Source organism: Pseudoalteromonas sp. K222D (assembly GCF_017653575.1).
Classification (GTDB): domain Bacteria; phylum Pseudomonadota; class Gammaproteobacteria; order Enterobacterales; family Alteromonadaceae; genus Pseudoalteromonas; species Pseudoalteromonas nigrifaciens.
In genome coordinates this window covers 1-41,868 of the sequence record NZ_JAGGDL010000011.1, presented here as the reverse complement: position 1 = coordinate 41,868, position 41,868 = coordinate 1, and the positions used below count along the sequence as shown (strand labels likewise).

The window sequence follows — 41,868 nt, the reverse complement described above, 5'->3', positions numbered from 1 at the left end:
CTGGAGTGGTAGTTCAGTTGGTTAGAATACCGGCCTGTCACGCCGGGGGTCGCGGGTTCGAGTCCCGTCCACTCCGCCACTTGTTATTTCCTCAATAACAAGTTGAATACAATCAAAATCATAAATTACATTTCTTAGCACATAAAAAAGCCCACAAAAATGCAGGCATAAATTAATCAGTGCAAACTTATTCAGCTTTTAAATACTGCTCTAAAAATTTCAAGTAAGCGTTTGATGCCGTGATCCGATTTTCTTTTTTGCTAAAACCATGACCTTCATCGTCAAACAATACATACTCAACTGGTACGCCATTGGCTTTAACTGCAGCGACAAGCTCATCACTTTCAACTTGTAACACGCGCGGATCGTTAGCGCCTTGAATAACCATAAGTGGCTTAATGATGTTTCTAGCGTGGAATAACGGTGAAATGGCGCGGTGACGATCACCGTCTGTTGCCGGATCGCCCATTTCGTCGTACAGCGACTTTTTAAAGCTCTCCCACCAAGGTGGAATAGAATTAAGTGTACGTACCCAGTTGGTTACTCCAAAAATATTAATCCCAACTTTAAACTCTTCGGGTTCAAAGGCAAGGGCTGCCGCGGTCATAAAGCCGCCATAGCTACCACCCATAATGCCAATTTTATCGGTATCGACCCACTCTAAGCTCTGTAAATGTTTTTTGCCGTATACAATATCTTGTAGGTCATCGGTGCCGTGCTTTTTATCATCTAAATGAAAAAAGGTTTTACCATAGCCCGAGCTGCCTCGATTATTAACTGCAAAAATGGCATAACCATGATTTACCAAATGCTGTTGCATCGCACTATAACCGGTACGGCTTTGTCCGCCTGGCCCACCGTGCACCCAAATTAACGCAGGCACTTTGTTGGTGCTACTCGCTTGCTTGGGTTTATATAAAACACCTGGTATTTCTAAACCATCAAAGCTCTTAAAGCGTACTATAGTGCTTTGCACTAAATCGTTTTGATTAATTTTTTTACTGAGGGTATTAGTTAATTGCTGCGTGTTATTACTGCCTACTTGCCATACAAATAAATTACTAGGTGCAGTGTCTGAATTTAAATAAAAGGCCATGCTTTGCTCATCAGCTGAAAAGCTCACACCCCGTAAATTACCTGCCGGTAGCTTAGGCATGGCAATTTCTTTATTCGTTTGCGTATCGATCACGGTTACTTTAGTGCTGGCATCGGCGTTCACACCACTTACCTGGTAGCGCCCCGACGTTGAGAAATAAATAAAGCTTACGTCCCAGTCATCGGCTAAAGCTGGGCTGTGCTCGCCAGAAGCTAGGTCATAACGCCACATCTGCGAAAACTCACCTTTAGCGTCTGTAGAGTAGTATAAGTATTTGTTATCGGCAGAGAAGGTTTCAGGGCTGTATTGAGCAGGTGTATGGTGTTTTGAAATTAACTGTGGCTTTAGTGTTTTAGTATAAGTATCTAAAATAAAGGTATCGCTGTCTTTGTTGCTATTACTTTTAGACAGCGCAATAAAACGACCATTTGGGCTTATTGCACCTACATTTAGTCCTAAAGTATTTTGATAAACAGGCGTTACTTTATAGGTTTTACTATTAACGCGATATAAATCCATAAACTTAGCATCACGCTGATTGCTGGTAATAAAAAATTGGCTGGCATTTTTAGTGAAGCCGGCAAAACTAGCACGGGTTTCATCCCCTGGGGTTAAGTCTTTTACTGTGCCGTCAGTTTCGCGTACATAAATATGAAAGCGTTCGTTACCGCCCGTGTCTTTTGTAAACAACACTCGCTCATCATTTGGAAAATAGCGGATAGGGTAGGTACTGTCGGTAAAATCGGTTAAGCGAGTTTTGCCGCCTGTTTGGACATTAACCTCATATAGGCTGTAAATGCCACTTTCATCACTACTGACTAAAATTTTATCGCCATGGGGTGAAAAGCTACTCCCCATAATTGAGGTGGTATCAAAAAATGTTTCAGCTGAGTAGGTGCTCAGTTCTTTTACATGCGCTTTAGAGCTGGTTAGCGGGGCTGTATATGAGGATGAGTTGGTTGATTCACTGCAACCAGAGAGCGCTAGGGTAACTGCGCATGTAATTATTGTAAGTTTAATAATTTGCTTCATTGTTACGTTCCTTCACTGTTGTTTTTATAACCCGAATTTAGGTTAAAGTATTTATAGCAGTTTTACCTGAACAGTTTTTAAACGCAATAAGCAGCTGGTTTTATGTACAACAAAAGTGTATCAAAATCTTACACATAAAAAAGCCAGCACATAATGTGCTGGCTTTTATAACTTAAAAGTAGATGCTGGGCTTATTTAGCGGCATCAGTTTTTTTAGGTTTATTATTACGAGCTGCTTTACCAGCGAGTAAATCAGCAGGATCAAAGTCGTCAACGTTTATAACGTCTAAACGAGCTTGTTCTACAGCTGCTAACTTGTCAGCTTCTGCTTGGCTTAAAATACCAGCCTCAAGACCCATTTGCGCTACTTTATCAAGCTGAAAGAATGGCAGTTTAAGGCCTTTTTCTTTACATACACGGTCAAATAATGGCTCAACTTCAAGTACGTCTTTAAGCGTTTGCTCTTGACGGCCTACAAGGTTAAGCGGCTCATTTGTTAAATACACATAGCTTGCCAAACGATTACGCGTTTCGCTAGGTACTTGTAGTATTTGCGCTAATTTGTGTTCAAGTTGGTCGGTAGGTTTACGAACCGGACGGCCAAACGGGAATAACAATACTTTTAATACGCCACGCAGTGGAGCAGAAGGCATGTTATTAATTAAATCAGCAAGTGCGCGTTGACAATGATACAGGTGATCTTGACAGCTCCACTGTACTAACGGGAAGTCTTCTTTTTTACGGCCTTCGTCGTTATAACGTTTAAGCGTTGCAGACACTAAGTATAGGTAGCTTAGTAAGTCACCTAAGCGAGCAGAAATACGCTCTTTACGTTTTAGTGAGCCACCAAATACTGCCATGCTAATGTCAGACATAAGTGCAAGTGATGCACTAAAGCGCGACGCTATACGGTAAAACTCAGCGGTTTCGTCTTTGTACGGCACACTTGTAAAACGAGCACCCGTTAACGCGAGCCATTTAGTGCGCACAAGGTTAGACATGGTAAAGCCAATGTGACCCATTAATGCTTTATCAAATACGTTTAGCGCTTCTTCACGGTCTTCAATTTCGCACGCACCTAGTTCGGTAAGTACAAACGGGTGACAGCGAATTGCACCTTGACCATAAATAATCATATTACGGGTCAAAATGTTGGCACCTTCAACGGTAATCGCAATAGGTGCACCTTGATAACCACGGCCTAAATAGTTATTTGGCCCAAGCATGATGCCCTTACCGCCAAGTACGTCCATGGCGTGCAGGGTAGAGTCACGCATTTGTTCTGTAAGGTGGTATTTAATAATAGCCGAAACAACCGAAGGTTTTTCGCCTAAATCTACCGCACCGGTAGACATGCTTACTGCAGCATCAGAGCTATATGCATAACCAGCAAGTTTTGCTAACGACTCTTCAACGCCTTCCATTTTACCAATAGGTAAGCGGAACTGGCGACGAATACGGCTGTAGGCACCGGTTGCAACAGCAATCATTTTAATGCCACCGGCTGAGTTTGACGGCAATGTAATTGCACGGCCAACCGATAAACACTCAACCAGCATACGCCAGCCTTGGCCTGCCATATCTGGCCCACCAATAATGTAATCAAGCGGTACGAATATATCTTTACCCTGCGTAGGACCATTTTGAAACGGCACATTAAGCGGGAAGTGGCGACGACCAATTTTAACCCCTGGAGTATCGGTTGGAATAAGTGCACAGGTAATGCCAGGCTCTTTATTATCACCAATTAAACCATCAGGATCTTGTAATTTAAATGCAAGCCCTAGTACCGTAGCCACAGGTGCAAGCGTAATATAACGCTTGTTCCATGTAAGGCTAACACCTACAACTTCTTCACCTTTCCATTGTCCTTTACACACTACACCGTAGTCTGGAATTGAGCTTGCATCAGAACCTGCTTCTGGCGAGGTTAATGCAAAACATGGAATTTCTTGGCCACTGGCAAGGCGCGGTAAGTAATGGTCTTTTTGCTCTTTTGTTCCATAGTGCTGGAGTAATTCACCAGGGCCTAATGAGTTTGGTACGCCAACAATTGACGAAAGTAAGGTTGATTTACTGGTTAGCTTTTGTAGTACGCACGACTGTGCAAATGCTGAGAACTGTAAACCGCCATATTCTTTTTTGATGATCATGGCAAAAAATTTGTTATCTTTTAGGTATTGCCATACATCTTGAGGAAGATCGGTAAGTTCGTGTGTTGCTTCCCAGTCATCGAGCATACTACACACTACTTCAACAGGGCCATCGATAAATGCTTGTTCTTCAATAGTTAGCTTAGGCACTGGATATTGGTGTAACTTTTTCCAATCTGGGTTACCACAAAATAAATCAGCTTCCCACCATGTTGTACCGGCATCAATGGCTGACTTTTCAGTATCAGACATGCTAGGCGTTACTTTTTTAAACATAGTAAAAAGAGGCTTAACAATATATTGCTGGCGAATACCAGTAACAGAGAGAGGCACCGCTATAATTAAAAATATTATCCAACTAATTAAACCAAAAGCACCCGCAAAGGTACCAATTAATAATGTTGCAATAGAAACACCAAGTGCGGTGTTCCAACTTGCTCTGTGGTAAACCGCTGCGCTGAGCAGTGCGATTAAACCGAGTGTAAATATGAGTGTCATTGCTAATTCCTTATTAGAGGTCAGACCACCTTAGTTAGAGTAGCGTTAGTAACGCTAAGTTTCAAGTACCTTACGTAGTTAAATTTTAATCGAAATAACCGTAAAAAAGCAGCTCATTTAATAGAGTCAGCGTTAATAAAGTAAGTTACAGCTTTAGTCTATGCATTCATAGCGACAAAAAAAATTTAATCTAATAGTAAAATGTTATTTTTTAAGTAAATATAGACGCCCGTACACACAACTAAATAGTGTACGCTTAATATAAAAATATAACGTTATTTATTAATACGTGGTTTAAAGGTTATTTATTTTATGTGTGAATTGCTTGGCATGTCGGCGAATGTGCCTACAGATATTTGTTTTAGTTTTTCGGGGCTGCTGGAGCGCGGCGGTAATACTGGGCCACATAGAGATGGGTGGGGTATTACATTTTACGAAGGCAAAGGCTGCAGAACCTTTAAAGATCCGCAGCCGAGCTACCAGTCAGAAATAGCGAAGTTAGTTAAAGCATACCCGATTAAAAGTGTGTCAGTTATTAGCCATATTCGCCAAGGTAACCGCGGTAAAGTATGCCTTGAAAACACACACCCGTTTACGCGTGAACTGTGGGGGCGCGAAATTACTTATGCGCATAACGGCCAGTTATCTAATTACCATGATTTAAAGCCTGATCATTACCGACCTGTTGGCGATACTGACAGCGAGTTGGCTTTTTGCTGGCTGCTGGATCAAATACGCACTAAGTACCCAAATAAGCCAGAGGATATGGCATCGGTATTTCGTTATGCAGCAACGCTTTCGCATACACTGCGTGAAAAGGGCGTTTTTAATATGCTGCTGACCGATGGCGTATTTGTTTTAGCTTACTGTACCAATAACTTACATTACATAACTCGCCGTGCGCCCTTTGGAAAAGCGACCTTGATTGATGCTGACATGGTGGTTGATTTTAACGAAGAAACCACGCCCAACGATATTGTTAGTGTTATAGCAACAAAACCACTGACTAACGACGAGCGCTGGAAAAAAATGCAGCCGGGTGAGTTTGTATTATTCAAGATGGGTGAATTGATTTAAGCTTGTTTTTTGCCTTTAGCGCTTAGTTGAGAGGCAAACAACTGTCGTAGTAAAGTAGACGCGGGCTTTTATATTGAGCTGACCCAGTACATTATTTATTATCGGAATTATATTATGACTCCTAAAAAACGCCGTATTCTACAAGCTGTGTTGTATGAATTATTTGCCATTGCTTTTGTTGGCCCTATTATAAGTTTTATGTTTGATAAATCAGCCACTTCGGCGATAGGCCTCGCTTTTGTATTATCCAGCGTAGCACTTAGCTGGAACTATGTATTTAATGCGTTATTTGAGCGCTGGGAGTCCCAGCAAACAATAAAAGGTCGCTCATTCAATCGTCGCTTATTACACGGAATTGGCTTTGAAGGTGGCCTTGTTTTAATTTTAGTGCCGGTTATGGCGCTGTGGTTGAAAATTTCAGTGCTTAGTGCGTTTATAGCGAACCTTGGATTTTTTATATTCTTTTTTGTTTATGCAATTGTTTTTACATGGGCGTTCGATCGAGTTTTTGGCTTGCCAGCTTCTGCGCAGCAGCAAAGTGAAGCATAATAAAGCTTAACTTTTAGATTTAATCGCGAAAAAAACGTATAAAAAAAGCGCGATTTGCATCGCGCTTTATATAAACTAATAGTAATAAAGATATAAACTAATAGTAATAAAGCCATTTGTAGCTAAAAATAATTGCTTACTCTGGGCTTGTTACTTTTTTAATATCAGCAGGTGGGGCAATGACAGGTGTTGTCACGGTAAATGAGTTTATTTGCACTTCAAATTGTTCCATTCCTTTTTCACCTTTCCACATACGCACTAACATGTAATCCATTTCTGGTGCAAACCAAGCAAGTGCTTGGCGTTTGTCGTTATCGTATAAGCGTTTTACTTTAATTGCTTCTACGTTGCCGATAGGTAATGAAATCATCTCTGTTGCAACAACTTCAAAATTGTAGTCGCGGCGATTACCTTTTTTATCGATTAATGGGAATGAAAAACTGGTTTCGCCTTTTTTCAAACCTTCGCGCACTTGTACCTGATACGAAATAGCATCTTGAAAGTCATCGGTCCATTCGCATTCAAGCGGGTATTCGCTGCGACTACTGTTAACTACTTTTTTTTGTGCGTCAAAATCAATGTTGTAATCTTTATCAGGACCAGTGCCGGTACGGATCATTGAATAATGATGCGGGCTTACTTTGCCATCTTTAAAGGTAAATTTAGAGGTTTCCTGGCGTGAGTCAGAAAAAATCATCCACTCAATATTGCTGTGATAGGTTAACTCGTAGTTATCGTCACTTATCTTTTTGAGTTCACGCACGGCTTCACCATGATTTTTACCTTTGCGTAAAATATCATACTTAGCTTCGTACTGTGTCAATTCGCCGGCAATAAGGCTAGTTGGGAGTAAAGTGCCCACACATAATAGCAGGGCACTTATTTTTTTATTGTGGGTACTGCGCGCCGTGTGCAGGAAGTTTTGTTTCGTCAAGAACTGCATAATCTGCTTCCATAGTTAGTCTGTGTTCACTGAACCACTTGACCACCAAAGGATAAATTATATGCTCTTGTTCGTGCACGCGTTTTGCTAGTGTGTCTGCTGTATCATCCTTGAGTACAGGTACTTTTGCCTGAAGTATAACCGGACCTCCGTCTAGCTCTTCAGTTACAAAATGAACACTTACGCCATGAACATCATCATTTGCATCAATTGCTCTTTGGTGGGTATTCAGCCCCTGGTACTTAGGCAACAAAGATGGATGAATGTTCAACATTTTTCCAATATATTTTTGCACCAAGTTAGGAGTAAGAATACGCATAAACCCAGCTAATACAACTAGATTCGGTATAAAAGAGTCAATGATGCTCATTAACTGTGTATCGTAGGCCTCGCGCGAGTCAAAATCTTTATGACTCAGCACTTGTGTAGCAATGCCTGCTTGCTTAGCACGTTCAAGGCCATAAGCGTCTGCTTTGTTACTAATAACAGCCGCTATTTGCGCATTTATCTCGCCACTTTCACAGGCATCAATAATGGCTTGTAAATTAGAGCCACCGCCTGAAATTAAAACTACAAGACGAGTGGGTGCCATTACTTAGCACCACCTACAATTTCAACTTGCTCTTCGCCAGGCGCTGCGTCTTGAATTTCACCAAGGTGCCATGCGTTTTCGCCCAAGTCTTTTAGCATGCTCAAACTTTGCTCAAGTTTGTCGGCTGGAACAACTAATACCATGCCTACACCACAGTTAAATGTGCGGTACATTTCATGCGTAGTAATGTTACCGTTTTCTTGTAACCAGTTAAAAATAGGTGGCCACTGCCAGCTATCGCCTTTTACTACTGCTTTTGCAGAGGCAGGTAATACGCGTGGGATATTTTCCCAAAAGCCGCCACCGGTAATGTGCGAAAGCGCGTGTACGTCAACGTGCTTGAATAACTCAAGCAGTGGTTTAACGTAAATGCGAGTAGGTTCAAGCAATGTTTCGCCTAATGTTTTGCCTTCAAAATCAGCGCTTGTATCTGCGTTAGATACTTCAAGTACTTTGCGAATTAGTGAGAAACCATTTGAATGCGGACCACTTGAAGCAAGGGCAATAAGTTGATCGCCCGCGGCTACTTTAGTGCCATCAATAATTTTTGATTTTTCTACAACACCGGTACAAAAACCAGCCATATCGTAGTCTTCGCCGTCGTACATACCAGGCATTTCTGCGGTTTCGCCACCAATAAGGGCACAGCCAGAAATTTCACAGCCTTTACCAATGCCGGTTACTACGTCTGCGGCAGTGTCTACGTCTAGCTTACCTGTTGCATAGTAATCTAGGAAAAACAGCGGTTCAGCACCTTGAACAATTAAATCGTTTACACACATAGCGACCAAGTCGATACCGACAGTGTCGTGCTTTTTAAGATCGATAGCTAAACGTAACTTAGTACCCACACCATCAGTGCCGGCAACTAATACTGGTTGCTTATAACCTGCTGGAATTTCGCAAAGTGCGCCAAAACCACCAATACCGCCCATTACTTCAGGACGACGAGTTTTTTTAACCACACCTTTAATACGCTCAACAAGTGCATTACCAGCGTCGATATCTACGCCCGCGTCTTTATAGCTTAGAGACTGTTTTTGTTCGCTCACAGGTTTTCCTCAAAATAGTTGTTTTGGGTTGCTTAGAAACGCGCGTATTTTACAACAATTGCGTAACCGCGGCTAGCGTAAATATAGTATTGAAATAATTAACAGGACACTTGTCCGCTAATTGCTGGCTAAATAAACAAAAAAACGCCCGTAGGCGTTTTTTATTGTTTGCTGATGTTGCCGTTAACGCTATGCTTTAGCAGTTAAAATAGCACGTAGTGGTGCTGGGTAACCTTCAATGGTTTTACTGGTGTCGTTTGGATCTAAAAAGTCGACTAACGATTCGTTTTCCATCCAAGCTGTTTTGCGTTGCTCATCTAGCGTAGTAATTGCGCAGTCTTTAATTTGTACGTTTTTAAAGCCCACGCGCTCCATCCACAGTTTTAATGCCGCAGTGCTTGGAATAAACCATACATTACGCATTTTTGCATAGCGATCAGTGGGTACAAGCACTGTATTTTCGTCGCCTTCAATGACTAAGGTTTCTAGTACCAGCTCGCCACCGGGGCGCAGTTGTGCTTTTAATTGCGCTAAAAAGTCGATAGGCGAGCGACGGTGATAAAGTACCCCCATCGAAAATACCGTATCAAATGCTTTTAACTCGGGTAGTGCCTCAACACCCAGTGGTAATAAGTGTACGTTTTCGTCGGGATTAAAGTGTTTTATAGCTTGAAACTGACACAAAAATAAGTCAGAAGGGTCAATGCCTACTACAAACTGAGCGCCTTCACCACGCATACGCCATAAATGATAGCCCGAGCCGCAGCCAATATCTAACACTGTGCGGCCTTTGAGTGGCTCAATATGTGGAAGCAGGCGATCCCATTTCCAATCGCTGCGCCACTCTGTATCTATTTCAATACCGTGAACACTAAATGGGCCTTTGCGCCATGGCATCATGCGCTTTAACAAATGTAGGGTTTGTTTTTGCTCACCATCGGTCATTTCACCCGGAGTGCCAATTTTTACCTGAGTAGTAATATCAACATGTTGAGTTTTAACCTCAGGTAAATTTTTAAGCACTTTTTGCCACTGTGGTAAGTCGCCATGACTTGCCTCTAACTGCCAGTGTTTTAATTGCGCAGGCAGAGTTTCTAGCCAGTGACTAAGTGGGCTTTGTGCAATAGCAGCGTAAAATTGGTTAAACCATTGAGACATAAATTACTTACTCTCTTTATTTAATTGCGATCATTGAGCAAAAATTAAAACATTGGTACCACGCCTGAGTTTGGCTAAAGCCAATGTCTTTTAAGCGGGTAAAGTGCGTGCTTAGCGTATCTGGGCGCATTACGTTTTCAATAGCGGTGCGCTTTTGACTTATTTCAAGCTCCGAATACCCATTATGGCGTTTAAAGTCGTGGTGTAGGTCAATTAGTAAATTATCGCACAGCTCGTTTTCGGCTTTTATTTTTTCGCTCAGCAGCAATACACCGCCGGGTTTTAAGTTGGCGTATATTTTTTCAAGGACTGCTTGGCGCTGTGCATGCGGAATAAACTGCAGCGTAAAGTTCATTGCCACCACTGAAGCATTTTGAATTTCAAGCTCGTTAATGTCTCCTAAAGTAACGGTAACCGGTACTTCTGACTTAAAACCTTGTAAATGTACCTTACAACGCTCAACCATAGCTTGTGAGTTATCGACTGCAATAATATGGCAGTTATCGGTGCGAATATTACGGCGCATACTTAATGTAACCGCGCCCAGCGAGCAGCCTAAATCGTAAAGGTTAGAGTTACTTTGCGCATACTCACCGGCAAGTTTACCCATAGTACTTACTATAGTGGCGTAACCCGGCACAGAGCGCTGGATCATATCAGGAAAAACTTCGACTACGTTTTGATCAAAACTAAAGTCTTTAACTTGTTGCTCAGAGGCATAAATACTGTCTTTAATGGTCACGAAGCCAGTCTCTTTGAAAATAATGGCGCTATTTTAACATTTTATGCTGGATAGTCAGTGATAAATTAAGTAGCTTGGCTAGAATAATGAAAAATAAGTATAAATGAGACTATTAAATGAGCAAAAGTAAAGTTATTAGCACCGATGATATATTGGCAACCCTTTGTCACTCGGTTACAGGGGTACTCACATCGGCCAGTGGCAATAGTGTTAGTTACTCCGCTATGGTGCAAAAAATTACTCGTACTTGTATGCGCCCAGATATTGGCTGTTTTGTGTTATTTGATGGTGGCTTTACTGGCCTAGTAATTACTAATTTCACATCGCAAGCGGCAATGGAAATTTATGGCGATTACATGCGTAACATGGGTATGCCCGAGGAAGAAATAGCACATAGTCATTTGTCTGACGATGTATCCAACGTATTAGGCGAGCTAATGAACCAAATAGTTGGTGACTTTACCTCTAAAGTACGCGAGCAATTACATACCTCTATTACCCAAAATCAGCCAAAAATGATGGCAATTAATAAACAGGTACAAATTTCTGTAGATACCACAATGGATCGCCCACAAGCGCGCCGCGTAACGTTTACCACCAGTAAGCAAAATATATTTTATTTAGAGCTGGCAATGGATAAAACTGAGTTTATTAAATTACACGACTTTGACATTGTCGAAGCAATAGATCCCGACGACATCATCGAAAACGAAGCAAAACAAAAAGCAGAAAAAGCCAAGGCTAAAGCTGAAAAAGAAGCAGAAGATAGTGATGATGACGACTTTATGGCAGGGCTAGGGCTGTAAGAATAAGTTAAAATAATTATGTGGTTAAGGTCATAAAATCAGCCACGCGCAGTGTGACCTTTATTAATAACTGTTGGGTTACATGCAAACCCAACAGTTATTTAAACACAATAGCGCTATTTAGCGAATAATCATCTGTTCGCGCTCAGGACCAACAGACACCATAGTTATTGGTACGCCCATTAACGCTTCAATGCGCTCAACGTATTGTTGCGCTGCAATTGGTAGACTGTCGAAGGTACGACAACCGGTAATGTCTTCATCCCAAGGTTGCATATTTTCATATACAGGGCTTAATGCAGCTGTTTGTGGCCAAATTGGGTTTTCGCTATGATCGCCGTCATAGGCAACACAGATTTTTAAATCTTTCATACCCGATAAACAATCAATTTTGGTTAAAGCAATTTCGGTTGCAGCTTGTAGCTCAACACCATTGCGCGTGGCAACTGCATCAAAGTAGCCCATGTCCCGTGGGCGGCCAGTTACTGCGCCATATTCGTTAGCGCTTTTACGAAAATTGTCTTGCTCTTCCATCGCTGTAACTAAAGTACCCGTACCTACTGATGAGCTAAACGACTTTGCTACCGCAACAACACGTTCAGGACGAAGCGCTGGTAAACCGCTGCCTATGCCTGCATAAGCAGCAGTTACGTTTGAAGAGGTAGTGTAAGGGTATTCGCCATAGACTAAATCGCGACCTGCACCTAACTGAGCTTCAAATAATAAATTAGCATTTTGTTTTTGTAGTGCTTTTAACGGCTCTGTTACATTACAAATAAATGCACGCCAAGGCGCGGTAACATCGAGTAACCACTGCGTCATTTCTTCAGCTGTTTGCGAAAAATCACAACTTGGATATAAGGCTTTTAGCTGTGGCATTTTCCAATCAAGCATAAATTGAATACGCTCTAGTAAAACGTCAGGCTGATTTAACCAACCCACTAAAATGCCTTTTTTCATTACTCGGTCGCCATACGCTGGCGAAATACCTTGGCGAGTCGAGCCGTAAGCAGCGTCGCCTAAACGTAATTCTTCAAGGGTGTCTTCAAGGGCATGTAAAGGCAGACATAAAGTGGCACGATCAGAAATACACAGCTTTACATTAACGCCAGCGGCTTTAACTTCGGCTATTTCTTCACTTAAGGCGCTAGGGCTTATTACCATGCCAGGGCCAAGTACTGCTATGCAATCAGGATTAAAAATACCGCTAGGTAATTGGTGTAGTTTAAAGGTGCCAAAATCATTCACAACGGTATGACCGGCGTTATTACCACCTTGAAAGCGAATGCTTGCTGATGCGTTCTCAGCTAAAAAATCTACGATGCGGCCTTTGCCTTCATCACCCCAGTTTGCACCTACAACAACAATTGACGGCATAATTTAATCTCCAAATTGAACAAGCTGATATGATATGCGGGCTGTTAAAATAAGAGAAATTAATTATAATTATGATATCAATAAGGATTCCATATGGCGTGTGCAATATTAAGGAAGTGAGATGTTAGATATTCATTGGTTAAAAACCTTTGTTACATTAGCAGAGCTAAAGCACTTTGGTAAAACGGCAAGTGCACTGCACATGACGCAACCTAATGTGAGCTTGCATATTAAGCAGTTAGAAAAAATGACGCGGGTAAAGTTAATCGAGCGTAACCCCTTTTGTTTAACCCAAGCGGGTTTGCGTTTATTACAGTCGGGGCAAAAAACCTTATGGGAATTGAAGGTATGTCAGTCTGATCTAAATGCAATAAATAACTTAAGCCAAGGCACACTCACCATTGCAGCTAGTGATATTATTTCTCGCTTGTTACTCATAGAGCCTTTTCAGCTGTTTAAAACCCAGTTCCCGGGGATTGATTTTACCTTGCTTAATACCACCTCGTCACAGGCATCGGCGCTGGTTAAAAGTGCAGAAGCCGATTTAGGCTTTGTTATTGCTCAAAAAGAAAGTGAGCCACTGCATTTTAGTGAACTCCAACAGATAAAGTGGTGTGCGCTGGGAAATAATTTAGCGTTATGGCAGCAAGCAAAAAACGATGAAAGTATGGTACTCACTGAGCCGCCAACATTAATTTTATTAGGCCACGATACCCGCACCCGAGAGTTATTAGATAATGCGCTACCGTCTTTAAATTTACCGAGTTATCGGGTTATGGAAGTGGGCAGTGTTGATGCACAAATTGATTGGGCAGAAGCTGGTTTTGGTGTGGCAATTGTTCCTGAGTTTTCGCTGCGCTCTAAAGCTAATTTAACCAATACAGTAACGGCTTTACCGCAATTCCCAACCACCAGTTTAGGTTATATAGTGCGGCAAAATCAGGTGCTATCTAAGGCAATAAAACAATTATTACACTGGGTAAATGGAGAGATTTCGCGCACCCATTTAAAACAACCAAAATAGTCATCACTTAATATTACTACCGATTATTATATTGTTAATAAGCTGAGGGGTTTATGCTATTTATGTGTTGTTCAGGTAATTTCTTTAAGATAAAGCGCTTATGTTTTTTTAAGCGCTTTAGCATGCACACTTGTACGGACCCAAAATTAGATGGACTATTTTAAAAGTTTAATAACAAAATTTATAATCGCAATGCAACAGCGGCCGGGATTATTAGCGGTAATAGCATTTTGCTCTGGTGTGGCAAGTTATGTGTTAGTTGAGCGAAAAGAATCGTTTTCGCAATTTATTGCCATATTTTTGCTAGTGAGCTGGGTATGGTTAATTATTGATAACTGGTTGCGCGATAAAGTAGAGCAAAGATTTGGTGTCGCGGTATCGCCCAACTTTATGCGCTTTGCTTTACAAATGGTGCAACAAGAAAGCCTGTTTTTTGCTTTGCCATTTTTTTTAGCGGTAACGCAGTGGGATCACCCGCAAGCTATTTTTACCGCGCTAATGATAATGTGTGCAGTCATATCGGTAATTGATCCTTTGTATTATAAAAAGTTAGCAAAAAATCGCATGTTATTTGCGGTGTTTCATAACTTTGCATTGTTTGTCGTTATATTGGTTACTTTGCCTATTTTATTTAATGTAACCACTAGCCAAAGCTTAGCAATTGCTTTGGTTACTGCTGTTATTTTTACCCTCCCCAGTTTAGGCAACTTAATGCCTAATACCCGCTGGTGGCGATTTCCTTTATTGGTAGTGATTTTGTGTATATTGAGTGCTGGCTTATGGCAACTACGTAGCTGGGTGCCGCCAGCGGCTTTGCGCTTAACCGATATTACTTTATCGCACGAGGTTGATTTAGAGCAACGCCAACCTATTGGTAATATTAAGCAATTAGACTCTTATTCACTACATCATCAGGGGTTATATACGTGGACTGCTGTTAAAGCGCCCAGAGGATTAAATGAAAAAATATTTCATGTGTGGCTATACAACAATAAAGAAGTAGATCGGATCACACTAAATATAAGTGGTGGGCGAGAGCAAGGTTATAGAGCGTGGACCCATAAAGTAAATTTCCCAACTGATTCTGTCGGTAAATGGCAGGTGCAAGTAGTAACAGAATCGGGGCAACTTATAGGTTTAACTAAATTTACAGTTTTGCCTTAGCTAATGTGCATTTACTAGCGCGTTTACGGCAATTTAATTAGCTCATTTTAAGTAAGGATTATTGCCTTGCTCTACAGCCACGCAAAAAATGCGTAAATCAAGCTCTAGCTGGTGGTAACTTGGCTCCATGTGACAACAAAGTTTATAAAAACTTTTGTTATGGTCTTTTTCTTTAAAATGAGCGAGCTCGTGTACCACTAAGGCTTTTAATAACGGCTCGGGAGCGCGCAGTAAATCACTGTTGATGGCCAAATCGTGCTTGCGAGTTTTACCTTGCATACGATAGGTGTGCGTGCCAAGTGCATTAGTGACCATGTCGCCTTGCTTTTTAAATGCGGCGCGACCAAACGGCGGGGCATTTTTTAAATACTGTTTTTTAAGCTCTGTGGCGTAGCTAAAAAGTGCTTTGTCGCTGGTAATATTATGTGCCTGCGGATACTTTTTAAGTAAGTAGTTACTTACTTTATCATTGCTGATTAGATTTAATACTTGCTCAACAATGTTTGCAGGGTAGCCGGTAAAATAACGTGCGTATTCACTCATGTTGCTCTCTAAGTTCTATCATTTTATTTGTTGTAAGTGGTTATTTAAAACAGTGCTTGCTGGTGGGCTTCTGCCTCGCCGCTAAATGGATTTAGTACCTTGTGGTTATAACCTAGGTCCTTACAAAACTGCCTTGCTAATAATGGTGCTTCTCGGTTGTCTGCGGTATGAAAAAATACATAGGGCGTTTTTCCTTCATCAAGCCACTGTTTTACTTTACTAAGCCAAGGCTTATAAAAGGTTTTATATTCACTTTGTAAATTAGCAATAACAAAACGTGCCATGGGTTGCTCACTTGTAGCAATAGCATGCACGGGCAGATGCGGCTTTTTTTGTTGTGCATCAATCAGCGCTTCTGTATTCGCTTTAACTGCAAATAGGGCGCGGGTATCCATGGCTATACGGTTTATGTTATTTGCCATTAATAATTGATTAAGCGCTATTTCGGCTTCACCCTTTTGAAAAAATGCCGGATGGCGAACTTCTACCCCGAAGTTTAGCTCTTTGGGTAATAGGCTAATAAATTGCGCTAACTTGGGTAAATCATTAGGGCCAAAGGCACTTGGCAGCTGCAGCATAATTTGCCCAGTTTTCTCTAAAATTGGTGCAAATAAGTTAAGCCAAGCGGTTAGCTCGTTGTGTACATTAGTCAGCTTTAGCTCATGGCTAAAGCGCCGATGAAACTTAAAGGTAAATTTAAAATCGTCGGGTACACTGTTTGCCCAGCGTAAAAGAGTACTTGGGGATGGGTCGGCGTAAAAGCTGGTATTTCCCTCTACAGAGTTAAAATGTTGCGCGTATTGGCTTAGCATATCGGTATTTTTACATTGGCTCGAAAATAAATTGCCTTTCCACGCATTGCTTGACCACTGTGGGCACCCAATATATAGCATACAAACTAACGCCTAATTATAAAGTAGCTATAGTGTATCAAATAATAAAATATGCTGCTTTAAATCCGATGCAAAAAACGACACCCGCCCTAGTATCTTCATATCACTTGCGTATAATACAGGGCTTAATTTGATTATTTTGAATTGCAAGCGGTGTTATTTTTATATTCGTATTTATAAAAAAGATTTACCCTACTTAAAACGAATGTTTTTTGACCGTTGCACGCCTTTTATCTGACAGGAAAACTATGCGCTCTATATACTGCGGACAGCTAAATAAAACTCACGTAGATCAAGAAGTTGAACTATGTGGCTGGATCAACAAACGACGTGACCTTGGTGGACTTATCTTTGTCGATTTACGCGATAGAGAAGGTTTAGTACAAGTTGTATTCGATTCTGACATTGAAGAGTTAATGAGTTCAGCTAACACGCTTCGCCAAGAATTTTGTGTGCAGTTAAAAGGTATTGTACGTGCACGCCCAGATAGCCAAGTAAATAAAGACATGCCTACAGGCGAAATCGAAATATTAGGCACTGAGCTTAATATTATTAACCGCTCTGAGCCATTACCACTTGATTTTAACCAAGTGAACTCTGAAGAGCGTCGTTTAAAATACCGCTACCTAGACCTACGTCGCTTAGAAATGAGCGACCGCATTAAGTTACGCGCTAAAGCAAGCAGCTTTGTGCGTCGTTTTTTAGATGAAAACGGCTTTTTAGACATAGAAACACCCGTACTTACCAAAGCAACGCCAGAGGGCGCGCGCGATTACTTAGTACCGAGTCGTGTTCACAAAGGTAGTTTTTACGCATTACCGCAGTCGCCGCAGTTATTTAAGCAATTGTTGATGATGTCGGGTTTTGACCGTTACTACCAAATTGTAAAATGTTTCCGTGATGAAGATTTACGTGCCGATCGCCAACCTGAGTTTACTCAAATAGATATTGAAACCTCGTTCATGAGCTCTGATCAAGTACGTGGTATGACTGAAAAAATGATCCGCGAAATGTGGCAAACATTGCTAAATGTAGATTTAGGCGATTTTCCAATTATGCCTTACAGCGAAGCAATGAGCTTATACGGTTCAGATAAGCCTGATTTACGTAATCCAATGAAGCTTGTTGATATTGCCGATTTAGTTAAAGACGTAGAGTTTAATGTTTTCTCAGGCCCTGCAAATGACGAAAAAGGCCGTGTTGCGGTATTAACTGTACCAGGTGGTGCTAAGCTTTCGCGTAAACAACTTGACGATTACACTAAGTTTATTGGTATTTACGGCGCAAAAGGCATGGCGTGGATGAAAGTAAACGATCACACTGCGGGCGCAGAAGGCGTGCAGTCACCAGTAGCTAAGTTTTTAACTGCAGATGTAATTACTCAGTTACTTGAGCGTACTAATGCACAGTCGGGCGATATTATTTTATTTGGTGCCGATAAGCGCAACACAGTAAATGAAGCAATGGGCGCACTGCGCGTTAAAATTGGTATTGATTTAGAAATCACTAACCTTGATAGCTGGGCACCACTTTGGGTTGTAGACTTCCCAATGTTTGAAGAAGATGACGAAGGTACGCTGCACGCTGTACATCATCCATTTACTGCGCCAAAAGACATGAGCGCAAGTGAACTTGAAGCAAACCCTGCGGCTGCTATTTCAGATGCGTACGATATGGTATTAAACGGCTACGAAGTAGGTGGCGGTTCGGTACGTATTCATAATGCTGATATGCAAGAAGCTGCGTTTAGAATTTTAGGTATTAATGAGCAAGAGCAACAAGACAAGTTTGGCTTTTTACTTGACGCACTTAAATACGGTACGCCACCACATGCTGGTTTAGCTTTTGGCCTTGACCGTTTAGCTATGTTGCTTTGTGGTACTGATAACATTCGTGACGTTATTGCGTTCCCTAAAACTACGCAGGCGTCGTGTTTATTAACCAATGCGCCAAGTAAGCCTAATGCTGATTCGTTAGCAGAACTTGCAATTAGCGTAGTAGAAAAAGCGGTACTAAGCGCAGAGTAAATTATTTTTACAGTGTTTTGTAAATATGCGTTAGATAATTAAAAATTAAACCCTTAAGTGTAGGCTTAAGGGTTTTTTTATGGTTAAATTTAGTACTGCAATAATCATACAGATGAAAAGGAATTCTTATGTCAGTTAACATCACTCTTTTTGGCGAGTTTATCGCTTTTTTTATACTTTTATTAGTGCCTATTTTTGCTTTTATTAGTTATAAATTAGGTAAACGAAAAAGTACTAATCCAGGTGTCATTGCTTTTGTTGGTGGCTGTTTATCGCTAATTTTACCTCTGGGTTTAATATTTATAGCGATACTCGCGCTGAAAAAAGATCTCCCTAAAAAAGCTCAATTTGCGCGTTAAGGTAATATTCAAACCGTGTCTATAGAAAATAATAATCACTATTTTGATCAACAATTTACAGCATTAGCACTGACAGAGCAGGTTTTTGAGAATATAGAGTTTGAAGACTGTACTTTTACAGATTGCGACTTTTCAAATGGCCAATTTAAACACTGCCGTTTTATAGAATGCAGCTTTAAAAAATGCAATTTAGCATCACTAAAATGGGGTTATAGCTCACTCGAAAATGTTGACTTTAGTCATTGTAAATTAAACAGTATACAGTGGAGTGATATAAACTGGCCGCAGCTTAGTGTTAATGCTGCTGTGAGTTTTAGTCACTGTGAGCTTAGCCACAGTTCTTTTTTTGAACTAACTCTAAAAGCACTTAAACTAACAGATTGCTTTGCAAAAAATGTAGACTTTAGGCACGCAAATTTAGCTAAGAGTAAATTTAGCGGTACTGATTTTCGTGATAGCGAGTTTTTTCAAACTAATTTAAGTCAGTGCGACTTTGTTGGTGCCACGCAATTTAATATCGATTTAAATAGCAACCAAATAACCAAGGCTAAATTTGAGCGTTTTGAAGCGTTGAATTTACTCAGCGGATTAGGTGTGGAGCTGGTGGATTAGCCGTTATTACACGGCTAATTAAGCTTTTTTAACAGCTAGGGCCATTTTTATTACGTGCACTTGCAAGCACTCTGGCTATTTCAAGCAACGCTGGCGAAATATCGGTTGCGCCATCTTTAATTAGCTTAGTTACATCACCCGACGAATATAAGCTATCGCGAGACGATTTAATGCCTAAACCACGTACATAGTCTTTGGTTTTACCCGTGCTGCCGGTTTCAATAAACTTAAAAATAATGCGTTCGTTATCACTTTTAGGTTCCGCTTTTAATACTTCAATTTCGTCTTTATAGGCTTCGATTCGGCTTTGTAAAATTTCAATTCGTTCTGCAATGGTGTTATATGATTTCATGGATGGATTCTTTTGCTAAAAATATTGGAACAATGACGGTTATTATCGCACACATTTAAAATAATTAATTATTTAGCTTAACAAGATGAAAAAATAGCGCAGCTTTAACTGCGCTATTTTATATACAGAATTAAAATTATTATACGTTACTCTACCAATTCACTTATCACCAGTGGGTTATTGTGCAGGGTTTTATGCACTGGGCATTTATTAGCTATTTCGAGTAAGCGCGCGCGTTGCTCGGGGGTTAAATCGCCCGTTAAGGTGATTTTACGCGTAATAGCTTCAACACCTTGGGTTTGCTCTGCGTCACCGTCTTGCTTTTTATAATCGCGAGTGTGCTCAAGCTCAACTTTGACATGCTCCAACGGTAACTTTTTATGACTCGCATACATGCGCAGTGTCATAGAGGTACACGCGCCAAGCCCCGCGAGTAAATGCTCATATGGATCTGGGCCTAAGTTATGGCCACCTGCTTTTAGTGGCTCATCGGCAAGCCAGGTATGCTCTTTGGTGCTTACGTGCTGAGTAAATACATGGTCTTTTTCTTCTACTAATACGCTGCCATTATTTAATTTAGCCGTATATTTAGTTTTATCGTAATTTACATAACGATTAGCCCAGGTGGCAATAATATCTGCTGCGTAGTCGGCATCGTTTTTATTAGTAAGTAAGTGATCGGCGTTATCTAGGCTAATAAAGCTTTTAGGATGCTTAGCTGATGCGTAAATTTTTTCGGCTTCGCTAATATTTACAGTCGCGTCAATAGGGGAGTGCATTACTAATAATGCGCGCTTAAGTTTACTTATGTGGCTTTTATCGTACTTAGCTATATCGTCTATAAATTGTTTTTTAATAGTGAACTCGCGGCCCGCTAAATTTACTTTAGCTTCGCCAGCTGCGTTAATTTCATCTAGGTGGGCTTTAAAGTTGTGGGCTACGTGTTGTGCATCTGACGGCGCACCTATGGTAGTAATTGCCGATACTTCTGGTATGTGCTCTGCAGCGGCCAGCACTGCTGCTCCACCTAAGCTGTGGCCTATAAGTAGCTGCGGCGCACCAAAATGTTCACGCAGGTGATTAGCGGCCGCTACTAAGTCTTGAATATTAGATGAGAAATTACTATTGGCAAAATCGCCATCGCTATTACCTAAGCCGGTAAAATCAAATCGTAATACTGCAATCCCTTGTTGTGTGAGTGCACGGCTGATACGTGTTGCCGCCGCTATATCTTTGCCACAGGTAAAACAGTGTGCGAATAGGGCGTAAAATTTAATTTCACCAGAGGGCAGTTCAAGTTGTCCTGCCAATTTTAAATCACCACTTTTAAAAGATACTTTTTGTCGCATGAGAAGCCTTAATACTTAAATTTAAGTACAAAATAATAAACATTACTATCATAGTTCAGAGATAGGTGCGAAGTGATGTTATTTCAATCTTTATTTATAATTTGATTAAGATCAACTCGATTGCTCACCTAGTCAAGGTGCGGACATATGTCCTTATGATTTTAGGGCTGTTTGTCTATCCTCACGGTGGTAATAATACAGGCTTTGCTGCTTAAATAGAGTAATCTACCTCTATAATGTAAATGATCTCTCACAACCTATTCACTGGAATGTACAATGCAATTACCTACTGTTGATTATAAAGCGGACAATGCGGCTGCTCAATTTGTTGAATCATTAAGAAATACCGGCTTTGGGGTATTAAAAAACCATCCAATTCCGCAATCTTTAGTTGAGTCTATTTATAAAAATTGGCAAGACTTTTTTAACTCAGAGCAAAAGCAGGACTTTTTATTTTCTAAAGACACCCAAGATGGCTATTTTCCGCCTTCGGTATCTGAAGTGGCAAAAGGTTGTAAAGTTAAAGACATTAAAGAGTATTTCCATGTTTATCCTAAAGGCCGTGTACCTGCCCAGTTAGAAGCAGACATACGTGAGTACTATCGTTTAGCTAATGAGTTTGCAGCAACGCTTTTAAGTTGGGTACAAGCAGAAGCACCAGCAGATGTGCGTGCTAAATTTTCGATTGACTTAAAAGATATGATTGCTAATTCTGAGCAAACATTGCTGCGTATTTTACATTACCCACCAATGACCGGCGATGAAGAGCCTGGTGCTATTCGTGCAGCTGCGCATGGCGATATTAACTTGCTAACTGTATTACCTGCTTCTAATGAACCGGGTTTACAAGTTAAAAATACCGAAGGCGGTTGGTTAGATGTTCCTTCTGATTTTGGTTGCTTGATCATTAATATTGGTGACATGCTACAAGAAGCGTCGGGTGGTTATTTCCCTTCAACAATTCATCGGGTAATTAACCCAACAGGTAAAGCGTCTAGTAAGTCGCGTATTTCATTACCACTATTTTTACACCCTCGCCCAGATGTGGTGTTATCAGAGCGCTATACTGCTGATAGTTACTTGCAAGAGCGTTTACGTGAGCTTGGCGTTAAGTAACTAGTAAATATCGCGATATAAAAAAACGGCTTTTTAGCCGTTTTTTGCGTTTTATAACTGCGGGTAGCGCTGCTGCATAATGTTGAGTGACCTTGTAATAATCTGCGCGAGTATCGTTAAATCCACTTTAGCTAGGTTTGTAATATATAAACAGCTTTTACCTAAACTGTGCTTTCCTAACTGGTTAAGTAGGGTTTTAATCGTCTCATCTTCAAAGCCGGGCATTATATAAATACACAGCTTGGTTTTACGCGGGGAAAAGCCAGTGAGTGGCCATTTTTCACTGCTGCCAGAGTTATGTTTATAGGTGTAGTGGCCAAAGCCAATAATATCCTTACCCCATACAACGGCTTGCTCATTAGTGACTTTTGTAAATAGGGCGAGTAATGTTTTCGCCTCATCTTCCCGCTTAGTCTCTACATTATGTAAACACTCAACTAAAGTTATTTGGTTTGCTTGGGTTTTTAAGCTCATAAGTAACTCTTTAATTTATTTTTAGCGGTAGTTAATAGTAGCAAAAAATGAGTACTAAAAGTTGGATGTGAATATTTTTATGCAATATTGCAGGTTATAGGTATAATGCGCGCAACTGGCTAGTTTAGCCTTATTTAAAAGAGAGTTTATATGAGTTTTGAAGGTTTAGGTTTATCACAGTCTTTAGTTAATGCGGTTTTAGAGAAGGGCTATGAAACGCCAACGCCAATTCAGGCTCAAGCAATTCCGGCGATTATTGAGCGTCGTGATGTGATGGCAGCAGCGCAAACAGGAACAGGTAAAACAGCGGGTTTTACACTGCCACTTATTGAGCGTTTGTCTAGCGGTCCTAAAGCTAAAAGTAACCATGTGCGTGCACTTATTTTAACGCCAACACGTGAGCTTGCTTTGCAAGTTAGTGAAAATGTTGAAGAGTACGCAAAGCATTCAAATGTAAGCTCGTTTGTAGTTTACGGTGGCGTTAAAATTAACCCACAAATGCAGCGTTTGCGCAAAGGGGTTGATATTTTAGTGGCAACTCCGGGGCGCCTAATCGATTTACATAATCAAAATGCGGTTAAGTTTGATAGTGTTGAAGTATTAGTTCTTGACGAAGCTGATCGCATGCTCGACATGGGCTTTATTCATGATATTAAACGCCTGATTGCAAAAATGCCTGCAAAACGTCAAAACTTAATGTTTTCGGCAACGTTTTCTGACGAAATTCGTGCACTGGCAAAAGGGTTGATAAACGATCCGGTTGAAATTTCTGTTGCTGCAAAAAACACCACAGCTAAAAGCGTTACTCAGTGTGTTTACGCGGTAGATAAACCACGTAAAACAGCGTTATTAAGCCACCTAATTCGTACTAACGATTGGCAGCAAGTATTAGTATTTAGCCGTACTAAGCACGGTGCAAACCGCTTAGTTAAACAACTAGAGCGCGATGATATTGTTGGCGCGGCTATTCATGGCAATAAATCGCAAGGCGCACGTGTTAAAGCCCTTGATGGCTTTAAAAGCGGTGAAGTACGTGTGTTAGTTGCAACCGATATTGTTGCCCGTGGTTTAGATATTGTGGAGCTTCCACACGTTGTTAACTACGACTTACCAAACGTATACGAAGATTATGTGCATCGAATTGGCCGTACTGGCCGCGCCGGTGCATCGGGCCATGCAATTTCGTTTGTAACCACGGAAGATGCAGTGGATTTATACGGCATTGAACGCTTTATTGGTGAGCTTATTCCTCGTGCTACCGAAGAAGGTTTTGAGCCGGTTAACCCAGTACCAGAGCGCGACTTAGATGCGCGTCCAATCGCTCCTAAAAAAGCTAAAAAGACCAATCAGCCATTTAATAAGCCTAAATCTGACAGCAGCAAGCCAAATAATAAAAAGCCTAATAATGGCGGAAACGGTACGGGTGCGCGCAGAGGCGGTTCTAAAAAGCCAGTAGCTAAAACGGATGATAAAGCGCAAAGCCCATGGGCAAAACGCGAATCTGTTGGTGGTAATACTCAGCGCCGTCGTCGTCCAAGTAACAACGATTAATAATACTTTTAAACGCTGATACAAAAAACGCGCTTACTTGCTTTACAAGTAGCGCGTTTTTTAATGGGGATTTTTTAGTGTGTATGCTTTGCTATTATTACAGGCTAGCTGATTAAGTAATTAATTCCTAATCCTACAAATAAGGTAACACTTACGCTAAGTAGTGTGCCTAGCATTACATATTCGGTGAGCTTTTTATCTTTACTGGCACTTAAATCGCCAAATCTAAATACAGATTTAGCGGCAATTAAAAACCCTAGCCCTGCAAACTGATCTAATAAGATAAACGTCAGCATCAGTACTCTTTCAAGCATGCCAATACTTTGTCCAGCTAAGGGCAGGCTACCATCACTTGAAAAGTGGTTGGTTATACGCTCTAACATCATTCTTATAAATACGGCACTGGGATTTAAAATAATGAGGTAACCAGCTATAACCCACAGCGCTTTTGAGTTGGTTAATAGCGCCATTACACTGTTAGTAAACTGCAGATTGTCAGTTAGCCAAATACTTATCGCAATAATAATGATGATATGTGCAATTTGGTCGAATAAAAAAGGCACTACGCCTTTATTAGAGTACGATTTTGCAATATCAATAAAGTAGTGGCTAATCACGATAATACTGGTGGCAAGAAATACGCTACTCAGTTGTTGCCAGCCAAAGGTATACTCCCAAAGCGTAATAATTAGTGCGCTAGTCACGCCGTGAACTAATACATGGTAGTAAAGTTTTTTTGCTTTAAAGTGGCGGGTGTTTCTGTCGTTTACCCAGCTCATGGGTTGCCAGTAAAAATCGGCGAGTAGGTGGCCAATAATAAGGGCAACGAGTAAGAGTGAAAATGCCATTATTTACTTCCTGCGATTATTTTTTGGATACATTGCTGAGTGTATTTAATAAAACGCTCTATTAGTTGGTAATGCGCTAAATTAAGCAATTTAGTAACATTCTCCCGGCTTGTTTTTAGCTCTTTAGCTACAGCGGCATGGCTGTTGTCGGCTTTAGTTAAGTACACATACAAGGCATTGGCCTGCTTTAGCGTAATTTTAGTGAGTAACACATCTACAAAGGCTAGATTAAGGCTTAAGCTCTCATCGAGTTGTTGCTCTGCAATATTAATAATAAAGCGTTGATTGGCTATTTTATCTAGCCCTTGCCCAGAGAGGGTAAAGGCAGAGCCGGTTGCGGTTTTTATATCGCTGCGCGGATTATCTATTTTCCCTAAAGCCATACTTTGGCGTAGTTCATACCCCGATGCTTTTAAGTGTAAATACACTAAAATAGCGGTTTTAAATAATTGCTCTGGGTTGTTTAACTGTAATTGAAAGGCATCGCCTCGGTATATATTCCAATGAGTGCGCTGTGTGGTAATACTTCTTAGGCTTTGCTCTAGCTGATAAAGCATGGCATCGTACTGCTGCTGAGGAATAGTTTGCGATTTAATAATGTCGCCGCTGATCACACCAATCATATGAGCCTCGAAATAGTTACTTTTTAAAATGTAACCTAAATTGGTTACATGGAGTTAAGTAACCAATTTAGGTTACTTAAATAAAAAATGCAAGGTACACTTATTTTAATAGCACCACGCCATTACTATAAATCCTGATTAGGAAATTAAATGACTTCACAACACGAGCTGCAAAATACCAAACCCCGTGTAGGTATTTTTGTCGATGTACAAAATATTTATTACACTTGCCGTGAAAGTTACGGAAAAAACTTTGATTACAACGCATTTTGGCGAGTTATGGCGCAGCAATATAATATTGAATGTGCGTTTGCTTATGCAATTTACCGAGGGGATGAAAAACAAAGCCAGTTTCAAAATATTTTGCGTGCAATTGGTTTTGAGGTAAAACTTAAGCCATTTATTCAACGCCGCGATGGCAGTGCCAAAGGCGACTGGGATGTGGGTATAACCATTGATATGCTTGAGCATGGTAAAAACCTTGATAAAGTTATTTTACTCTCTGGTGATGGCGACTTTGCTTTATTGTTGGGGCATTTAAAAAGCCAATATAATGTTCCGTGTGATGTATATGGCGCTGATAGGTTAACCGCAGAGGCATTAAAACAAAGTGCTGAGCAATTTCATTTAATCGACAATACATTTTTGCTTTAAATCAAGGTTTACTAAATAGCCAAAAAATAACACTCACATAGGCTATTAGCCCCTGCAACATGAGACTTTTTAATACTGCAGTGTTATATAGCAATTAAGCCTATTTTAGGCTTTTTTTATCGCGCTAATAAATTGGGTTTACTAAAGGGTTATGGTAATTTTAAAACATAACGTGTACCTAAGGATTTAAATGCTTCATTACAGCAACATGCCACTAGACAGAGGCTCAAATTTTCGTAACGACCCAGCATGGCTTAAAGCGCATATGTCGGCGCAAAGTAAGTGGGTTTTAGTTAAAAATAATCAAACCTTATTTATTAAAGATACCCCAATAGTTAGCTATTTATCGTATCAACAGGTTGCCCATTTAGATTTAACTAATGCTATTTTTGTTGGTTTAAACAATGCAAAAGATGGGGTGTTTGCTCTTGATGTATCTAAGCTAGATACCAGCATACTTGATCCTTTAATTGACGGCGCACAGTTTGTTGACATACGCCAATACGGCCCTCAAGTAACCATTAAATACGCTTCAATAGCGGCACTTGCACGCGGCTTATGTTATTGGCATGCAACTCATAGTTTTTGTGGACGTTGCGGCAGTAAAAATCATTTAGTAGAAGCCGGGCATTCGCGAGTATGCGAAAACGAAAACTGTAAACACCCTACTTTTCCGCGCACTGATCCTGCAGTAATTATGGTGGTTACTAAAGTGTTTGCCGATGGGGTAGAGCGCTGTTTACTAGGTCGTCAAGCTGCGTGGGCGAGCGGTATGTATTCGTCGTTAGCGGGCTTTGTTGATCCCGGTGAAACACTCGAGCAAGCAGTTGCTCGTGAGGTAAAAGAAGAGGCGGGTATTGAAGTAAATAATGTACGTTATGTTGCATCACAACCTTGGCCGTTTCCTTCATCAATAATGCTGGGCTTTTTTGCCGAAGCGGTTACAGAAGATATTAATGTTGATAAAAACGAACTTGACGATGCTAAGTGGTTTAGCCGTGAAGAGTTACGCCAGTTTGGTAATTGGCATGACGAAGGGGAGCATTTAAAGCTTCCCAGAACAGATTCTATTTCTCGCTATTTAATTGAGTACTGGCTAAATAATAAGGATTAAGCATGACGAGCAAAAGCAATAAAAATACCCAACTTGTTACATCAGGACGTAAAAAAGCCTATACCCACGGTGTAGTTAATCCGGTTGTGCAACGTGCATCAACCATAGTATTTGACTCAGTAGCAGAATTAAAAAAAGCCGCTAAAACATGTGGTGACAAAACCTTATTTTATGGCCGTAGAGGCACAACTACCCACTTTGCGCTGCAAGAGGCGATAACTGAGCTTGAGGGCGGCGAAGGGTGTGTACTTTATCCGTGTGGCGCAGCTGCAATTAGCCAAACTTTGCTGTCGTTTTTAAAAACCGGCGACCATATTTTAATGGTTGATAATGTATACGAACCTACTCGTGATTTTTGCGATAAAATTCTAGCCGGCCTGGGTATTAGCACTACGTATTACCCACCTACTATAGGTGCTGGAATTAAAGACTACATTAAACCAAACACCAAGGTATTGTTTTTGGAATCGCCGGGCTCTATTACCATGGAAATTCAAGATGTACCGGCTATGGTAAAAGTAGCAAACGAGCACCACATAATGACCATGCTTGATAATACCTATGGCAACGGTTTGCATTATCGTCCGCTTGAGCACGGTGTTGATATTAGTATTCAAGCAGCTACTAAATATATAGTAGGCCATTCTGATGTAATGATGGGCGTGGCTGTTGCTAATAAAAAGTATTGGCTAACTTTGCGCGAAAACTCCTATTTACTCGGGCAATGCACTAGCGCAGACGATGCATATTTAGCACTTAGGGGCTTACGCACTATGGCTGTGCGTTTAAATCAACACGAAAAAGCAGCAATAGAAGTGGCTACATGGCTTGAGCAACATGAGCTTGTTGATCATATTCGCCACCCAGTATTTGCTACTTGCCCGGGGCATGAATTTTTTAAACGTGACTTTGATGGCAGTAATGGTTTGTTCTCAATAGTAATGAAAGCAGGGGATCAGGCTGCCATAGATGCGTTTTTAGATAGCCTACACTATTTTAAAATGGGTTTTTCGTGGGGCGGCTTTGAAAGCTTAGTAACCGCTAATTTAACCATGAAAAGACTGCGTTCGGATACAGGTTGGGATTTAGGGCCCGTTATTCGTTTGCATATAGGCCTTGAAGATGTAGACGATTTAATCAACGACTTAAGCCAAGCACTTGAGGTTTATAAGCAGCATTTATAATTTTTAATGTAATTTATGCTGTTAGATTAAAATGTATTGTTACAAAGCTCACCATTAGTGAGCTTTTTTTTGCTGGTAATTCAAGGTATTTACACTTAGTGTGGATAAATATACTGAAAACAAAAAGTCATTAAGGATAGTCAATGGCAACACCATTACCGATAAACATAGGGCGACTAACGCAAATAGCAGGCTTTGAGCTCGTACGTATGTTTTTAACTAAACGTGGGCTCATTGCATTAGCTGCCTTTGCATTGGTGTGGCTAATAATACTGCGCTACCCGATAGGGCAAGCGGTAGGCATTGTAAGTGCGCCCGATTTTGAACAAATTGCCCGTGACATATCTGGCTCCATAGGTTTAAGTAAATTACTTGATTGGCCTGAGGCCGAATTTGCTATGTATTGGCTGATTGCTTTGTATAGCTTTCCGATATTTAGTGTGTTTATTTGCAGCGACCAAACGGTAGGCGATAGAGAGCGTGGCACACTTCGTTTTTTATCGCTGCGTTCAACACGTTTTGAAATACTCTTTGGCCGTTTTTTAGGGCAATTAGCGGTATTAGCATGCTTGGTAGGTATTACCCTGGTGGCTACGCTCGCTGTGCTGGGGTTTAGAGATCCTAGTTTACTTGCTGGTGGCTTTACCCGCGCACTTTCTATATTTTTAATATTAGTGGTTACTCTGTGCCCATTTGTAGCTCTTATGACGTTGATAAATACCTTTGCTCGCTCATCGCGTTTATCTATAGTGTTGGCAATTTTATATTTTACGGCAGGCGGTATTGTTGTTGGTATTTTGCAGTGGCAAATCCCCGCATTAGGTATGCTTGATTATTTATTTCCGGGTGTACAAATAGAGCTATTAGCTGGACAAAATTTACCATTACTAAGCGCGGTGGCTATTCCACTGATCCAAACAGCGGTATTACTAAGCGTTGCTCAGCGTGTTTTTGCAAGGAGCTCACTATGAGAGCATTAATTACAGGCAGCGGTTTGAGTAAATCGTATGGCGCAAAACTTGCGCTTAATAATGTGAACTTTGAAATAAATAAAGGTGCGCCAGTGGCGCTTGTTGGGCCAAATGGCGCGGGTAAAACCACCTTATTTAGTTTGTTATGCGGCTATATAGCGCCCAGTAAAGGCAGTCTTGAAATATTAGGGCATAAGCCTGGCAGTGCAGCTTTATTTAATAAAGTAAGTGCATTACCGCAAGACGCGCAGCTTGACCCTCGTTTTAATATAGACAAGCAACTTGCCTTTTATGCAAAACTACAAGGTATGGGCGCTAAGCAAAGCCAAACTGAGGCGCTACGTGTACTTGACTTGGTTGGTCTAAAAGAGATTGCAAAGCAGCGTGCAGGGGACTTATCACACGGTATGCGTAAACGTGTAACCATAGCACAGGCGCTTATTGGTGAGCCGCAAATAGTGATGCTTGATGAAGCCACTGCGGGGCTTGATCCTATTCATGCCAGAGAAGTACGCGAGCTGGTTTCTGATTTAAGTGAGCAGGCTACTTTTATTTTAAGCTCGCACGATTTAACCGAGCTGGAGCGACTTTGCTCGCAAGTATTGCATTTAGATAAAGGCGTTTTAAGCGAGCATCAAACCAAAGAAAACAAGTCAGATACACATTTTTATACCCTAATGCTTAATGAAAATTATCAAAATGTAGAGCAACAGTTGCAATCGATTGCAGGTATAAGCCGTGTATATATGAGCCAACATAAAGAGTTTGTAATTGAGTACCAGCCTACAGGTGAACCGCTTGATATTGCATTGCTTAACTTTTGCCATCAGCATAACTGGCAATATAGGCAGCTTGTGAACGGACACACCCTAGAGAATCAAATTTTTAAACAGGAGAAATTATAATGGGATTATTCAGTGGGTTAATGGGTAACGCTAGCGAAGTAGATGATGCCGACTTAGAAAAAGTATTATTAAATACCTTAATAGAAGGCGAACAGGTTGAAAAGGCTTATAAAGTAATACGCGATATGTTTATTTTTACTAACAAGCGATTGATCTTGATAGATAAACAAGGTGTTACTGGTTCTAAAATGGAGATGATCAGTATAGCTTATTCAAAAATAACAAAGTTTAGTAAAGAAAGCGCAGAGCATTTTGATCTAGATGCCGAGCTGAAAATATGGGTTGGCTCAGACTCTACACCTATTAGTAAAGACTTTAAGTCTGGCGATAATATTAATGATGTTTATCGTATTATTAGCCAATATGCACTGTAATACTTAGTTTAGTTAAAGTAGTTGTTAGCATGGTGTTGCAATTACTTTAATCTTACACATACCTACACTTCATTACAATTAACTTAATGAATACAAGTGCTTAGTTAAGTTTTCATTCAGTTTCACAGCGTTAGCATGTCCCTCGATCTCAGCTACCCAGCTAAGACATAAAAAAGTCATATAAATAGGGATTTATCATAATGAAAAAGTTAGCAGTTATTATCTCAAGTATTTTATTATCTAGCGCTGCAACCACTGCAATGGCAGCAGATAGCTATCAGTCAATTAGTAACCTAGGCTTTAAGCATGAAACTAGCAGCAATAACAATACCGTTGCGGTGGATTCTATTTACTATTTATCGCCTAAAAAAACATTAGGCCCGTACGATCAGTTTGAATACATAAATAAACAAAGTAATGTATATGGTGGCTACGCTGACGACGACTCTAGTGACGTAACTTCAGTTGGTGGCGAATACTTTATTAACAACTTTGTGGTAGGTGCATCTTACAGTAACCTTGATACTGGTTCGCACAATGAGTTTTACACGCTTTCAGGTGGTTTCTTTTTTAACCCAAACTTACTGGCTAAAGTAACTTTAGTTGAAAACAAAAACGGTGAAGATTTTGCGTTATTTGATTTAGCTTACAACCACATGCTAAACAGCACTGACTACATTGGTGTAACAGTAACCGCTGATGACGACTTTGATTACCGTGCAGTAGCAGCTAAATACTTTATTGACTTGCAGCAAGGTAACTTCTTAACGTTTGAAGGTAAGTACGAGAGCATTGATAATAAAGAAAACCAATGGGTAGCAGAAACTAACTACTACTTCTCAAAAGCAACATCTGTATTTGCTAACTACAACAAGCAAGATGCTTACAGCTTTGGTGCTCAGCATTTCATTAATGAAAATGTAGGTATTAAAGTTGGTTACGGTAACAATGCTGATGATTCAGGCAACGATGCTTACTTTGCTAACATGCGTTTTCAGTTTTAATTAAGGCTTATAGTTAATTTACTTAAGAGTAAAAACAAACCCCGCTTAATACTAAGCGGGGTTTTTGTATTTTTAAAGTAAGTAATTGAGTTAAAAATAATAACTAAAGCTATGCAGAAAGTTAAAAGAGGTGATTTTTAAATAAACTAAGCATAACTTACGACTGAAGAATGATTGTATTTAACTTGAGAACGGTCATAATTAAACCACTATTTTCATTCAATGTATCAAGGAATATGCACATGACATTTTTTATTATATTGCTGGTCGTGGTGGTGGTTATATTTGCAGTTAAAAATATTCGCCTCAATTTAATCAGTCGACCTACCTTTAAAATGTTTAAAAAAGTATTACCGCCGTTATCACAAACCGAGCGCGAGGCAATGGAAGCTGGTGATGTTTGGTGGGATGGTGAGTTATTTAGTGGTAACCCAGACTGGCAAAAGCTGCACCGCTTTCCTAAGCCTGAGCTAAGTGATAAAGAAAACGCCTTTATGGATAATCAAGTAGAGACTTTATTGGCTATGCTTGACGATTATCAAATTGTGCAAAAAGATAAAGACTTACCAAAAGATGTTTGGGATTACTTAAAATCGGAAGGTTTTTTTGCATTAATAATTCCTGAAAAATTTGGTGGGCGTGAATTTTCTGCGATTGCAAACTCTACTATAGTGTCAAAAATTGCCACAAAAAGCTTAACAGCAGCTGTTACCGTAATGGTACCTAATAGCTTAGGCCCAGGTGAATTACTGCTACATTACGGTACTACAGAGCAACAAAACCGCTGGTTGCCTACGTTGGCGACTGGTGAAGATGTACCTTGTTTTGCACTAACAGGTCCAGAAGCCGGATCTGATGCAGGAAGCATTCCTGACTCAGGCGTGGTGTGTATGGGGGATCATAATGGCGAAGAGGTTTTAGGCCTGCGTTTAAATTGGTCAAAACGTTATATTACGCTTGCGCCTGTGGCAACGGTTTTAGGGCTTGCCTTTAAAATGTATGACCCTGATGGTTTATTAGGTGGAGAAAAAGAGCTGGGAATTACCTGTGCGCTTATCCCTACTGATCACCCTGGAGTTGAAACTGGCGAGCGCCATTACCCACTAAATATGGCGTTTATGAATGGCACAACGTACGGTGAAGATGTGTTTATTCCACTGGATTGGATTATAGGCGGGCAGCAAGGCGCTGGACGTGGTTGGCGCATGTTGGTTGAGTGTTTAAGTGCAGGGCGTGGCATTTCATTGCCAGCATTAAGTACAGCAACAGGGCATTTAGCCGCTAAAATGACCTCAGCTTACGCCATGGTGCGCCAACAGTTTGGTGTGTCTATTGGTCAATTTGAAGGTGTACAAGAGGCACTTGCACGTATTGGTGGTTTAACCTATGCGCTTGAGTCGTGTCGTTTAATGACGGCAGGTGCAATTGATTTAAAACTCAGCCCTTCAGTTGTTACCGCTATTGCTAAATACCATATGACTGAAATGGGTCGTACAGTAATGAACGATGCGATGGATATTCATTCAGGTAAAGGCATTCAGGTTGGTCCAAATAACTATTTAGCGCATGGCTATATGGGGATCCCGGTATCGATTACGGTAGAAGGCGCTAATATTTTAACGCGTAATTTAATGATATTTGGCCAAGGTGCCACACGTTGTCATCCGTTTGTATTAAAAGAAATGGAAGCGGCAGCGATGGAAGATGATGACGCTGCATTAGAGCAATTTGATGGTTTATTAATGGACCATATTATGTTTGCCGCGTGCAACGCCAGCATGGCACTTGTGCATGGTTTAACGCGTAGTTGTTTTGCTAAAGCACCGGTAAGTGGCGAAACAGCAGTTTACTATAAGCAACTGACAAGAATGAGCCGTGGCCTTGCCATATGTACAGATGTAGCCATGCTCATGTTAGGCGGAGAACTTAAACGTAAAGAAATGATATCGGCACGTTTAGGTGATGTATTAAGCCATTTGTACTTAGCGTCAACCGTACTAAAACGTTTTGAAGACGAAGGGCGTCAACAAGCCGACTTACCCTTTGTTAAATACGCAATAGAAACGTCATTGTATGAAATTGGCCAAGCATTTGATGGTTTCTTTAAAAATTTCTCAAACCCGGTGGTTAACTTTGTGCTCAAACGTATTGTATTCCCACTCGGTAATCATTATCACAAACCAAGTGATGCCATTGCACAAAGTATTTGTAAACATATGACTCAACCAGGTGTGTTTAGAAACCGATTAACGCATTTATGTTATGTGGATGAAAACGCGGGTACGGGTGTAATGGAAAGTGCATTTTTAGCAATGCATGATATGCAAACACAATTTAAAGATCTAAAACAATGGCAGCGTAAAGGGAAGGTACCCGCTACGCTTGATATTGAGGGGGCGATTAATTATGCGCTTGAAAACGATTTATTAAAGCAAACCGATGCCGATGCAATGCATCATGCTAATAAATTAAGAAAGCAAGCCATAGCAGTTGATAACTTTCAACCTGGTGAGCTATAGCAGTGCTTTAAGTAATAACTAAAACGAAAAGGCCTTACAAATGTAAGGCCTTTTTGCGTTTAATTCATTTAAGTTAACGAGCGTAAGGATCGGTCACTATTTTATCTATATACCATAGGCCTTTTTTATGACGCATTTTAACGCTGCGCATATCATCAATTTTTTTACCATTTAGAGTGCCGGTGAATATAAGATTAATTTTAGCCGAGTCGCCATATTGCTCCCGTAAGCTCATATTAGACATATCAACTTCTATAACCACTTGATCATATTGCATGTTTAATAAGGTGCGAGAAAATTGCTTAGCAGTACCATATGATTTCATAATGCGGGCAAGGTTTGGGGTTGCCATAGTGCTGGCTTTATGCAGATTTTTTTGATTATAAAGCGCGTCAAAATAAGCCGTTGCAGCATCGCCCGGCGTGCTATTAACTTGGGCAACTTCTTCAGTGCAGCTAATAATAAATAGGCAAAAAGTTAAGCTTAAAAAAGAGGTTAGTTTTTTCATCATCAATATAATTTATTCATTCTTTACAAAGTGTGTGGCTTTATTGCACGGATGTAAAGGGGGGTGAATAAATAAGTAATAAAAAAGGATGCTAAGAGCATCCTTTTTTCAAACAAAATACTTATTGTACGAGCTCTTGTTCACTAAACTCTTCATCAAACATGGGGCTTGATAAATAACGCTCAGTGGCACTTGGTAAAATAACCACTATATTTTTATCTGCATTTTCAGGCTTTTCAGCAATACGTTTCGCCGCAACAACCGCTGCGCCAGATGAAATACCTACTAATATACCTTCTTGTCTCATTAGTAGGTGTGCCATCGCAATAGCATCTTCGTTAGATACTTGCTCTGCACCATCAATCACACTTAAATCTAAGTTACCAGGAATAAAGCCAGCACCAATACCTTGAATTTTATGTGGCCCAGGCTTAATTTCTTCACCTGCTAGCGTTTGGCTAATAACCGGTGAATTTGTTGGCTCAACAGCAATCGATTTTACATTGAGACCTTTTTCGTTTTTAAGGTAGCGACTAACACCAGTGATAGTCCCGCCAGTACCAACGCCTGCAACAAAAAAGTCTACTTTACCATCAAGGGCATCATAAATTTCAGGGCCGGTGGTTTCAAAGTGAATTTTAGGGTTTGCCGGGTTTTCGAATTGTTGTAATAAAATATATTTATCGGGAGCGGTTGCTTGAATTTCTTTTGCTTTATCAATTGCACCGTTCATACCTTTTGCGCCATCGGTTAGTACTAGGTTTGCACCTAATGCTTTGAGCAGTTTTCGGCGCTCTAAACTCATAGTATTTGGCATGGTAAGGGTTAGTTTATAACCACGAGATGCTGCCACAAACGCCAGCGCAATACCGGTATTACCAGATGTAGGCTCAATTAGTTCTTTATCTTTCGTTAGCTGCCCTGATTTTTCAGCTTCCCAAATCATTGATGCACCAATACGACATTTTATACTAAAGCTTGGGTTGCGAGATTCAATTTTTGCGTATACGTTGCCACCGGTAACACGGTTAAGTTTTACCAGCGGTGTATTACCAATGCTTAGTGAGTTATCTTCAAAAATAGTAGACATAATGTTCCTTTGGATACAATCCGCTTAACATGTTAGTAGTTTTGCTATTAACTATATAAGCATACTTTACTGTGAGTTTAAAAAATTTAAAGTAAAGTTTGGCTATAACATATATTTATTGGGCTTATAACGAGGATGTGTTTATTTCTCAAGCTTGAATTTACCGCGGTGTGGTTGATTTTTGAGCTATGCAGGGCCTTCTTAATGTGGTTACTGCCCATTAATTGACGCTAACGACGCTTAAAAGATAAATAAACCCTAATTAAATAAAAACTTGGCCTCGTGATCATTGCAAGTGTTACTTAAGGAACCTGAGCTCCGGATAATAAATCTATCTCAAGCAGCTATTTTCAGCGCTAATTGCGTTGAATTTACTTGCAATAGGCCAGCTATTGACGCGTAAATTCGCCTTGTTTTCATTGAAAACTTCTGGCTAGAGAAAATAAAATTAAATATAACTATGATTCAATACGTTAGTAAATCTCTTAATCAGAGTTCAGATTAAGTAGAAAAATAAACTTTTGAAAGGCGTGTTATATTTATTTATATTCTAACAATTAATCTATTAAAGACTTAATACTCACCGTATTGTTGCTTATTTGTGCAAATGAACTGCAGTTGAACAGTTTTATGATACAAGCTATGCAAAACATGATAAAAACACAGTATCTAAATTCAAGAAAGCAATCACAATGAAGTTAATCTTAAAATTAATTGCCGGTATTGTGGCCGGTATCTTAGCTGGACTCTATTTACCACTAATAGGCGTTGAACTTTTATATACTGTTAAAGAACTGATTGGACAATTGATCTCCTTTACTATACCGCTGATCATTTTATTTTTTATTGCATCGGGTATTGCTGGACTACCAAAAGGGTCAGGGCACTTATTAGGTAAAACAGTTGGTTTTGCTTATGGCTCTACTGTTATTGCTGGCACACTGGCTTTTTTACTGGTTAGCACAGTAATTCCATTTTTAAGTGGCGGTATTACATTTGAAGCTGAATCAGCGACACAAGTTGGTAGTTTTATTGATTTAGAAATTCCGCCACTAATGGGCGTGATGACTGCATTAATGAGCGCATTTATATTTGGTGTTGGCATGAGCCAGCTTGAATTGACTACGCTTAAAACAGTGTCAGATCAGGGGCGTGATATTGTTGATGGCTTATTATCTAAGGTGATAATACCGGCATTACCATTTTATATTGCAGGTGTATTTGCCGAAATGACGGTAGCAGGAACAGTTGTTGATACCCTACAAGCATTTGGCGTAGTACTTATTGCAGCGCTGGTTATGCACTGGTTATGGCTTACTGTTTTATATGTATCTACAGGCTTGTTACTAAAACGCAACCCAATCGAATTAATTAAAAATATGCTACCAGCGTACTTTACCGCTTTGGGCACAATGTCTAGCGCTGCAACAATTCCAGTATCATTACAATCAAGTAAGTCGAATGGTGTAAAAGAAGACGTAGCCAATTTTACGGTTCCGCTTTGTGCGACAATTCATTTATCGGGCTCTACAATTACAATTGTAACCTGTGCAATGGCGGTCATGTTTTTATCACCAAGCATGCAAGCACCTTCATTAATGGGCATGTTGCCATTTATTATGATGTTAGGTGTAGTAATGATTGCCGCACCAGGTGCACCTGGTGGTGCAGTAATGTCGGCACTGGGTTTATTAACAACTATGCTAGGCTTTAATGAAGGCGCAGTAGCTTTAATGATTGCACTATATTTAGCCCAAGACAGTTTTGGTACTGCGTGTAACGTAACCGGTGATGGCGTTATTGCTTTGTGGGTAGATCGCTTTAGCGAAAAAGCATAATAAACTGGGTGTGTTAATCTGTTAATATACATGTATTAACACACCTTAAACGATGAAATAATATCGGTTATTGTTTTATTTTAACTGTGTTACTGTGGCAAATTAATATTATTAAATTGCATTTTATTAGGCTAGTGAGGATGTTCCATTGATTAATGTACTTTTAGTTGATGACCATGAGTTGGTACGAACAGGGATCAGGCGGATTCTTGACGATGTACGAGGCTTTAAAGTTGTTGGAGAAGCTAAAACAGGTGAAGAGGCTGTGCAATTTTGTCGTCAACACTCACCCAATATAGTACTTATGGACATGAATATGCCCGGTATTGGTGGCCTTGAGGCGACGAAAAAGATTTGTCGTTATTGCCCTGATGTAAAAATTATAGTGCTTACTGTTAATTGTGAAGATCCGTATCCTAGTACCGTAATGCAGCTTGGCGCGCATGGCTTTTTAACTAAAGGTGCTGGGTCTGATGAAATGGTACGTGCTATACGCTGTGTGCATGCAGGGCAGCGTTATATTGCACCTGAAATTGCACAGCAAATTGCATTAGCACAGGTAAGTGGGCGCACAGATGAAAGTCCATTTCAGAGTTTGTCAGAGCGTGAACTGCAAATAATGCTAATGATCACCAAAGGTGAAAAAGCACAAAGTATAGCTGAGCGTTTAAATTTAAGCTCTAAAACAGTTAATAGCTACCGCTATCGTATGTTTGAAAAACTAAATGTGAGTGGCGATGTAGAGCTGACTCATTTAGCTATTCGCTATAAAATGATTGATATAGACGTATCGTACTAATCATAATTTATGTCTGAATTTGATCACGTCCAGTTTTTAAAAACACTATCGAGTGAGCCCGGGGTTTACCGTATGCTCGATAGTGACAATCAAGTAATTTATGTTGGTAAAGCAAAGCATTTAAAAAAACGGGTGAGTAGTTACTTTAGAAGTAACATCACCGACAGCAAAACCCGTGTTTTAGTCAGTAATATTTGTAATGTTGAAGTAACGCTTACTAATACCGAAACCGAAGCGCTATTACTTGAAAACAATCTGATAAAAAAGTATCAGCCTCGTTACAATATTTTATTACGCGACGATAAATCCTATCCTTATATATTACTTACTAATCATAAACATCCTCGATTAGCGTTTCATCGTGGCAGTCGTAAAGTAAAAGGTGAGTATTTTGGCCCATTTCCAAGTGCGGGGGCGGTATCAGAAAGCTTACGACTGATGCAAAAAATATTTCCCATTCGTCAATGCGAAGATGTTTATTACCGTGCGCGCAGCCGACCATGCTTACAATATCAACTCAAACGATGCTCAGCCCCGTGTGTAAATAAAGTTTCAGATGAAGATTATACTGAGCAAGTTGATTATGTGCGTAAGTTTTTAACGGGTAAATCACATGAGGTAATCGCCGATCTCATTAAAAAAATGGAAGCAGCTAGCCAGCAGCTAAATTTTGAGTTGGCTGCAAAAGTGCGTGACCAAATAATGTTGCTGCGTAAAATGCAGGAACAACAGTCTATTTCGGGTAATTTTGCAGAAATGGATGTTGTAGGCTTTGCACACCTAAATGGTTTAAATGGCATTCACTTATTGATGATCCGCGACCATAAAGTATTGGGCAGTAAAACCTACTTTCCAAAAGTGCCAAAAGACTCAAGTGAACAAGAAATATTGACTTCGTTTTTAGGCCAGTACTATTTAGCGCCGGGGGCAACTGGGCGTATCGCAAAAGAAATCATTTTGCCGTTCGAAATACAAGAAAGCGACGTATTAGGCCAAGCACTTACGCAAATAAGTGAGCGTAAAGTAACTCTTAAAGTAGTTACTCGGGGTGAGCGTGCCCAGTATTTGCAGTTAGCCAATAAAAACGCATTAAATAGTATTACCGTTAAGCAAAGCACCCAAGACTCTATTAATAAACGCTATGCGCAATTAAAAGCTACCCTACGCCTTGATGATATAACCAGAATGGAATGTTTTGATATAAGCCATACTATGGGGGAGAACACGGTTGCTAGCTGTGTGGTATTTGATTCACAAGGACCCAATACTAAAGAGTATAGGCGTTACAACGTGACTGGAATAACCGGTGGAGATGATTATGCTGCCATGGAGTTTGCGCTTAATAAGCGCTACAACAAATTAGTTGATGAAGATAAAATACCCGATGTGATTTTTATAGACGGTGGTAAAGGGCAATTAGGGCGTGCAGAGCAGTATTTTGCTACTTGGCCACATGCAAAAATGCCCTTGTTAGTTGGTGTAGCTAAAGGTACAAGCCGTAAACCCGGCCTCGAAACACTGTTAATAGACGGTGGTCGAAAAACTATTCCAATGGATTCAGATGCACCTGCACTGCATTTAATTCAGCATATACGCGACGAATCACATCGTTTTGCTATTGCGGGGCACCGTAATAAGCGCCAAAAACAACGAACGCAATCATTATTAGAAGAAATAAATGGCGTAGGTGCTAAGCGCCGACAAACATTATTAAAATATTTAGGGGGCATGCAAGGGGTAAAAGCTGCTAATATAGAACAGTTAAAGAAAGTACCGGGGATCAGCCCTGACATGGCTGACAAGATATTTAACCATTTGCATGACAAGGGTTAGCCCTTCATGCGAATATAGCAAAAAAGACATACCCAAGCAGTTATGTGGAATATTCCAAACACACTCACAACCTTTAGACTTTTTCTTATCCCCATTTTTTTGGTGGTATTTTATTTGCCTTATTCATGGGCGCTTTTTGCTGCCGCCTTTATTTTTTGGTTTGCATCAATAACCGACATTCTCGACGGTTATTTAGCACGTAAACTTGAGCAATCAACTCCCTTTGGTGCGTTTTTAGATCCCGTTGCCGATAAAGTTATGGTGTGCGCTGCCTTAGTCGCGTTATCAGAGCATTATCAGTCTATGTATATGACTATCCCGGCACTTATTATAATAAGCCGCGAAATTGTTATCTCTGCACTGCGTGAATGGATGGCAGAACAAGGTAAGCGTGATAACGTAGCTGTATCTAATATGGGTAAAATAAAAACAGCAGCACAAATGTTAGCCATTATCGGTCTAATTTGGCAATACGATGCTTGGATGAATTATTTAAGTTTTGGTTTATTGTATATTGCGACCTTCCTAACATTGAGTTCTATGGTGCAATATTTGGTATCGGCATGGAGTGAATTGACCAAAAATTGATTCTAAACGTCTAATAACGCACCATATTAGATAAAAAATAATCAAACAGTTCGAAAGTGGCATTTTTTGTATTGACGCGTTTAATAATCTCTGTAGAATGCGTCCGTGTTGAGAGGGCATAGCCCCCAAGATAAACTAAATGGTAATTAATCAGTTACTGAATATTTACTGCAATACGTTGCAAGTTGATAGAAAGCTTACTGAATAATATTAAATGCGGCACTAGCTCAGTTGGTAGAGCGCGACCTTGCCAAGGTCGAGGTCACGAGTTCGAGCCTCGTGTGCCGCTCCAGTTTATTTGGATACATTAAGGCGGAATGGCAGAGTGGCCATGCACCGGATTGCAAATCCGTTTACCTCGGTTCGACTCCGGGTTCCGCCTCCATAGCAACACTCCACATGCTTTAAATAGCAAACTCGATGCCCGAGTGGTGGAATTGGTAGACACAAGGGATTTAAAATCCCTCGACTAACAAG

The 41,868-nt window shown here is 40.3% G+C and carries 39 protein-coding genes and 3 tRNA genes; 25 read left to right on the top strand and 17 right to left on the bottom strand.

What is annotated here, in order from left to right; all coding sequences use genetic code 11:
* Positions 1 to 2: 2 nt before the first annotated feature.
* A tRNA-Asp gene (locus J5X91_RS07785) sits at positions 3 to 79 on the top strand.
* Positions 80 to 187: 108 nt separating this feature from the next.
* Here J5X91_RS07785 and J5X91_RS07780 read toward each other — a convergent pair.
* Both J5X91_RS07780 and fadE read right to left on the bottom strand, forming a co-directional pair.
* Complete coding sequence (locus J5X91_RS07780; RefSeq protein ID WP_182678566.1) at positions 188 to 2,128, bottom strand: S9 family peptidase; 1,941 nt, start codon at positions 2,126 to 2,128, stop codon at positions 188 to 190.
* 191 nt (positions 2,129 to 2,319) lie between these two features.
* The gene (fadE, locus tag J5X91_RS07775; protein ID WP_208834354.1) at positions 2,320 to 4,779 is read right to left on the bottom strand and encodes an acyl-CoA dehydrogenase FadE; all 2,460 of its coding nucleotides are present in this window, start codon (positions 4,777 to 4,779) and stop codon (positions 2,320 to 2,322) included.
* Positions 4,780 to 5,091: 312 nt separating this feature from the next.
* On the opposite strand from fadE, the gene J5X91_RS07770 reads away from it, so the two are divergent.
* Both J5X91_RS07770 and J5X91_RS07765 read left to right on the top strand, forming a co-directional pair.
* Positions 5,092 to 5,856 carry a class II glutamine amidotransferase gene (locus J5X91_RS07770; protein ID WP_011328617.1) on the top strand — a complete coding sequence of 255 codons (765 nt, stop codon included), beginning with the start codon at positions 5,092 to 5,094 and terminating at the stop codon, positions 5,854 to 5,856.
* A gap of 114 nt (positions 5,857 to 5,970) precedes the next feature.
* A complete protein-coding gene (locus tag J5X91_RS07765; protein WP_011328616.1) occupies positions 5,971 to 6,405 on the top strand; it encodes a PACE efflux transporter in 435 nt (144 codons plus the stop codon).
* A 136-nt stretch (positions 6,406 to 6,541) separates the two neighbouring features.
* On the opposite strand, the gene J5X91_RS07760 is transcribed toward J5X91_RS07765, so the two are convergent.
* From J5X91_RS07760 to cmoA, 5 genes are all read right to left on the bottom strand, one after another.
* Complete coding sequence (locus J5X91_RS07760) at positions 6,542 to 7,339, bottom strand: DUF3108 domain-containing protein (RefSeq protein WP_231613495.1); 798 nt, start codon at positions 7,337 to 7,339, stop codon at positions 6,542 to 6,544.
* A complete protein-coding gene (gene purN / locus J5X91_RS07755; RefSeq protein ID WP_011328614.1) occupies positions 7,293 to 7,940 on the bottom strand; it encodes a phosphoribosylglycinamide formyltransferase in 648 nt (215 codons plus the stop codon). The genes J5X91_RS07760 and purN overlap by 47 nt, the downstream gene beginning before the upstream one ends.
* A complete protein-coding gene (gene purM, locus J5X91_RS07750) occupies positions 7,940 to 8,992 on the bottom strand; it encodes a phosphoribosylformylglycinamidine cyclo-ligase (RefSeq protein ID WP_011328613.1) in 1,053 nt (350 codons plus the stop codon). Before purM ends, purN begins: the two co-directional genes overlap by 1 nt.
* A gap of 189 nt (positions 8,993 to 9,181) precedes the next feature.
* On the bottom strand, positions 9,182 to 10,150 hold the full coding sequence (gene cmoB, locus J5X91_RS07745) for a tRNA 5-methoxyuridine(34)/uridine 5-oxyacetic acid(34) synthase CmoB (RefSeq protein WP_182678564.1): 969 nt from the start codon (positions 10,148 to 10,150) through the stop codon (positions 9,182 to 9,184).
* A 16-nt stretch (positions 10,151 to 10,166) separates the two neighbouring features.
* Positions 10,167 to 10,892: a carboxy-S-adenosyl-L-methionine synthase CmoA gene (gene cmoA / locus J5X91_RS07740; protein WP_011328611.1), complete on the bottom strand. Its 726-nt coding sequence runs from the start codon at positions 10,890 to 10,892 to the stop codon at positions 10,167 to 10,169.
* A gap of 116 nt (positions 10,893 to 11,008) precedes the next feature.
* Between cmoA and J5X91_RS07735 the strand changes: the two genes are divergently transcribed.
* Entirely contained in the window at positions 11,009 to 11,698 is a 690-nt protein-coding gene (locus J5X91_RS07735) for a DUF3334 family protein (protein ID WP_011328610.1), read from the top strand.
* Positions 11,699 to 11,818: 120 nt separating this feature from the next.
* Here the strand turns inward: J5X91_RS07735 and J5X91_RS07730 are convergent, their stop codons facing one another.
* Positions 11,819 to 13,075: an adenylosuccinate synthase gene (locus J5X91_RS07730; protein ID WP_208834353.1), complete on the bottom strand. Its 1,257-nt coding sequence runs from the start codon at positions 13,073 to 13,075 to the stop codon at positions 11,819 to 11,821.
* Between the two features lie 121 nt (positions 13,076 to 13,196).
* Here J5X91_RS07730 and J5X91_RS07725 point away from each other — a divergent pair, with 121 nt between their 5' ends.
* Together J5X91_RS07725 and J5X91_RS07720 are read left to right on the top strand one after the other, a co-directional pair.
* On the top strand, positions 13,197 to 14,099 hold the full coding sequence (locus J5X91_RS07725) for a LysR family transcriptional regulator (protein WP_208834352.1): 903 nt from the start codon (positions 13,197 to 13,199) through the stop codon (positions 14,097 to 14,099).
* A 150-nt stretch (positions 14,100 to 14,249) separates the two neighbouring features.
* Entirely contained in the window at positions 14,250 to 15,263 is a 1,014-nt protein-coding gene (locus J5X91_RS07720) for a DUF5924 family protein (protein WP_089368522.1), read from the top strand.
* 42 nt (positions 15,264 to 15,305) lie between these two features.
* Here J5X91_RS07720 and J5X91_RS07715 read toward each other — a convergent pair whose 3' ends face one another.
* On the bottom strand, positions 15,306 to 15,806 hold the full coding sequence (locus J5X91_RS07715; RefSeq protein ID WP_011328606.1) for a YgjP-like metallopeptidase domain-containing protein: 501 nt from the start codon (positions 15,804 to 15,806) through the stop codon (positions 15,306 to 15,308).
* 44 nt (positions 15,807 to 15,850) lie between these two features.
* On the bottom strand, positions 15,851 to 16,699 hold the full coding sequence (locus tag J5X91_RS07710) for a DUF72 domain-containing protein (protein ID WP_011328605.1): 849 nt from the start codon (positions 16,697 to 16,699) through the stop codon (positions 15,851 to 15,853).
* Between the two features lie 248 nt (positions 16,700 to 16,947).
* On the opposite strand from J5X91_RS07710, the gene aspS reads away from it, so the two are divergent.
* From aspS to J5X91_RS07695, 3 genes are all read left to right on the top strand, one after another.
* The gene (gene aspS / locus J5X91_RS07705; protein WP_011328604.1) at positions 16,948 to 18,726 is read left to right on the top strand and encodes an aspartate--tRNA ligase; all 1,779 of its coding nucleotides are present in this window, start codon (positions 16,948 to 16,950) and stop codon (positions 18,724 to 18,726) included.
* Positions 18,727 to 18,854: 128 nt separating this feature from the next.
* A complete protein-coding gene (locus tag J5X91_RS07700; RefSeq protein ID WP_011328602.1) occupies positions 18,855 to 19,085 on the top strand; it encodes a hypothetical protein in 231 nt (76 codons plus the stop codon).
* Positions 19,086 to 19,100: 15 nt separating this feature from the next.
* Positions 19,101 to 19,697: a pentapeptide repeat-containing protein gene (locus J5X91_RS07695; protein WP_011328601.1), complete on the top strand. Its 597-nt coding sequence runs from the start codon at positions 19,101 to 19,103 to the stop codon at positions 19,695 to 19,697.
* A 28-nt stretch (positions 19,698 to 19,725) separates the two neighbouring features.
* On the opposite strand, the gene J5X91_RS07690 is transcribed toward J5X91_RS07695, so the two are convergent.
* Complete coding sequence (locus tag J5X91_RS07690) at positions 19,726 to 20,049, bottom strand: hypothetical protein (RefSeq protein WP_011328600.1); 324 nt, start codon at positions 20,047 to 20,049, stop codon at positions 19,726 to 19,728.
* A 146-nt stretch (positions 20,050 to 20,195) separates the two neighbouring features.
* Positions 20,196 to 21,398 carry a bifunctional alpha/beta hydrolase/OsmC family protein gene (locus tag J5X91_RS07685; protein ID WP_086999221.1) on the bottom strand — a complete coding sequence of 401 codons (1,203 nt, stop codon included), beginning with the start codon at positions 21,396 to 21,398 and terminating at the stop codon, positions 20,196 to 20,198.
* A gap of 276 nt (positions 21,399 to 21,674) precedes the next feature.
* Between J5X91_RS07685 and J5X91_RS07680 the strand changes: the two genes are divergently transcribed.
* Complete coding sequence (locus tag J5X91_RS07680) at positions 21,675 to 22,514, top strand: 2OG-Fe(II) oxygenase family protein (protein ID WP_011328598.1); 840 nt, start codon at positions 21,675 to 21,677, stop codon at positions 22,512 to 22,514.
* Between the two features lie 51 nt (positions 22,515 to 22,565).
* Here J5X91_RS07680 and J5X91_RS07675 read toward each other — a convergent pair whose 3' ends face one another.
* The gene (locus tag J5X91_RS07675; RefSeq protein WP_011328597.1) at positions 22,566 to 22,988 is read right to left on the bottom strand and encodes a DUF1801 domain-containing protein; all 423 of its coding nucleotides are present in this window, start codon (positions 22,986 to 22,988) and stop codon (positions 22,566 to 22,568) included.
* Between the two features lie 150 nt (positions 22,989 to 23,138).
* Between J5X91_RS07675 and J5X91_RS07670 the strand changes: the two genes are divergently transcribed.
* Positions 23,139 to 24,539 (top strand): DEAD/DEAH box helicase, encoded by a 1,401-nt coding sequence (locus J5X91_RS07670; RefSeq protein ID WP_011328596.1) that lies wholly within the window; start codon positions 23,139 to 23,141, stop codon positions 24,537 to 24,539.
* Positions 24,540 to 24,643: 104 nt separating this feature from the next.
* Here the strand turns inward: J5X91_RS07670 and J5X91_RS07665 are convergent, their stop codons facing one another.
* Entirely contained in the window at positions 24,644 to 25,387 is a 744-nt protein-coding gene (locus J5X91_RS07665) for a DUF3307 domain-containing protein (RefSeq protein ID WP_011328595.1), read from the bottom strand.
* Positions 25,387 to 26,010, bottom strand: a complete 624-nt coding sequence (locus tag J5X91_RS07660) for a hypothetical protein (protein ID WP_041454486.1) — start codon at positions 26,008 to 26,010, stop codon at positions 25,387 to 25,389. Before J5X91_RS07660 ends, J5X91_RS07665 begins: the two co-directional genes overlap by 1 nt.
* Positions 26,011 to 26,160: 150 nt before the next feature.
* Here J5X91_RS07660 and J5X91_RS07655 point away from each other — a divergent pair, with 150 nt between their 5' ends.
* The 8 genes from J5X91_RS07655 to J5X91_RS07620 all read left to right on the top strand — a co-directional run bounded on the left by J5X91_RS07655 (position 26,161) and on the right by J5X91_RS07620 (position 34,735).
* Positions 26,161 to 26,664 (top strand): NYN domain-containing protein, encoded by a 504-nt coding sequence (locus J5X91_RS07655; protein ID WP_086999215.1) that lies wholly within the window; start codon positions 26,161 to 26,163, stop codon positions 26,662 to 26,664.
* Positions 26,665 to 26,854: 190 nt separating this feature from the next.
* On the top strand, positions 26,855 to 27,778 hold the full coding sequence (gene nudC / locus J5X91_RS07650) for an NAD(+) diphosphatase (protein ID WP_208834351.1): 924 nt from the start codon (positions 26,855 to 26,857) through the stop codon (positions 27,776 to 27,778).
* A 2-nt stretch (positions 27,779 to 27,780) separates the two neighbouring features.
* Positions 27,781 to 28,962 (top strand): cystathionine beta-lyase, encoded by a 1,182-nt coding sequence (locus J5X91_RS07645; RefSeq protein ID WP_208834350.1) that lies wholly within the window; start codon positions 27,781 to 27,783, stop codon positions 28,960 to 28,962.
* A gap of 143 nt (positions 28,963 to 29,105) precedes the next feature.
* The gene (locus tag J5X91_RS07640; protein ID WP_011328590.1) at positions 29,106 to 29,933 is read left to right on the top strand and encodes an ABC transporter permease subunit; all 828 of its coding nucleotides are present in this window, start codon (positions 29,106 to 29,108) and stop codon (positions 29,931 to 29,933) included.
* Positions 29,930 to 30,838, top strand: a complete 909-nt coding sequence (locus tag J5X91_RS07635; protein ID WP_011328589.1) for an ABC transporter ATP-binding protein — start codon at positions 29,930 to 29,932, stop codon at positions 30,836 to 30,838. The genes J5X91_RS07640 and J5X91_RS07635 overlap by 4 nt, the downstream gene beginning before the upstream one ends.
* Entirely contained in the window at positions 30,838 to 31,212 is a 375-nt protein-coding gene (locus J5X91_RS07630) for a PH domain-containing protein (protein ID WP_208834349.1), read from the top strand. Before J5X91_RS07635 ends, J5X91_RS07630 begins: the two co-directional genes overlap by 1 nt.
* 200 nt (positions 31,213 to 31,412) lie before the next feature.
* Entirely contained in the window at positions 31,413 to 32,216 is an 804-nt protein-coding gene (locus J5X91_RS07625; RefSeq protein ID WP_208834348.1) for a putative porin, read from the top strand.
* Between the two features lie 242 nt (positions 32,217 to 32,458).
* Positions 32,459 to 34,735, top strand: a complete 2,277-nt coding sequence (locus J5X91_RS07620; RefSeq protein WP_208834347.1) for an acyl-CoA dehydrogenase — start codon at positions 32,459 to 32,461, stop codon at positions 34,733 to 34,735.
* 73 nt (positions 34,736 to 34,808) lie between these two features.
* Here the strand turns inward: J5X91_RS07620 and J5X91_RS07615 are convergent, their stop codons facing one another.
* Both J5X91_RS07615 and cysK read right to left on the bottom strand, forming a co-directional pair.
* Complete coding sequence (locus tag J5X91_RS07615) at positions 34,809 to 35,243, bottom strand: hypothetical protein (RefSeq protein WP_041454731.1); 435 nt, start codon at positions 35,241 to 35,243, stop codon at positions 34,809 to 34,811.
* A 121-nt stretch (positions 35,244 to 35,364) separates the two neighbouring features.
* Positions 35,365 to 36,333 (bottom strand): cysteine synthase A, encoded by a 969-nt coding sequence (gene cysK / locus J5X91_RS07610; protein WP_011328584.1) that lies wholly within the window; start codon positions 36,331 to 36,333, stop codon positions 35,365 to 35,367.
* 692 nt (positions 36,334 to 37,025) lie between these two features.
* Here cysK and J5X91_RS07605 point away from each other — a divergent pair.
* From J5X91_RS07605 to J5X91_RS07580, 6 genes are all read left to right on the top strand, one after another.
* On the top strand, positions 37,026 to 38,171 hold the full coding sequence (locus J5X91_RS07605) for a dicarboxylate/amino acid:cation symporter (RefSeq protein WP_208834346.1): 1,146 nt from the start codon (positions 37,026 to 37,028) through the stop codon (positions 38,169 to 38,171).
* Between the two features lie 148 nt (positions 38,172 to 38,319).
* Complete coding sequence (gene uvrY, locus J5X91_RS07600; RefSeq protein WP_011328582.1) at positions 38,320 to 38,970, top strand: UvrY/SirA/GacA family response regulator transcription factor; 651 nt, start codon at positions 38,320 to 38,322, stop codon at positions 38,968 to 38,970.
* 9 nt (positions 38,971 to 38,979) lie between these two features.
* Entirely contained in the window at positions 38,980 to 40,803 is a 1,824-nt protein-coding gene (gene uvrC / locus J5X91_RS07595; RefSeq protein WP_089368515.1) for an excinuclease ABC subunit UvrC, read from the top strand.
* Positions 40,804 to 40,845: 42 nt separating this feature from the next.
* Complete coding sequence (gene pgsA, locus J5X91_RS07590; RefSeq protein ID WP_011328580.1) at positions 40,846 to 41,391, top strand: CDP-diacylglycerol--glycerol-3-phosphate 3-phosphatidyltransferase; 546 nt, start codon at positions 40,846 to 40,848, stop codon at positions 41,389 to 41,391.
* A 216-nt stretch (positions 41,392 to 41,607) separates the two neighbouring features.
* A tRNA-Gly gene (locus J5X91_RS07585) sits at positions 41,608 to 41,683 on the top strand.
* 19 nt (positions 41,684 to 41,702) lie between these two features.
* Positions 41,703 to 41,776, top strand: a tRNA-Cys gene (locus J5X91_RS07580).
* The last annotated feature ends 92 nt before the right edge of the window (positions 41,777 to 41,868 follow it).

What these genes read in the sequence shown, in the direction of transcription:
- J5X91_RS07780 (WP_182678566.1), bottom strand. Translation starts at nt 2,128, where the DNA reads ATGAAGCAAATTATTAAACTTACAATAATTACATGCGCAGTTACCCTA.
- fadE (WP_208834354.1), bottom strand. Translation starts at nt 4,779, where the DNA reads ATGACACTCATATTTACACTCGGTTTAATCGCACTGCTCAGCGCAGCG.
- J5X91_RS07770 (WP_011328617.1), top strand. Translation starts at nt 5,092, where the DNA reads ATGTGTGAATTGCTTGGCATGTCGGCGAATGTGCCTACAGATATTTGT.
- J5X91_RS07765 (WP_011328616.1), top strand. Translation starts at nt 5,971, where the DNA reads ATGACTCCTAAAAAACGCCGTATTCTACAAGCTGTGTTGTATGAATTA.
- purN (WP_011328614.1), bottom strand. Translation starts at nt 7,940, where the DNA reads ATGGCACCCACTCGTCTTGTAGTTTTAATTTCAGGCGGTGGCTCTAAT.
- cmoB (WP_182678564.1), bottom strand. Translation starts at nt 10,150, where the DNA reads ATGTCTCAATGGTTTAACCAATTTTACGCTGCTATTGCACAAAGCCCA.
- J5X91_RS07735 (WP_011328610.1), top strand. Translation starts at nt 11,009, where the DNA reads ATGAGCAAAAGTAAAGTTATTAGCACCGATGATATATTGGCAACCCTT.
- J5X91_RS07730 (WP_208834353.1), bottom strand. Translation starts at nt 13,075, where the DNA reads ATGCCGTCAATTGTTGTTGTAGGTGCAAACTGGGGTGATGAAGGCAAA.
- J5X91_RS07725 (WP_208834352.1), top strand. Translation starts at nt 13,197, where the DNA reads ATGTTAGATATTCATTGGTTAAAAACCTTTGTTACATTAGCAGAGCTA.
- J5X91_RS07720 (WP_089368522.1), top strand. Translation starts at nt 14,250, where the DNA reads ATGGACTATTTTAAAAGTTTAATAACAAAATTTATAATCGCAATGCAA.
- J5X91_RS07715 (WP_011328606.1), bottom strand. Translation starts at nt 15,806, where the DNA reads ATGAGTGAATACGCACGTTATTTTACCGGCTACCCTGCAAACATTGTT.
- J5X91_RS07710 (WP_011328605.1), bottom strand. Translation starts at nt 16,699, where the DNA reads ATGCTATATATTGGGTGCCCACAGTGGTCAAGCAATGCGTGGAAAGGC.
- aspS (WP_011328604.1), top strand. Translation starts at nt 16,948, where the DNA reads ATGCGCTCTATATACTGCGGACAGCTAAATAAAACTCACGTAGATCAA.
- J5X91_RS07700 (WP_011328602.1), top strand. Translation starts at nt 18,855, where the DNA reads ATGTCAGTTAACATCACTCTTTTTGGCGAGTTTATCGCTTTTTTTATA.
- J5X91_RS07690 (WP_011328600.1), bottom strand. Translation starts at nt 20,049, where the DNA reads ATGAAATCATATAACACCATTGCAGAACGAATTGAAATTTTACAAAGC.
- J5X91_RS07685 (WP_086999221.1), bottom strand. Translation starts at nt 21,398, where the DNA reads ATGCGACAAAAAGTATCTTTTAAAAGTGGTGATTTAAAATTGGCAGGA.
- J5X91_RS07680 (WP_011328598.1), top strand. Translation starts at nt 21,675, where the DNA reads ATGCAATTACCTACTGTTGATTATAAAGCGGACAATGCGGCTGCTCAA.
- J5X91_RS07675 (WP_011328597.1), bottom strand. Translation starts at nt 22,988, where the DNA reads ATGAGCTTAAAAACCCAAGCAAACCAAATAACTTTAGTTGAGTGTTTA.
- J5X91_RS07670 (WP_011328596.1), top strand. Translation starts at nt 23,139, where the DNA reads ATGAGTTTTGAAGGTTTAGGTTTATCACAGTCTTTAGTTAATGCGGTT.
- J5X91_RS07665 (WP_011328595.1), bottom strand. Translation starts at nt 25,387, where the DNA reads ATGGCATTTTCACTCTTACTCGTTGCCCTTATTATTGGCCACCTACTC.
- J5X91_RS07660 (WP_041454486.1), bottom strand. Translation starts at nt 26,010, where the DNA reads ATGATTGGTGTGATCAGCGGCGACATTATTAAATCGCAAACTATTCCT.
- J5X91_RS07655 (WP_086999215.1), top strand. Translation starts at nt 26,161, where the DNA reads ATGACTTCACAACACGAGCTGCAAAATACCAAACCCCGTGTAGGTATT.
- nudC (WP_208834351.1), top strand. Translation starts at nt 26,855, where the DNA reads ATGCTTCATTACAGCAACATGCCACTAGACAGAGGCTCAAATTTTCGT.
- J5X91_RS07645 (WP_208834350.1), top strand. Translation starts at nt 27,781, where the DNA reads ATGACGAGCAAAAGCAATAAAAATACCCAACTTGTTACATCAGGACGT.
- J5X91_RS07640 (WP_011328590.1), top strand. Translation starts at nt 29,106, where the DNA reads ATGGCAACACCATTACCGATAAACATAGGGCGACTAACGCAAATAGCA.
- J5X91_RS07635 (WP_011328589.1), top strand. Translation starts at nt 29,930, where the DNA reads ATGAGAGCATTAATTACAGGCAGCGGTTTGAGTAAATCGTATGGCGCA.
- J5X91_RS07630 (WP_208834349.1), top strand. Translation starts at nt 30,838, where the DNA reads ATGGGATTATTCAGTGGGTTAATGGGTAACGCTAGCGAAGTAGATGAT.
- J5X91_RS07625 (WP_208834348.1), top strand. Translation starts at nt 31,413, where the DNA reads ATGAAAAAGTTAGCAGTTATTATCTCAAGTATTTTATTATCTAGCGCT.
- J5X91_RS07620 (WP_208834347.1), top strand. Translation starts at nt 32,459, where the DNA reads ATGACATTTTTTATTATATTGCTGGTCGTGGTGGTGGTTATATTTGCA.
- J5X91_RS07615 (WP_041454731.1), bottom strand. Translation starts at nt 35,243, where the DNA reads ATGAAAAAACTAACCTCTTTTTTAAGCTTAACTTTTTGCCTATTTATT.
- cysK (WP_011328584.1), bottom strand. Translation starts at nt 36,333, where the DNA reads ATGTCTACTATTTTTGAAGATAACTCACTAAGCATTGGTAATACACCG.
- J5X91_RS07605 (WP_208834346.1), top strand. Translation starts at nt 37,026, where the DNA reads ATGAAGTTAATCTTAAAATTAATTGCCGGTATTGTGGCCGGTATCTTA.
- uvrC (WP_089368515.1), top strand. Translation starts at nt 38,980, where the DNA reads ATGTCTGAATTTGATCACGTCCAGTTTTTAAAAACACTATCGAGTGAG.
- pgsA (WP_011328580.1), top strand. Translation starts at nt 40,846, where the DNA reads ATGTGGAATATTCCAAACACACTCACAACCTTTAGACTTTTTCTTATC.